We start from the raw sequence: 55,704 nt of genomic DNA on the forward strand, positions 1-55,704 counted from the left end.
CCGCGGCAGGAGCCGCGATCGGCGCCGCCGCCGTTGGCGTCCCGGTCGCCGTGGTGGCCGGCACCGCAGGCGCGCTGGTCGGCGGCGTCACCGGGGCCGCGTTCGGTGCCGGGGACACCCTCGCCGAGCCGATCGAGATGGAAATCCCGGACGCCCCGACCACCGATCCGGCCGCGGTCACGCAGGCGACCCGGGACACGGTCACCCGGGTGGAGTCGCTGCCGGGCGGCGACGCCGCGGTTGCCGCGGTGCGGGACGCCGTCGAGGTCGTGCCGCCGCAGGTCGCCGCCGCGGGCGCGGGCACCCGCGCCGCCGCGCTCGGCCTCCCCGGTGGCCCTGATCTGGTCCGGCGCGTCGAGGCTGCCGGGACGGCGGCGGCGGCCGCCGCCGCCCCGGTCTCCGGTCCGGTGGGGGAGGTGCTCGGCGCCGTCGCGGCCGGGCTGAGGTAGCACCACGGAGACGGGTGCGGCCGGGGTCGTCCGGCCCGCGTCCGCCGGGTGCGGCAGGAGGAGAGTGGGAACGCCGATGGATCCGTCGGAGGTGAGCGCGGGGGAGGGCGACCGTTCGTCGACGCAGGCGCCGGGGGTCGCCGCACCGGCGTGGTTGTCGCCGCCCCCGCCGTCGGCGTCCCCCCGCGCCGTCGACGCGGTCGAGGCGGAGGAACCGGCACCGGCCCGGCGGCGGTGGCGGCGCGGGGTCCTACCCGTCACCGCCGCCGCCGTGCTCGTCGTTGGTGGGGTCGCCGCTGCCGGCCTGGCGCTGAACGCGGCGGACCGCTCGCCGCCCGGCACCGCGCCGGGCACCGCCGCCGCGGCACCGGACGAGCTCGCCTGGTGCGCGGGCCTCGGGGCGGGCCACCCGGCCGACCTCGACGCAGCCGATCCGGGGGAGGCGGCGATCGCCGGCTTCGAACGCGCCTACTACGTGCTGCGCGACGGCGCCCGCGCCCGCGAGCACGTCGCCCCCGACGCCCGGGTCGGGTCGGCGGAACAGATCGGCCGCGGCATCGCGGAGATCCCCGTCGGCACCACCCATTGCGTGCTGGTGAAGCGGGCCACCGACGGCGCATACGCCGTCGACGTGTTCGAACGCCGCCCCGATGGGAGCATCCAGCACTACCCGCAGACCGTGCTGACCGGGAGCACCCCGGACGGCACCCGGATCACCGCGATCACCCCGCGGGAGGGGTGACGGCGGACGCCCTGTGACGGCGGCCACGGACGCGGTAGGTTGTCTGTAACCGCCGAAACTACCAATCAGTAGGGGTACGAAATGCCTGCTCCGTCCGCCGCGACCTTCGAACGGCTCGCCACCCTCGTCGCCATCCCGGACGCCGCGGGCCGGCCAACCCGCCCGGTCGTCGAGGCGTTCACCGGGCGCGAGCTGGCCACCATCCCGATCGGCACCGCGCAGGACGCCGTCGACGCGATCGCGCGGGCCCGCGACGCCCAGCGGGACTGGGTCCGTCGCACCCCGGCCGAGCGGGCCGAGGTCTTCCACCGCTACCGCGACCTGGTGCTCGCCAACCGGGACGCGCTGCTGGACATGGCGCAGGCGGAGACCGGCAAGGCCCGCTCCTCGGCACTGGAGGAGGTCCTCGACATCGCGATGACCTCCCGCTTCTACGCGAAGCTCGCGCCGAAGGCGTTGAGGTCGACGCGCGTGCAGGGCATGCTGCCCGCCCTGACGAAGGCCGTGGTGCACCACCACGCGAAGGGTGTCGTCGGCGTCATCTCGCCGTGGAACTACCCGATGACCCTCGCCGTGTCCGACGCGATCGCCGCGCTGCTCGCCGGCAACGCCGTCGTCATCAAGCCGGACAGTCAGACCCCGTACTGCGCGCTGGCCTGCGTCGACCTGCTCTACCGCGCCGGCCTGCCGAGGGACCTGTTCGCGGTCGTCCCCGGGCCGGGATCCGTTGTTGGCACCGCCATCGTGGAGAACGCCGACTACCTGATGTTCACCGGCTCCACCGCCACCGGGCAGCTGCTCGCCGAGCAGGCCGGTCGCAGGCTGATCGGCTTCTCCGCGGAGCTGGGCGGCAAGAACCCGATGATCGTCGCCAAGGGCGCGAACCTGCGCGAGGTCACCGACGCCGCGGTGCGGGCCTGCTTCTCCAACTCCGGGCAGCTGTGCATCTCGATCGAGCGGATCTACGTCGAGCAGTCGATCGCCGCCGAGTTCACCCGACTGTTCGGTGAGCGGGTCCGGAAGATGACGCTGGCGCCGGGCTACGAGTTCGGGATCGAGATGGGCTCGTTGGTCTCCGAATCCCAGGTCAAAACCGTCTCCGGGCACGTCGACGACGCCGTCGCCAAGGGCGCGACCGTCGTCGCGGGCGGCAAGGCAAGGCCCGACCTCGGACCGCTGTTCTACGAGCCGACGGTGCTGACCGGCGTCACCGACGAGATGGAATGCGCCCGCACCGAGACGTTCGGTCCGCTGGTGTCGATCTACCCGGTCGCGGACGTCGAGGAGGCCATCGTGAAGGCCAACGACACCGAGTACGGGCTCAACGCCAGCGTGTGGGCGGGCACCAAGGCGGAGGGCGAGGCGATCGCCGCCCGGGTCCGCGCGGGCACCGTCAACGTCGACGAGGGGTATGCCCCGGCCTGGGGCAGCACCGCAGCCCCGATGGGTGGCATGGGGGTGTCCGGCGTCGGCAGGCGGCACGGCCTCGACGGGCTGCTCAAGTACACCGAGGCGCAGACCGTCGCAACCACCCGGGTGCTCAATCTCGGTGGGCCGCGCGGACTTCCGCCGAAGATCTGGGCGAAGGTGCTCGCCCCGTTCATCGCCGTGATGAGGTATCTCCCCGGGCGGTAACCCCTGAGCGCTGCGGGACCGGCGGATCGCTGGTGAGATCGAGGGGGAGGGCGCGGTCGCGGCCTTCGGACCGCGATCTGGGGAGGCGTGATGGCGTCGGAGGTCGGCACCGAACCGGGAGCGGATCGGCGGGCGTGGATCGGGTTGGGGGTGCTGGCCGCCGGGCTGTCGATGATCGTCGTCGACGGCACGATCGTCGGCGTCGCGTTGCCGGTGATCATCGACGACCTCGACATGGACCTGACCGACGCGCAGTGGGTGAACAGCGTCTATTCGGTGGTGTTCGCGGCGCTGCTGCTGACGGCGGGCCGTCTCGGCGACCGCCTGGGGCGGCGCGCGATGTTCATCGCTGGCGTGGTGGTGTTCATGGCCGGCAGCCTGCTTGCCGCGCTCGCCGGGAGTGCGGCGGCGCTGATCGCCGCCCGGGTCGTGCAGGGTGTCGGCGGGGCGTTCGTGCTGCCAACGACGCTGTCGAGCGTGAACGCCACCTTCCGCGGCCGGGACCGGGTGATCGCGTTCGCGGTCTGGGGCGCGGTGATCTCCGGAATGGCGGCGATCGGCCCACTGCTCGGCGGCTGGCTGACCACCGCCTTCACGTGGCCGTGGATCTTCGTGGTGAATCTTCCGATCGGCGCGGCGGTTCTGGTGGGTGCGCTGCTGACGGTCCGGGAGACCCGCGCGACGATCACGGCGCCGGGCCTCGATGTCGACGGCCTGCTGCTGAGCGTGATCGGTTTCGGTGGCGTGATCTTCGCGCTCATCGAGGGGCAGAGCCTCGGCTGGTGGACACCGATCGCCGAGTTTGAGGTACTCGGATTCAGCTGGCCCGTCGACGCCCCGGTGTCGGTGGTCCCCGTCGCTGCCGCGGTCGGGGTGACCGCGCTGGTGCTGTTCGTGTGCTGGGAACGGCACCGGGCCGTGGGCAGCCACCGGTCGGCGATCCTCGACCTGAGCCTGTTCCGGGTGCCGACGTTCAGTTGGGGCAACCTGACGGCGCTGGCGGTCGCGATCGGCGAGTTCGGCCTGCTGCTGGTGCTGCCCCTGTTCCTCGTCAACGCGCTCGGCCTGACCACGATGGGCGCGGGCGTGGTGTTGGCCGCAATGGCGTTGGGGGCGTTCGCCTCCGGTGCGGCAGCCCGGCATCTGGCTGCCGCGATGGGCCCGACGCGGGTGGTGATCCTCGGGTTGGCGCTCGAGGCGGTGGGGGTCGCGGTGGTGGCGCTGTTCGTCTCGTCGACCGTCTCACCGTGGGTGCTGGCGGTGCTGCTCGCGGTGTACGGGTCGGGCCTGGGGTTGGCGTCGGCGCAGCTGACCGGCACGGTGCTCGCCGACATCCCGCCGGAGAAGTCCGGTGAGGGCTCGGCAACGCAAAGCATGTTCCGGCAGTTGGGGTCCGCGCTCGGGTCGGCGATCGTCGGCGCGGTGCTGTCGGTGTCGTTGGCGCACACGCTGACCGACCGGCTTGAGCCGGTCACGGCGGTGCCTGCGCCGGTGCAGGAGCAGTTGGTGACCGCGACCCGCGACTCGGCGGGCGGCACCATCGAGGGCCTGCGGGAACAGGGCGAGACCGGTCGGCTCGGCCCCGCCGGTCCGGAGGCGACGTCCGCGCTCGCCGAGGGATTCGGTGACGCGACCCGCATCTCGCTGTTTGCGGCGTCGGGGTTCCTCGCGCTCGGGTTGGTGAGCGCGACCGCACTACATGTCCGGACCCGCCGACCCTAGCGCCGATGAATACCGTTGCATTGGAAGGTGACACGCTGCCTGTCCGCCCGCAACTCGCCGAGTGGCCGGCGGTTACCAGACAGCGGGTTCAATTCTCTGCGGTGACGAGCGGTGTGACGATGCCCGGTAGCTGGGTCTTCGCGACCTCGGAGAGCTTGTGGCCCCAGTAGCTCGGCCGGGTGTATGTGCGGGCGATCCAGCTGAGGTCGTCGACGGTCAGTCCGCCGTACCCGTACTCGATTTGCAGGCCGGATGGGCTGCCGATGTAGACAGAGGTCATCAGGTCGTTGGTGTGGCGGCCGAGGGATTGCATGACGTCGACGTCGTGGTCGTCGAGCAGGTCGATCATCCGGCCGAGGTCGTCCATGTGCTCGACCTCGAGCATGAGGTGGTTGAAGCCGACGTGGCCCGGGAACTCGGACAAGGCGAGCGAGTGGTGACGCCCGTTGACGTGGTAGAAGCGGACGTTGAAGTGCTTGTTGGTGATGCGGTCGGATAGGCGGAATCCGAGGATGTCGACGTAGAATTCGTTGGCCTTCTCGATGTCGGGGACTTGGAAGACGATGTGGCCGAGGCCCTGGTCTCCGGTGACGAACCCGCCTCGCATGGTCCGTCCGGTTGAGAACGATAGTGGTGTCGCCGCCTTTCCCCAGCTCAGTTCGTGGCGGATTCCCCACGGATCCTCGAACCAGGCCAATCCTGCTACTTGGCGTTCGCGCAGCAACTGCGGGTCTCCCCAGTGCACCGCCACGCCGTGGGATTCGAGGTGCGCGACGAAGGCATGCAGATCGGTCTCGTTGGCCACACCCCAACCGGCATAGCGGAAGTCGTTCTTCTCGGCGGGGTGGACGGCGATACGGTAGTTGATGTCGTCGACGGCGAGTCGTACCGCGCCGTCCGGGCCATCGGGGGCGAGCATCGCCCCGAGGAGACCGGTGCCGTACCTCCGCCATTCGTCGGCGCGTGGCGAGCCGATTCCGATGTACGACAGTTCCTGAATCATCGCTCTCTCACTCTCGATTGGGCCGCTCGTGTGGGGCGGCCGCGCGGCGGATCTCCGGAGTCCGGGTCGACATGAGAGGACAGTACACAGGTGCGCCAATCATTGGCAATGCCAGCGATTGCCTACTTGCCGTATCGGGTAGGTCCAGGATCTTCGGCGTAGTCGTGGTGCCGCAGCGGTGCGGATGCTTGGCTCGGGCAGCATTAAGCACCCGCCGACGATCGGCGGCCTTGTCCGCTGCCTAACGAAGTGGATGTCGGCGGGCGGGCGTCGCTCGATGCCGGTGTGGCGGCGCTCGTGGTTGTATCACTCGGTAAACAGAATTATGAATTCCCTTGTCTAGAACGGTGATTCAAATAGATCAGGGAGCTCCGGTTTGTATTGCCGGTCTGAACACTGCCTCCGAATGCGGGTTGTCATCTGAGATCCGCGAGTTCATGGACGAGTTCGTGCACACCTGCAACCACCACCGACATCCCGGGATCGGCATGCACACCCCGCCGACGCCAATTTCGAACGAGTAGCGCGATTCGCAGGGGTGTCTCGCGGTAGTCAGTGTCCGCACGTTAACGCGCGGTTCGGAGGTGCCATCGAATCTGTGTGATGACGGTGCCGACGAGGGTCTCGAACTGTTCGTCGGGGGTGGGCGTGGGGAACGTGGAGGCTTCCCGGAGCACTGGGATGTCCAGATCAGAGTGCTCGGTCAGCCACATTTCGGGGACGAGCGGGGCCCGTTCCGCTTCGTCAACGCCATCGGACGGATCGGTGCGGTGGTCGACCATGAGCGCGAAGGCGAGGATGAGCAGTGCCTGGTGACGATGCACGTCGAGTGCGGCAGGAAGGCTGAGGCCGACGGCGCGTAGGAAGGCTAGGAATCGGTCGAGCTGGATCAGTCGGTTGGGATGGATCGAGGCTGGCGGCGCATCCTCATCCAGGGCGACCAGGAGAGCTCGTGGCCAGCGGCGGTACAGCTCGCGCAGTGAGGTGGCGTAGTCCGTGACCGAGGCTTCCCACGCGTCGGGGTTCAGCTCCGGCGGGTTCCAGGCGGTGATCATCAGCCCGACGGCCAGGTCGATGACCTCCTGACGATCTTCGACGTAGTTGTAGAGCGCCCGCACGGTCACGCCCAACTCAGCGGCCAGCGCGCGCATCGTGATCGACCGGAATCCTTCTGCGCCAGCCATCTCCAGTGCCTTGGCTCCGATGATCTCGCGGGTCAGCACGGGACGACCCTTGCGGGTGGCTGGACGGCGACGCTGCGAGCTGGCCATGGCCCCATCGTAGGGCTTCCTCACTAAACTTCACATGCGTTGACTTTTATCTTCCGACGACCCACGATGAGTAAGGCAACCCTTCACCGCACACCGAGAAGCCGAGGACCGCATGACAGCCGAGAAGTCCCGCCGCCTGCCACCGTTCAGCGGTGTCCTTGCACTGGTCATGGCCTCCACCGGGCTGGTGGTCATCGACATCACGATCGTCGCGCTCGGGCTACCGTTGATCAGCTCCGATGTTGCCGCTGGGGCCTCTGCCGAGTCGGTGGTGGTGACCTACATGGTCGCGATGGGGGCGCTCACCCAGGTTGTCGGAAGCCTGTCGGACCGGTGGGGCCGCAGGTCGTTGTTTCTCTCCGGGATCGTGGTCTTCACCCTCGCATCCCTGGCCGCGACACTCGCACCGACGCTGTGGTTCCTGAACGTGGCCCGCGTGATTCAGGGCGCCGGGGCGGCGGTCATCATGGTCAACGGCATTCCGCTGCTGGCCGGCCGCTATGCCGGCGAGGAACGCAACCTCGCCATCGGCGCCTGGGGGTCCTTCGTGACCGCGGCCGGGCTGCTCGCCCCCACGCTGGGCGGAGTCTTGATCGACGCCTTCGGGTGGCGGGCGATCTTCGCGATCAACCTGCCGCTGGGCGTCGCGACCTTCGCGCTGGCTGCTCGGGTGCTCCCCCGTACACCACAGGCGGCCACCCCCGATGCCGGGCCGGATTGGCTCGGCAGCCTGCTGCTGATGGCCGGCCTGGGCTCGGCCACCATGCTCATGCTCCGCCCCGAGGGGCCGTGGAGTAGCCAGGACGCTGCGCTGTTGGTCGTCGCTGTTGTGCTCCTGGCGGCGTTCATCGTGGTGCAATTTCGTGTGTCATCCCCGACGCTGGAACTGCGGTTGTTCGCCCAGCCCGCCTTCAGCGGGGCGATGCTGGCGGTGTTCCTCTCTCGGGTGCTGACCATCGGCGGCACGGTCTACCTCGTCCTCTACTTCGCCGATGCCCTGCGCCTGAGCCCGATTGCCGCCGGTCTGCTGATGACCCCGATCTTCATCGCGCAGATGATCACCGGAATGGTCGGCTCCAAACTGCTCAGCTATTGGGCGCCCGGCCTGGTGATCGGCCTCGGTTACGCGCTCAAAGGCGCCGGACTCATCGCACTCGCGCTGCTCATCACTCCCGACACTGCGTGGTGGGTGCTCCTCGTTCCTCTCCTGGCGTGGGGCGCTGGCGGCGGCATCGCCGGGGCTCCCGTGATGGCAGTCGCGGTCAACGTCACCGCTCCCGAACGGGTCGGCATGGTCGCTGGCAGCGTGTCCGCCCTGGCCTCCATTGGCGCCGGTGTCGGCACCGCAGCGCTCGGTGCCGTCTACACCCTGTACGGCGGCGCCGACCCGCAAGCGGTCACCGACGGCACCCGAGCCGTTCTCGCCGCGTCCGCCCTGCTCTCCGCCCTCGCGGTGGTCACCACCCTGCTCCTGATCAACCCCCGCCGCGTCCCGCCGCCCCGCCGCCACGAGGAACCGGCCGACAGGATTCCCGCGGGACTGGACCGCCTCAGAGAGCAGGAATCAGACACCAGAACGGTGTAGACCACTGCTTCCCCGCAGGCAACAATGGCGACCGGTCGGCCAATGCTGGAGCAATGCCAAGGACAGCGCTTCGCGGCGGGAAGTCGTCGCCTGGCGTTCTCGACACCGCTCCTGTGAATGCTCACCCGCACATATCGTTGGGCCTGGTAAAGATTAGGTAGACCTATAATTGGGGCATGAGCACGCCCCAGTACACCCATCGGCTGGCGCGACGTCCGGGATTCGTCTTCGTCCGTGCCGCGCTGCGAGTCAGGCAGTTGTACGCAGACGCGCTCGCTCGGGTCGGACTCCTACCCAACCAACATGCGATCCTGAGCACGCTCGAAGAGTTGGGCCCGGCTCACCAGAAGATGCTTGCCAGTCGTGTCGTCCTCGATCCGGGAGACATCGTCGCGTACCTGGATGGACTTCAGAACGGCGGATACGTCGTCCGTCAACGAGACCCCAAGGACCGGCGACGGCAGATCGTGGCGATTACAGATGCCGGTCGAAAGCTGCTTGCCGAGAGTGACCGGGTCCTCGATCGGGTCGAGCAGGAAGTCTTCACACAGCTCAGCGAGAACGACCGAGGCGAACTCGTCCGGCTGTCCGCGGTTCTGTATGCCGCGGCACACAAAGACGCTCCGCCAGCGCAACCGTGATTCCACTGGCGCTTCGGCCCAGCCGGAATTGTCCTGGGAATAAACGACGTCGCGGCGCCGGACCTCAACCGGTGGTGGCGAGGCCTGCGGCGAGGCCGAACACCACTGCGAGGGCGACCACCTCGATTGCCGAGCGTCGCAACGACTCCCGCTCGGTGGCACGGTGGGTCGCGGCGGCGGGCACCCAGGTGCGCCGCCACCACCAGCCGAGCGCGGCCAGGCCGGCCAGCGCGACGGCCTTGGCGAGCAGGATCCGGCCGTAGCCGGTGTCGACGAGCGCGCCCGGGCCGCCGAGCGCGACGGCGCCGTCGACGATCCCGGTCACCGCGAGGACCGCGACACACTTCCATGCCAGCGTCGAATAGCGCGGGAGCAGTGTCGCCCACGGGCTGCGGCCACGCAGCAGCCACGCCATCGCGACGAGCGGGCCGAACCACAGCGCCGCCGCGAGGACGTGGGCTGCCACCAGCACCGACCCGAGGACCTGCGCGGACATGTGCCCGGTCACCGGCCGGGCGAGCAGCGCGACGGCGGCGACCGCGGCCACCGGCGTCACCGACCGGGTGGAGTCGCTGCGGTGGCCGAGCGCCGCCGCGACCGCGACCGCGGCGGCGCACAGCACCGTCGCCGCCCCGACCTGCCCGACGCTGATGCCGCCAACGAACCGTCCGAATGCGGCCGGGGTCAGCGCCCCGACCGCGACCTCGGATGCCGCGGCGACCAGCAGGATGAGTTCGGTCGCCGCCCACGCCGCCGCGGTGACCGACAGCGGACGCCACAGCCGGGCATGCGGCACCGCGGGGCGCCGGTCGTCGCGTTGCAGCCAGGAGAGGACGCACAGGCCGAGCACGGTCGATCCGAGCAGGTCCGACAGTGCGCGGACCGCGGCCGCCGGGTCCGGGGCCTCCGGGGTCGCGAGCAGCCACGCCAGCGCGACACCGGCGGGGGCGGCGACGAGGCACGCCGTGCCCGCGCGCCCGCCCGGCAGCCGAGGCCGCCGGACGGACGCGCGGGCGCCGGACGTGCCTGTCACTTGCCGGGTTTGCGCAATGCGAACGCCAACCCGCCACCGAACACCACGACCGCTGCCCCGACGAGAACCCAGATCAGCCAGGACTGATCGGACGTGTCGTCGGTACCGGTCGCTGCCTGCCCGCCGGGCTTCGGACCGGGCGTGCCGGTGCCCTCGACGGTCAGGGTGAACCTGCTGGTGCCGCTCACCGGGTGCCCGTCCGCGGACGTGACACGGTACGCGATCGTGTACTCGCCGGTCGGGCCGAGTTCCCCGACGGGAACGCTGATCGTCGACCCGGACACCACCGGATCACCCTTCGACCACAGGTTGCCGTCCGGACCGACCACGGTCAGGGTCGCGAAACTGCTCTGCACCGGCTCGTTGAAGGTCAGCGTGACCCGGTCGGGACCCGCCGTGACCTGCGCCCCGGCCTCGGGATCGGAGCCGGTCACCGCGGAGTGCGCTCCGGCGACCCCGACACCGAGGACGGCGGCCAGCGCGGTCAACGCGCCGAGCACCAGGATCCGGATCCGGGCGCTCATGAGCGCCTGCTCCGGATCGTGGCGCCGAGCCCGAGGGCGGCGCCAAGCGCGCCGAGGAGCAGGCCGATGCCGCCGAGCCAGCGGGCGGTGCTGTCGGTGGCGTCGACGGCGGTGTCGGCGGCCGCGGCTGCGCCGTGCGCGTCGCCGGGGGCGGCGGCCGCGCTCAGCGTCAGGCTCGGGGCGGGCTTGTCCGGTTCGGCGCCGTCCGCGCCGGGCTGCTGGTTCCAGGCGACGACCTCGCCGTCGCTGTAGGTCTGCACCGTGTCGAACGACACCGTCTCGGTCTCGGGGAGCGGCCCCGCCGACAGCGCGAACTGCTGGAACTGGCCGGGGCCGACGGACACACCGGGGTCGGCGGTCCAGGTCACCGAGGTGGCCTCCCCGGTGGACGGGTCCTTGACGACCTGCGAGGTCCAGCCCGGGATGGGTTCGGTGCGCGCGGACTTCAGGTTCGGCAGGGTGACCTCGAGGCGGGTGGTTCCGGCGGTCTCGGACTCGGTGGGCACCTTGAAGGTCAGCACCGTGTAGCCGCCCTGCGCGGCGTCGGGGGCCGCGACGGACACGTGCGCGGTGGCGACACCGGACCCGCACAGCAGCAGGCCAGCGGTCGCGCACGCGGTGAGCACGGCGCGGGAGGTACGGATGTTCATTTGTCTCTTTCGTTTCGGGGAGATCGGGTCGTCGGCTGGTCAGGCCGTGACCGGGGGTCCCCGTCTCGAGAGGGCATGGTGGAGTAGTCGATGCGGGAGCGTCTCCGGCTCCGGCGGGGTGCGGCGCCCCGGCTCGGGCCGGGGGTCGGGTGTCGGGCCGCGCAGCACGATCCGCAGCACCCGGGTGATCGGCCCGTACAGCTTCTCCGCGGCCAGGATCAGCGCCGCGCACACCAACGTCGCCGCCGCGTGCGCGGCCAGCATCGGGACCGCGCGGGGTCCCTGGCCCGCGTGCTCGTGGATCAGGGTCGTCGACAGGGCCAGGTGCCCGGCGAGCTGTCCCCCCGCCAGCGCCGCGACCAGGGAGAGGCGGCCACCGCGGTGGCTGCCCGCGACGCCCCCGGCCACCGCACCGACGCCTCCGCAGCACAGGACGAGCAGGGTCAGCGCCGCCGAGGTCGGGTGGCCGCCCCCACCGACGCCGTGTCCGGCGACCGCGAGCGCCGCCGTCAGCGCGCCGACCGCGCCGCCACGCAGGGTGGCGGCGTCGCGGGCACTGGTCGACGGCACGGGGGAACCGATCGGGTCAGCGGACGCCGAGTCGGGCGAGGAGGTCGGCCTCGACGCCGTCGAGTTCGGCGGCGACCGCGTGGTGCGCGGCCTTGCGACGCTGCGCGGGCATCTGCTCGGCGGCGTGGACCGCGGTCTCGAGTTCGCCGAGACGGCCGCGGACGCCGGCGAGGAACGAGGTGGTCTCGGCGTCCGGGAAGCGGGCCGAGATCTCGTTCGTGGTCCGCTCGGCCCCGGCGATCCGGGCGCTGAGCCGCGCGCCGTGCCCGGTGTAGGCGCCGAGGTCCTCGGCGGCGATGCCCATCCGGTTCGCCTTCTGCTGGTCGAGCTTGCCGCGGACCAGGACGGCCCCGCGGTAGGCGAGCGGCGCGAGGACCGGGGTGAGCAGCCGTGCGATGCCGAGGTAGCGGCGCACCTGGGCGACGCTGACACCGGACCGGGACGCCGCCTTCTCCTGCGCTTTCAGGGTCGCGACCTGCGCCTTTTCGATCTTCTTCGCGGACTTCGCCTCGGTCCGCAGCTTCTTGCGTTCGTTGCGGGCGCCGTGTTTGGCCTCGAGCTTCGCCTTGTGCTTGAGTGCCTTGGCCTCGGCGCGCCGGGTCGCGCGCGACTTGCGTTTCTTGAACAGACCCATCCGGGTGGCCCCTCCATCTGGTGCTCGTGCGCCGAAACCCTGCCGAGTACAGCGTATCCGTGACTGCTCCGCGCGTGTCCGCGGCGTCGGCAAGGAGTCCCGCGTGCACCGGGTGTCGGACCGGCGGACCATACTCTCTGTCATCGTGAATTCTTTGCAAGGCCCGGGGGAGCCGATCCGGCCCGACACCGAAACCGTACGCCGCGGCGGTGCTGCTCGATATCCGCGAGGACACCGAATGGGCCGACGGCCACGCGCCCGACGCCCTGCACATCCCGATGTCCGACGTGCCCGCTCGGCGGGACGAGATCGACATCGACGCCGAGGTGTACGTGGTGTGCCGGTCCGGCGGCCGCTCGATCACCGTCGTCACCTACCTCAATGAGTGCGGCTTCGACGCGGTCGGCGTCACCGGCGGCATGGTGGCCTGGCAGCAGGCCGGTCGACCGCTCGTCGCGGACGACGACAGGTCGGCGAAGATCTACTAGATGAGCGCCGTCCAGGTCTGTGTCCGCTGCGCCGCACGCTGGCCCGTCGTCGGCGCGCCTGCCCAATGGTGTCCGGGGTGCCGCGGGGTGCTGCTTTCCCCGACGCTGACCGGGCACCCGGAGCCCGCGTCCCGCCGGAACTTCCGTTGGATCGCCCGCTCACCGGCGACGGCGCCCCGCACCCCGCCGAACCACACCGCAGGTCCGGACCGGACACCGTCCTACCCGCAGCCGCCCCGGTGGGGTCTGACGGATCAGCCACCGGCCACGGCCGAGGAGCAGGCGACCCGCACCGAACGGCTCGCGGAGCTGGCGCCGACCCTGCTCACCGCGACCGCCCTGCTGTTCGTGTTCGGCGCGGCCGCCGAACTGTTCCGCTACGTCCTGCTGTTGCGCAACCGGACCACGCTGATCTCCCCGACGATGCTCGTCGTCTCCGACGGCCTGGTCTTCACGGCCGGGGTGATGGCGCCGTTGGTGGCCTTCGCGGCCGCGGCCGCTTCGGTCGCCTGGCTGCTCGGCGCCCGCCGGGACGCGTGGCGGGCGGCGGGCCGCACCGATCCGCGGTCGCCGACCTCGATCGCGGCGGGCTGCCTGATTCCGGTGGCGAACCTGGTCTGGCCCGGGGTGTTCCTCACCGAACTGGCCGGACCCGACTCCCGACTGCGGGCGCTGGTCCGGATCTGGTGGGCGACCTGGGCGCTCGGTGGGGCGTTGCTGATCGTCGCGTTCGCCTGGCGCTCACACGATTCCCTGCAGGGCCGGGCCAACGGGGTGCTGCTGGCGGTGCTGGTGAACCTGGTGGCTGCCGCGGTCGCGACGCTCACCCTGATTGTGACGCGGCACGTCGACCGACTCGACCTCGCGGGCCGACCCCGCTCCGCCGTCCGGTGGCTGGTGACGACATGAGCCCGGATCGCCGGGGCCCCCTCGTCGTCGCGCACCGCGGTGCCTCCGCGGCGCTGCCCGAGCACACCCTCGCCGCATACGAACTCGCGCTCGACCAGGGCGCCGACGGGCTCGAATGCGACGTCCGGTTGACCCGGGACGGTCACCTGGTGTGCGTGCACGATCGCACCGTCGACCGAACCTCCTCCGGGTCCGGCAGGGTCAGCGAGATGACCCTGCGCCACCTGTCCGCCCTGGACTTCGGCGGCAACGGGGAACCGGTGTTGACCCTCGCCGAACTGATCACCCTGGTCCTCGACCACCCGGCCCCGACCAAGCTTTTCATCGAGACCAAGCATCCGGTGCGTTACGGCGGGCTGGTCGAGAGCAAGGTGCTCGCCGAGCTGTCCCGGTTCGGCCTGTCAGCCCCGGTGTCCGCCGATCATTCGCGGGCGGTGATCATGTCGTTCTCGGCGGCCGCGGTGTGGCGGATCCGCCGGGCCGCGCCGCTGCTGCCGACGGTGCTGCTCGGGGAGGCGTCCCGGTATCTCGGGGGTGGTGCGGCGACCACCGTCGGCGCGACCGCGGTCGGCCCGTCGATCCGGACGCTGCGCGAGCATCCCGACCTCGTCGACCGGGCCGCCGCCGCGGGCCGGGCCACCTACTGCTGGACGGTGGACGAGCGGGACGACGTCGAACTGTGCCGCGATCTCGGCGTCGGGTGGATCGCGACGAACCATCCCGGCCGCACCAAGGGGTGGCTCGACGGCTGAGCAGCCGGAGCGATGCGGCGGGTGCGTGTAGGTTTCCCGACGTGGGTAAGAGCAAACGAAACAGTGGTCCGAAGCCGGGCAGCAACCGCGCCGCCAAGCTCGCCGAGCGGCGAGCCGAGCAGGAGGCGGCCGCGTCGACGGCGGTGCCGCGGCCGTTCGAGGGGCTCGCCGCCGAGTGCGACCTGATCGCGCTGCGCGAGTTCGTCCCGTCGGCGACGGCGCCGCTGCCGGTGCGGTCGGAGGAGCGTTCGGTCGTCGTCGCGACGGTGCTGCCGGGTGCGGTCGCCGCGTTGGTGCGCGACGAGGAGCAGGCCACTTCAGCGGCCGGCACCGCCGGCGTCGGCTTCGTCGGGTTGCAGGTGCAGTCGCAGTCCCCGGACCTGGCGGCGGACCTCGGTGCCGCGGCCCACTGGGCGCAGACGGCGACGCCGGGGGAGTCGCTGACCGCGGCGAACCCGCAGGCCGACGGGCCGCGGTTGGCCGATGTGATCGACCCCGCTGCCGCGTTGGACGTCACCGTGCACCAGGACTTCAACTGGTGGATCCCGGCGGGTGTCACCCCGGCGCCGGAGGTCGCGGCCACCGTCGAGCAGGCCAATTCGGTGATCATGCCGTCGGCGCGGTTGGAGGCGGACGGCGTCGTCGCCGCCTGGTGGGTGGACGCGGGGGAGAAGGCGCACCTGCGGTGGGTTCGCCCCGAGGACGAGGATCAGCTGATGCTGGCCCTGGCCCGGGTGCACGCCGCGGGCGGCCTGCACCTCGGTGAGGGTTCCCGGTACGCCGGGTCGTTCCGCACCCACGGCCTGCTGGTGCCGGTCTTCGACCTCGACCCGGAGAAGCACGCCCAGGAATGGGCGGCCGCCACCGCGGACCTCGGCGACCGCCTCGCGCAGGCCCTCGCCGTCGACGCCCCGCTGAACTCCGACGAGCGCCGCGCCCGCGACGGACTCCGCGGCCGCCAGGTCACCCTGCGGTAGGCGGCTCCGCCGCCCGTGAGTCTTTCTGGCCCCCTTGTGGGCCAGAAAGACTCACGGGCGCGGAGCGCCTATCCAGCGATGACGACGTGCAGGGTGCGCGGGCCGTGGACGCCCTCGACCCGCTCGAGCTCGATGTCGGAGGTGGCCGACGGCCCGCTGATCAGGGTGGTCGGCCGTTCCGGAACCAGGCGCGCGAGAGCCTCCGGGACCCCGACCTCGACGCTGTCGACGGTCACGACGCACAGGTGCACGTCCGGGACCAGGGTCAGGGCGCGGCGGCCCTGGTCGGGGCTGCCGTCGAGGAAAATGGTGCCGGTCTCCGCGGCGGTGACGGTGGACGCGGTCACGACCGCGTCCAGTTCCGACAGCCGTGGCGCGGGGGTCTCGGACGAGTCCACCTGCACCTCGCCGCCGAAGGTCGACAGCCACGAATCATCAAGCCCGGCAGGAACTCCGACGCGGTGCGCGCCGATCTCGCCGAGCACCCGGGTGATCGTGTCGGCGACCTCGGCTGCGGCGCACCGATGGACGTGCGCCTTGTAGTCGACGAGACGGTCAACGAGCAGGTCGATGCGGTCGCCGTCGGGCATGGTTCGCCCGGTCCGGTACGCCCGCGGAATATCTTGCGGTGCAGGAGGAGCCAGCTTCTGTGCGTCCCGGATCCGGGCGAGGACCGTCTCGCGCGCGCTCATTCCCGTCCCTCCGCTCGCGCGGCGTCCATCGCCGACCGGCCCTCCGCGGACTCCCACCACTGCCGGAACGTCTGCTTCGGGGGCGCGGGGAGGTCGCGGGCCGCGGTCCAGCCGTTCAGCGGTGGGGGCAGCGTGGAGATTTTCCCCTTCTTCCCGGCGACCAGCCGCCCGAGGCCCGCGGCCTTCTGCGCCACCGTGAATCGCCGCGCCGAACTCATCGCGATCGACGCCGCCCGCATCGCTGCCTTCTCCGCACCGAACCCGGCCTGCTCGACCTTCTGGTGACGCAGTTCGACGAGCAGTGACGGGATGTCGATTTTCACCGGGCAGGCGTCGAAGCAGGCGCCGCAGAGGCTGGACGCGAACGGCAGGCTGGCGTTCGGGTCGTCGTCCGCGTCCATCCCGGCGAGCTGCGGGGTCAGTACCGCGCCGATCGGCCCGGGATAGGTGGAGCCGTAGGCGTGTCCTCCGGTGCGCTCGTACACCGGGCACACGTTCAGGCACGCCGAGCAGCGGATGCAGTGCAGGGCCTGCCTGCCGATCGAGTCGGCGAGCGCGGCGGTGCGTCCGTTGTCGAGCAGGACCAGGTGGAAGGCCTGCGGGCCGTCGCCTGGCGTCACGCCGGTCCACATCGAGGTGTACGGGTTCATCCGCTCACCGGTCGAGGACCGCGGCAGCAGTTGCAGGAATACCTCCAGGTCCGCGTACCGGGGGAGCACCTTCTCGATGCCCATCACCGTGATGAGGGTCTGCGGCATGGTCAGGCACATCCGGCCGTTGCCCTCGGACTCGACGACGCCGAGGGTGCCGGTCTCGGCGATCCCGAAGTTCGCTCCCGACACCGCGACGGGCACGGTCATAAACTTGTGCCGCAGGAACTTTCGTGCCGCAGCCGCCAGGTGGGCTGGTTCCGCGTCGAGGTCCGGGTCCACGCCGGCCATCTCGCGAAGGAAGATCTCCCGGATCTCCGAACGGTTCCGGTGGATTGCCGGCACCAGGATGTGCGACGGCTTGTCATGTCCGAGTTGGACGATCAGCTCGGCGAGGTCGGTCTCGTATGCGGTGATGCCGTTGGCCTCGAGATGTTCGTTGAGCTCGATCTCCTGGGTGGCCATCGACTTCACCTTGATCACCTCGGTGGCGCCGGTTGCCCGGATCAGGTCGGTGACGATCGCATTGGCCTCGTTCGCGTCGGCGGCCCAGTGCACGACTCCGCCGCGCGCGACCACCGCGGCCTCGAGCTGCTCGAGCAGCTCCGGTAGTCGGTTCATCACGTCGGACTTGATCGCGGAACCGCTGTCGCGTAACTCCTCCCAGTCCGGCAGTTCGCCGGTGACCGCCAGCCTTTTGGCACGGATGGTGTGGGTGGCCTTGCCGATGTTGCGGCGCAGCTGCGCGTCCGCCAGCTCGTGGTGCGCGGCCTTCGGGAAGGTCTCGGTGCCGCGGAGGAACCCGACTCCCTGCGGCGCACGGGGCGGGACGGGGGGGAGTCCGAGGCCGACGGTGGTCATGCGGGCTCCTTCGGCGGGGTGGACGCGAGAATCTCGGCGAGGTGGATGGTGCGGGTGCCCATCTGCAACCGGGACATCCCACCGCCGATGTGCATCAGGCAGGACGAGTCACTGGCGCAAAGGGATTCGGCTCCGGTGGCCGCGACGTTGCGGATCTTGTCGGCGAGCATCGCGGTGGACGTCTCCGCGTTCTTGAGCGCGAAGGTGCCGCCGAAGCCGCAACAGGAGTCGGCCTCCGGGAGTTCGACGAGGTCGATGTCGCGGACCGCCCGCAGCAGCCGCAGCGGCTTGTCGCCGACCCGCAGCATGCGCAGCGAGTGACAGGTGGGGTGGTAGGTGACGCGGTGCGGGAACCAGGCGCCGACGTCGGTCACCCCGAGCACGTCGACGAGCAGTTCGGACAGCTCGTAGGTCTTGGCCTTGACCGTCTCGACCCGCTCGCGCAGCGCAACCCCGCCGTACCGGGCGGCGACGATCTCGTGTTGGTGTCGCACCGACCCGACGCAGGACCCGGACGGGGCGACGACCGCGTCGATCGCGGCGTCACCGAACTCGTCGGCATAGTTCGCCACCAGGGGCAGCGCGTCGGGTTGATACCCGGTATTGACGTGCATCTGGCCGCAGCACGTCTGGCCGGGTGGGAACACCACCTCGTGGCCGAGCCGGGTCAGCAGCAGTGCGGTGGCTCGGGCGGCGTCGGGGAACATCGTGTCCCCGATGCAGGTGGCGAACAGCGCGATTCGCATGGAGATCTCCGCAGTCGTCGTTGTGGTCAGACCACAGTAACCCACGGTCAACGCGTTTTCGCAAGATCGGCAACGATTCCGACTCGGAGCTCGATTGTGACCCCGGTCATGGTGTACCTTGCTGTGGTCTGACCACACAGTCACGACGAAACCCGCCGCCACCAGCGGCGCCGTCCCAGGAGTTTCATGTGGCAATCGACCACCTGGCGGTGACCTTCACCCCGGCCACCGACGCCGTCGCGCACAGCCTGACCGCCTCGGCGCTGGTCGGCCTGACGCCGTTGCTGACGTTCTTCGTGCTGCTCGCCGGTTTCAAGCTCAAGGCCTGGTACGCCGGCCTCGGGGCCCTCGCGGTCGCGGTGGTGGTCGCGATCGTCGGCTTCTCGATGCCGGTCTCGCTGACCGGGCTGTCGGCGCTGCAGGGCATCGCGTTCGGGCTCTTCCCGGTGATGTGGATCGTGGTCACCGCGATCTGGTTCTACGAACTGACCGTCGTCAGTGGGCGGTTCGAGGACCTGCGGCGGGTGTTCAACTCGATCGGCCGCGGCGACATGCGGGTCCAGGCGATGCTGATCGCCTTCTGCTTCGGCGGGATGCTCGAGGCGCTCGCCGGATTCGGTGCCCCGGTGGCCATCACCGGCGCGATGCTGATCGCCCTCGGCATGCCACCGATCCGGGCCGCCGTCACCGTCCTTGTCGCGAACACCGCCCCGGTCGCGTTCGGCGCCATGGCAATTCCGATCACCACCGCCGGAAACCTGACCGGCATCCCGGCGACCGAGATCGCCGCGGTCGTCGGCAGGCAGACGCCGGTGCTGGCGCTGTTCGTGCCGCTGCTGCTGCTCTTCCTGGTCGACGGGCGTCGCGGCATGCGGCAGGTGTGGCCGATCGCCCTTGTCACCGGCGTGGTCTTCGCGTTCGCCCAGTTCTGGTGTTCGAGCCACTTCTCCTACGAACTCACCGACGTCGTCGCCTCCCTCGCCGGTCTGGCGGCCGCCGTGCTGATGCTGCGCTTCTGGGCGCCGACCACCCCCGACGACCAGCGCTCCCACGTGGAACCGGAACCGCTCGGTGCGTCCCGGGTGTTCCTTGCCCTGTTCCCCTACCTGCTGGTGGTGGTGGTCTTCGGTGTCGCCAAGCTGTGGACCCTCGGCGTCGACCTGCCCGCCTGGCTGTCCGGCACCGACCGCCGGGTCGAGTGGCCCGGCCTGTACGGGAACCTGCTCACCGGCAGCGGCGAGCCCGCATCCAGCGCCGTCTACACCTTCTCGTGGTTGTCGAACCCCGGCACCCTGCTGCTGATCTGCGGTGTCATCGTCGCCGTCGTCTACCGCTTCTGGACGAGCAACGGGCAGTTCCCGATGTCGGTCCGCGCCGCGGCGACCACGTTCGGCGTCACCCTCGTCAAGATGCGCCTTGCCATCGCTACCGTCGCCACCGTGCTCGGCCTGAGCTACGTGATGAACCAGTCCGGGCAGACCGTCGCGATCGGTACCTGGCTGGCAGGCACCGGTGCGGTCTTCGCGTTCTTCTCGCCGATCCTCGGCTGGCTGGGCACGGCGGTGACGGGTTCCGACACCTCCGCCAACGCGTTGTTCGCGAAGCTGCAGCAGACCGCGGGACAGCATGCGGGGATCGACCCGACCCTGCTGGTCGCCGCCAACACCTCCGGCGGCGTCGTCGGCAAGCTCGTCAGCCCGCAGAACCTGACCATCGCGGCGACCGCGGTCGGTCAGGCGGGAAGCGAACCGGTGTTGCTGCGCAAGGTGATCGGCTACAGCCTCGGCATGCTGCTGATCCTGTGCACGCTGGTGTACCTGCAGTCGACGCCGGTGCTGGGATGGATGCTGCCATGAGCGGGCGCCTAGGCTGACCACCCATGTCGTCGCTGTCGTCCCCGCCGTCCGCCCCCCGCGCCTGGGAGCAGGTGCTGGCCAGTCTCGAGCGGATGCTCGTCTCCGGTGAGGCCCGTCCCGGCCAGCGGCTGCCCAGCGAACGGGCGCTGGCCGCGGACCTCGGGGTCGGCCGCTCCTCGGTGCGTGAGGCGCTCCGGGTGATGGAGGCGATGGGGCTGCTGCGCGCCCAGACTGGGTCCGGGCCGAACGCTGGCGCGATGATCGTCGCCCGACCCACCGGGGGAATGTCGATGCTGATGCGGATGCAGGTTGCAGCGCAAGGGTTTCCGGTCGACGACGTGGTCCGGACCCGGCTGATTCTTGAGTCGGAGGTGATGCGGACGCTGGCCGCGCAGCGACCGGTGCCCGACCTCGGCCCGGCCGTCGAATTGCTCGACGCGATGGACGGCGCTTCGCTCACCGCGACGGAGTTCCTGATCCTCGACTCCCAGTTCCACGTCGCCCTCGCGGACGCGGCCGGGAATCAGGTGGTGGCGGCGATGATGGCGGGTCTGCGTGCGTCCATCGAGTCGTACGTCGTCGGCGGCGTCGACCCGGCGGGCTGGCCGACCATCTGCAGCCGGCTGCGGCACGAGCACCGGGGCCTCGTCGAGGCCGTCGAGGCCGGGGATCCGCAGTTGGCCCAGCACCGGATCCGGGACCACATCCGCGGCTACTACGAGGGCGTCCGGTCCTGACTAGATCGCGCCGCCCGCGATCGGGGGTGCGCCGACCGAGCCGTCGGGGCCATTCATCTCGCGCGCGACGAACGCCTCGAGGTCGAACAGGTTGGTTCCGGCCCGGTCCGCGACGGTGAGCAGGGTGTTCATCGTCGCGACCTCCTCGACCTGCTCCTTGAGGAACCACTGCATGAACTGCTCGCCGAGGTAGTCGCCCTCGTCGCGGGCCGTGCGGGCGAGGGCGACGATCTGCTCGGTGACCGCCTTCTCCTGTGCCAGTGCGAGCGCGATCGGCTCCCGCGGGGCGCCGAAGTGCGATTGCGCCGGGTCGACACCGGTGAGCGCGACCTCGATGTCCCGGTCGAGGAAATACTGCACGATCATCATCGCGTGATTCCGCTCCTCGACGGACTGGGCGTAGAAGTGCTGCGCCAGTTGCGGAAGATCCGCATTGTCGAAGTACACGGCGATCGCGATGTACTGATGCGACGCATTGAACTCGTTGCGGATCTGCTCGTGGAGGAGGGCGTGAAACTTGGTCTGGTTCGCGTCATCCGGTGTGGGCATGGCAGCGACAATAACGCTGGTCAGGGCGCTCCGCATCCAAGCGCAACCTTATTGAGGGCAGTGTTTCCTAACTGAGTTCACCCTATTTTCCGGGTGCCCGCCGGGGCCGCGCGCGTGGCCCAGCCGGTCAGATCGGTCCGCCGGCGGGCCGCGGTGCCGACGGATCCGGAGCGGCGGTCGAGTTCAACTCGCGGGCCACGAATTCCTCGATGTTGAACAGGTTTCCGCCCGCCCGATCGACGATCGTCAGCAGCGTACTCATCGACGCCACCTCCTCGACCTGCTCCTTGAGGAACCACTGCATGAATTGCTCGCCGAGGTAGTCGCCGGTGTCACGGGCGGTGCGGGCGAGGGCGGTCACCTGCTCGGTCACCGTATGCTCCTGCCGCAGAGCCAGTTCCACGGGTTCGCGAACCGAGGTGAACGTGGTCACCACCTCGCCGACGCCGGGCACGTGGACGTCGAGGCCGTTGTCGACGAGGTACTGGATCATCATCATCGCGTGGTTGCGTTCCTCGTTCGCCTGCGCGTAGAAGCGCTGCGCGAGTTGCGGCAGGTCGTGACTGTCGAAGTACACCGCGACCGCGATGTACTGCTGGGACGCGGTGAACTCGTTGCGGATCTGCGCGTCGAGAAGGGCGTGGAACTCGCTGCGCTCACTGGTCTCGGACATGCGGCCGAGCCTACCGTCGCCCCGGATCAGTTGGTGGTGACCAGGTCCGCGGGCACCGGCTCGTCGTTGGCCAGCGCATCGAAGAACCGGGAGGCCGCGTCCCGGTCCCAGCGCAGCACGTTGCCGGATCCGGCGACGTCCTCGAACCCGCCGATCGGGACCGTGGTCGTCACCAGGTCGCCGCGCATCGCCAGGGCGAGCGCGCCCAGGTGCCACAGGTGATCGTCCTCGTCCACCTGCAGCGACCCCGCCGCCTCGGTGATCATCGGCCACAACCGCAGCGGATTGATCATCGTGCCCAGACTCGTCGCCTTGTCCAGCATCGCCGACATGAACAGGCGCTGGTTGTTCATCCGATCCAGGTCGGCGAGCGGGGTTGCGCGGCTGCGGACGAAGCCGAGCGCCTCGGGCCCGGTCAGATCCTGGCACCCGGCCTGCAGGTTGATCCCCGCGAGCGGGTCGTCGATCGGGTACGGCACGCACAGGTGGACGCCGCCGATCGCGTCGACGATGCCGGCAAAGCCGCCGAATCCGATCTCCGCGTAGTGGTCCATCCGCAGGCCCGTCGCCTCCTCGACGGTCTGCACCAGCAGTTGCGGTCCGCCGCCGTCGATCGAGAAGGCCGCGTTGATCTTGTCGCTGCCCCACCCGGGAATGTTGACGTACGAGTCGCGGGGGATGGACACCATCGTCGCGCCGCCGCTCTTCGGGATGTGCACCACGATGATGGTGTCGGTGCGCTTGCCCTGGATGTCGCCGCCCGCGGCCAGTTCCCGGTCCTGCTCGGCGGTCAGGCCCGCGCGGCTGTCGGAGCCGACCAGCAGCCAGTTGGTGCCAGGGGTATCGGCGATCCGTCCTGGATAGTCGGCGAGCGCGTCGATCCGATTCAGTGAGCGGTCGAGGTAGACCACCGAGCCGACCATGACCAGCAGCAGCACCAGCACCGTCAGCCCGAGGCGGCGGCCCCAGCGGGCGCGACGCCTCGGTGCCGGCTCCGCTGGCGGTGGGCCGGCGGGGCGTCGTGGGCGCGGCGGCGGTGGCGGCGGCGGGACCGGGGTCCCGGCGCGGCGCTCCGGGTACGGACGGGGGGTCTGGGTCGGGGCGTGACCGGAGGCCGCCCTGGGGCGGGGTTGCGGCGCGGGGCGGGGCGGTCGCGGGTCCGGTTCCTGGGACCACGCCCGCGCCGGGGCGGGGCGGCCGTCGCGGCGGATGACCTGTGTGCCCTCCGGCGGTGGCGCGGGCCGATTCCGCGGCGGGGGCCCGCCGCGGACCTGGCCCGGACGGGGGTCCGGGTGCCGAACGGGGTACTGCTGCGGCGGCACGCTGCCCCGGTGCGGCTGCGGTCGCCCCGCGCCCTGCGGTGCGGGCCCCGAACCGTGCCCGCGCCGCGGATCGGCCCCGCGCCCCACCGCGGGGTCACGGGGGTCGCGATATCGGGGGTGGTCGCCGCTCACCCAAGAAACTGTACTGGCGACCACCGGATTCCTGGTCGACGTCGGTCAGGGCAGCCACGGCAGGTGGTCGTGCAGCACGGTGTAGCCGACGAACGCGACGGTGTCGATCAGCCAGTGCGCGACGACCAGCGGCCACAGCTTTCCGGTCCGCTGCCAGTACCGGCCGAACACCAGGCCCATCACGACGTTCCCGAGGCCGCCGCCGATGCCCTGGTAGAGGTGGTAGCTGCCGCGGAGTAGGGCCGACGCCCCGAGCGCGGCGTTCTCGCTCCAGCCGAGTCGCCGCAGCCGGGAGAGCAGGTAGGCGACCACCAGCACCTCCTCGGCGGCCGAGTTGGCGAGCGCCCACAGCACCAGCGCCGGCAGCCGCCACCAGTGGTCGTCGACGGTGCTGGGGACCACGGTGAGGTTGGCCCCGACCGCGGTCGCGGCCAGGTAGAGGACCAGCCCGGGCAGCCCGATCAGCGCGGCGAGTCCGACACCCGGCAGCAGGTCGCGTCGCCAGCGCGGGCGCGGGCCGAGACCGATCCGTTCCGGCCCGAGCCCGCTGCGCCACAGCAGGTACAGGCCAAGTGCCGCCCACGCGCAGAGTCGGGCGATGCCGAGCAGTTGCCTGCCGAGGTCGATCCAGCCGATGGTGGAGCGGGAGGCGTTCAGGGCGACGGACTGGTCGGACAGTTGGCCCGGTGCCATCGCGGTCTCGATCAGCGACAGGGCACCGGACAGCCCGCTGAGACCGAAGGTGACCAGCAGGACGACCGTGACCTCGACCCACAGCGCACGGCGCTGCGCCGGGTCCAGTGGTGGGTCCGTCGGTGTTGGCGGGGTCGGCCGGAGCCAGTCGTCGAGCCGGGTCACGTGACGACGATAGGCGCGAGCGCGGCGCGCCTCAGTGTCGGGCGCGCAGGCCGTTGAGGAACGGGCAGCCAACGAGGATGCGCAGCGCCCGGTTCAGTCCGGCGGCGTCGTCGACGGGTTCGCCAAACGGCAGTCGGACGTCGTTGTCGCCGGTCGGTCCCTCGACCCGCAGTCGGATGCCGTAGCGGTCCAGCCCGAGTGGGCGGACCCGTCCGTGGCGCAGATGCGACGGAAGGCGCTGCGCCAGTTGATGAACGAGGTCGCCGTGGCCCGCCTCCAGATGCTCGAGCCAGCAGTCCTCCACCGACCAGAACGGGTCGAGCGGCGCGGTGAGGAGGTCCCCGAGCGGCACCGGTTCGGCGCCGTGGCTGTCGGCGACGACGACGGAGTCGAGCACCAGTCGCAGCAGGGTGGTGGTGTGGCCGACGTCGAGCAGGGCCGGGTCCGGGTGGTCGGCGGCGACGGCGGAGGCGAGGGCGCGGACCGCCTCGGCGGGGACGGCGTGCAGGCTGCCGCGCAGCCACACCAGGGAGCGGACCGGTTCGCGCAGGACGAGCGGTGCGTGGTCGGTGAGTTCGAGGACGGCGGGCAGGCCGCCGCGGCCGGCCTGCCAGGTCAGCGCGGTGACCGCGGTGCCGTCCGGGACGGCGAGGACGACGTCGCCGCCGGAGCGCAGGTGGTGGACCGCGACGGTGACCGGATCGCTGCCGTCGGCGGCGAGGACCGCCTGCCCGGCGCGAGCGCAGGCGGTGCGGACGCGTTCGGCGGTGGACGGGCCGAGGACTGCGGCGGCGGTCATGATGCTCCTTTTCGGTCCGCGCGGGGTGGATTCCCGAGATGCGGCGGCGGTCACAATAGGTTAGCCATGCCTAAGTTAGATGAGAGGGGCGGGCCGCGCAAGGGTTCGCGCCGGGGATACCGTTGACCGGTGGCCACCCTGCTCAACCTGCAACCACCCGCCCCCAGCGAACCCCAGCCCCCGTTCGCGGGGCTGATCTCCCGGGCCCGCCCCGACGCCGACAGCGCCCGTGGTCGCGCACGGGACGCGCTGGTCGGTCCGCCGGTGCGTGCCGCGTCCGCGCTCGGCGACACGAACGGCCTCGACGGCCCGCTGTGGCTGCGTCTGGACCTCGCTCCCGAATCGCTTGTCGTTCCGGTGGAGCCTGCGCGGATCGAGGTCGACTGCCCCCTCGAGCACCTCGCCGACGCGCTCGCCCTTGCCGCGGGCGACCCGGTCCGGCTGCCCGGCCTGCTCGCGATCCGCGTCCACCCCGGTGCGGCCGGACGCGGGTGGGCGGCCGAGTCCGCCGAGCGCATCGTCGCCGCAGGCGCGCAGCCGGTACTGTCCGCCGGGCTCGACGCCGACGACGTCGCCGACTTCCTTGCCGTGCTCGCGCACTCCGACACCGGGTTCGTCGCGCACGCGGCCGACGGGGCTGAGGTGGTGGCGATCCTCGCCGCCACCGTCGCGGCGCTGCGCGGTGACGACATCCCGGCCGCGTATCGGGCGGCCGACCCGGGCCCGGTCGCCGCGCTCAGCGCGGCCGCCGCAGCCGCGGTGCGGGAGGTGCTCGTCGGGATCGCCGTTCCCGACGCCGACGCGGTCGCCGAGCAGCTGCGGGCACGCGGCATCCACGCCGACATCGGCCTCGCCTGATCCCCGCCCGCCCCCGCTGGCTGAACGGACGCGTCACTCGATCAGCGGGGTGCCGTGGCGGCATGTCGGATTCGGCGTGTCGGGCTCGGGGAGGGGGTTGGCGGGGGTGCGTAACCTGGACGGGTGCCGCGCATCGCTTACTTTGGACCCTCCGGAACCTTCACCGAGATGGCGCTCGACCAACTCGAGTCGTCGGGTGCCTTCGACGGTCCGGTTGAGCGGGTCGTCGCCGCCAGCCCGCCTGCCGCGCTGGCGGCCGTTCGGGACGGATCGGTCGAGGGGGCGGTGGTGCCGATCGAAAGTTCCGTCGAGGGTCCGGTTCGGCCGACGATGGACGCGCTCGCCGCTGGCGACCGGTTGCAGATCGTCGCGGAAACCGAACTGGACGTGGCCTTCACGATCGTGGGCCGGCCGGGCACAGACCTCGCCGACGTCCGCACCATCCGGGCGTACCCGGTCGCCGAGGCGCAGGTGCGGAACTGGATCGAGGCGAACCTGCCGGACGCCGTCGTCGAATCGGCGTCGTCGAACGCGGGTGCCGCCGAGGACGTCGCCGCAGGCCGCGCGGATGCCGGGGTGTCCACCGCCCTCGCCAGCGACCGCCTCGGGCTCGCTGTGCTCGCCGAGGGGGTCGCCGACTTCTCTGGTGCCCGAACACGTTTCGTTCTCGTCACGCGACCCCGCCCGGTGCCCCCGGCGACCGGCTCCGATCGCACGTCGGTGGTGCTGCAGCTCCATCACGAGCCCGGATCCCTGGTCGGGGCGATGGCCGAATTCTCCACCCGCGGAATCGATCTCACCCGAATCGAGTCCAGGCCGACCCGGGTCGAGTTCGGAACCTACCGCTTCTACCTGGACTGCAGCGGGCACGTCGAGGATTCGGCGGTGGCGGAGGCCCTGAAAGCCCTGCACCGCAAGCACACGGTCCGGTTTCTTGGGTCCTGGGCGACGGCAACACCCGGCCAGGGCCGACCGCCGTCCGACCAGGAGGCGAGCGGCTGGCTCGAGCGGATCCGGGGCGGCGAACCGGAAGGAACGAACTGACGTGGCGGGCAAACTGATCCTGGTCCGGCACGGACAGACCGAGGCGAACGTCGCCCGCCGGTTGGACACCCGGCTGCCGGGCGCGCGCCTCACCGCGATGGGGGAGGGGCAGGCGCAGGCGTTCGGGACGGCGTTGGCCGGTCCGCCCCCGAAGGCGGTGGTCGCGTCGGAGGCGTTGCGCGCCAGGCAGACCGCCGGATTCATCGAGCGGGCCTCCGGGATCGTGGTGCAGGTGCACGAGGGTATCCACGAGGCACAGGCCGGCGACCTGGAGGATCGTGCCGACCGGGCCTCGCACCAGATGTACGCGTCCGTCTTCCACGCCTGGCATCAGGGCGAGCTCGGCGCAAGGATGCCGGGTGGCGAGTCCGGTGCGGACGTTCTCGAGCGGTACCTGCCCGTCGTGGAGTCGCTGCGCGGCCGCTACCTCGACGGCACCGACGAGGACGGCGACGTGCTCGTCGTCAGTCACGGCGCCGCGATCCGACTCGTCGCCCGGCACCTCGCCGACGTCGACGGCACCTTCTCCGCGGACACTCACCTGGACAACACCCAGACCATCGAGCTGGTCCCGACGGCCGCCGGGTGGGAGTGCGTGCGCTGGGGCGCGCTGCTGGCCCCCTTCCGCCCGCCCGCCGTCGACATCGTCGACGACCCGATGGGATGACCGCCGCGGGACCGGCCCGCACCCGGGCGAACCGTGCTGGTCACCGCAGCCGTGCCTGGTAAGTTCGGAACGCACACGGCGCGTCCGTCGTGCGTGAGCGAGGCAGGGGCAGTGACCGAATCCGATGACCCCGGCAACCCGGGTGCGGTTGCCAACGTCACCACGACGATCGTGCGCCGGATCATGTCCGGTCGCGACGACGCCTTCGCCGATTGGATTCAGAGCGGTCTCGGGCTCGCCCGGATGTTCCCCGGCTTCCTCGGCGGCGGCTGGCTGAAGGAGAGCAGCACGTCGGACGTGTGCGTGATCGTGCTCCGGTTCGAAACCCGTGATGCACTGGACAAGTGGATGACCTCGACGCTGCGGGGCGGCTGGCTGCGGATGGGCGAACACATTGCCGTTGACATCCCGGTCGAGCATGCGTCGACGGTGGTCGACCTCTTCGACCGCCCGCGCAGCTGACCGGGCCGCTACCTAAACCCGGCAGCGATGTCGCGGCCGATGATCTCCTTCATGATCTCGGTGGTGCCGCCGTAGATGGTCTGGATCCGGGCGTCGACGTAGGCGCGGCCGATCGGGTACTCCATCATGTAGCCGTAGCCGCCATGCAATTGCACACCGCGGTCCACGACCCGCTTCTGCAGTTCCGAGGCCCACCACTTAGCCTTCGACGCGTCGACCGCGGTCAACTCGCCCGCGTTCAACGCGATCACGCAGCGGTCGACATGCGACTCGGTGACCTCGATCTCGGTGAGCATCTCGGCGAGGGCGAAGCGGGTGTTCTGCAGATCTCCGATCGGATTGCCGAATGCCTTGCGCTCGAACGCGTACGCCGTCGTCCACTCGTACGCGGCGCGCGCGGCGGTGATCGCGCTGACCGCGATCCCGATTCGCTCCAGCGGCAGGTTCTCCATCAGGTGGACGAACCCGCGGCCCTCGGTGCCGAGCAGGTTCTGCGCAGGCACCCGGACGTCCTCGAAGACGAGTTCGGCGGTGTCCTGCGCGGCGAGACCGACCTTGTGCAGCTTCCGCCCCCGGCTGAACCCGGGTGCGTCACGCTCGACGACGATCAGCGAGAAGCCCTTGCTGCCTGCGTTCGGGTCGGTGCGGCACACCACGATCACGAGATCGGAGTGAATGCCGTTGGTGATGAACGTTTTCTGCCCGTTGATCACCCATTCGTCGCCGACCCGCACGGCGGTGGTCCGAATGCCCTGCAGGTCGGACCCTGCGCCGGGCTCGGTCATCGCGATCGCGCCGATCAGCTCTCCCGACGCCAATCGGGGCAGCCAGCGTTCCTTCTGTGCGTCGGTGCCCAGGTGCAGCAGGTACGGGATCACGATGTCGTCCTGCAGGCTGAGGCTCGCACCGAACGAGGTGCTTCCGGTGCGGGCGATCTCCTCCGCGACCACGTGCCGGAACCGGTAGTCGGTGACACCGGACCCGCCGAACTGCTCGGGGACGCCGAGGCCGAGGATGCCGGACTTGCCCGCGGCGAGGTACGCCGACCGGTCGATCAGCCGGTCCTCCTCCCACTGCAGGTAGTGCGGCTCGACCTCGCGGGCCAGGAACTCGCGGACGGTGTTGCGGTAGTCCTCGTGGTCGGCTTCGAAGTGGGTGCGCTTCATGGTCGCTCTCCTCTGGTGGATCAGGTGTGGACGGGATTCAGCAGTCCGGCAAGACGTTCGGATATCAAGGCCTCGGCGTCGGCGACGATCCGTTCGACGAGGTCTCCGGCGGTGGGGATGTCGTGGATGATGCCCTGAACGGTGCCCACCGACCAGATGCCTGCCTCGGGGTCCCCGTTCTCGTAGACCAGACGTCCGCGAGCGCCGGCAACCAGCTCGCGCACATCCTCGAACAGTCCGCCCCGGCTGAGGATGTCGACGACCTCGCGGCTGACGGTGTTGCTCGCGACGCGCGCGGTGTTGCGCAGGGGCCGTAGGATCAGTTCGGTGTCGGTCTCGTTCGCCGCGACGATCGCCTCCTTGATCGTGCGGTGGATCGGTGACTCCTCGGTGCACATGAAGCGGGTGCCCATGTTGATGCCGTCGGCACCGAGCGCGACCGCCGCGACCAGACCGCGGCCGTCACCGAAGCCGCCGGACGCGATCATCGGGATCGTGATCTGTTCCGCGGCAGCGGCGATCAGTACCAGTCCGGGGACGTCGTCCTCACCGGGGTGCCCCGCGCATTCGAAGCCGTCGATGCTGATGCCGTCGACGCCGAGGTCCTGCGCCGCAACCGCGTGCCGGACGCTGGTGCACTTGTGCAGCACCTTGATCCCGGCGGCGTGGAAATCGGGTAGGTGCGGTGCGGGGCTGGAGCCCGCGGTCTCGACGACCGTGACCCCGGAGTCGATGATGACCTGCCGGTACTCCTGATAGGGCGGCGGGGTGATCGCCGGAAGGATGGTCAGGTTCACGCCGAACGGTTGGTCGGTCAGCTCGCGGGTGCGGGCGATCTCCCTGGCCAGCTCCTCCGGAGTGGGCTGCGTCAGGGCGGTGAGCATGCCGAGCGCACCCGCATTGGCCACGGCAGCAACGAGTTCGGCGCGTCCGACCCACTGCATGCCGCCCTGCACGATCGGGTGACGGACGCCGAAGGTTGTGGTGAATGCGGTGGACAGCACGATGGTCTCCTCGCGGTAGGGGCTCAGGGCGATGCCGGATGGCCGACGATGCGCAGGGCGATGTCGGTGTAGCGGGCGGCGACGGCATCCGGGGTCAGCGGCCCGTCGATCTGGTACCAGCGGGCGATCGACTGACCCATGCCGAGTAGGGCACGAACCGTCTCGGGGATGTCGTCGACGGCGAACACTCCCTGCCGGGTGCCGTCGGTGACCAGGCCGAGTGCGATCAGTTCGAGTTCCTTGCGGGTGGTCGCGTAGGTGCGTCGGTTTGCCGGCGACAGGTGCCGCACCTCGGAGTCGAGCGCGGACTGCCTGGCGCGGTGCGTCATGTTCAACACGACCGCGTCGAAGAAGTAGGTGAACCGCAGCACCGGGTCCTCGCCGCCGTCGGCGACCGCGGACCGGCAGCGGCCGATCAGGTCACGGACGGTCGCGTCGACGATCGCGACGAGGACCGCTTCCTTGTTCTCGTGGTGGTAGTACAGCGCGGGCACCGTGACCCCGACCCGGCGGGCAAGCTCGCGCACGGTTGTTCCGTGGAAACCGTTCTCGTGGAACGCGTCAAGCGCATGGTCGAGGATGGGGCCGAGCCGCAGTGGCTCGAAGTGCCGCCAGGCGGTGGTGGTCGTCGGCAATGACGGCATCGGCCCCTCCTCGCGACCGGCGGGTCAGCGCGGGGCCATGCGGATGGCGCCGTCGAGGCGGATCGTCTCCCCGTTGAGCATCGGGTTCGACACGATGTGCGCGGCGAGGGCGCCGTACTCCGCTGGATCGCCGAGGCGCGACGGGTGCGGCACCTGGCCGCCGAGCGAACGCTGCGCCTCCTCGGGTAGCGAGCCGAGCAGTGGGGTCTTGAACAGGCCGGGCGCGATGGTGACGACGCGGATCAGCAGGGAGGCCAGGTCGCGGGCGATCGGCAGCGTCATGCCGACCACGCCGCCCTTGGACGCGGAGTATGCGGCCTGGCCGATCTGGCCGTCGAAGGCGGCGACGGAGGCGGTGTTGATGATGACGCCGCGCTCGCCGTCGACCGGTTCGGTCCTGGCGATCCGCTCGGCGGCCAGGCGGAGCACGTTGAAGGTGCCGAACAGGTTGACGTCGACGACCTTCTTGAACGCGTCGAGCGGGAAGACGCCCTGCTTGCCGACGGTCTTGACGGCGTTGCCGATGCCCGCGCAGTTCACCGCGACCCGCAGCGGGCCGAGCGATTCCGCGACGTCGAGTGCCTCGGCGACGGCCGCCTCGTCGGTGACGTCGGCGGCGGCGAACCGCACCCGGTCACCCAATTCCTTGGCAACCACCTCGCCGTTGGAGGCAGGCAGGTCGATGATGACGACCTGGGCACCGTCGGCGAGCAGGGCCTTGACGGTGGCGAGCCCGAGGCCGGACGCGCCGCCGGTGACGACGGCGACGCTGTCGTTGACGATCATGAAGGTCCTTTCGAAAGAGGGTGTGAGTCAGAGTCGTTCGATGATGGTGGCGTTGGCCATGCCCGCGCCCTCGCACATGGTCTGCAGGCCGTAGCGGCCGCCGGTTGCCTCGAGGTGGTGCACGAGGGTGGTCAACAGCCGGGTGCCCGAGGAGCCGAGCGCGTGGCCGAGGGCGATCGCACCGCCGAGCGGGTTCAGTCGGGCCGGGTCGGCGTTGAATTCGTGGGCCCACGCCAGCGGCACCGGGGCGAAGGCCTCGTTGACCTCGTATGCGTCGATGTCGTCGATGCGCAGTCCGGCCCGCGCGAGCACCTTGTGGGTCGCCGGGATCGGTGCGGTCAGCATGAACAGCGGGTCGTCGCCTGCGACGGCGAACGAGTGGAAGCGGGCGCGCGGGGTCAGCCCCAGCCTGTTCGCCATCTCCTCGCTCATGATCAGTACCGCCGACGCGCCGTCGGTGAGCGGCGACGAGTTGCCGGGCGTGATCTGCCAGGGTGCCTCGGGGAAGCGAGCGGCGACGGCGTCGGTGCGGAACGACGGTCGCAGTCCCGCGAGGCCCTCGGCGGTGGTAGCGGCGCGGACGGTCTCGTCGACGGTGTGCGCGACGACGTCACCGGAGGCGGTGGTGACGTCGATCGGGACGATCTCCCTGTCGAAGGTGCCCGCGGTGCTCGCGGCGGCGGCGCGCTGGTGTGACCGGGCCGCGTAGGTGTCGAGGGTGTCCCGGTCGAGCTTCCACCTCGCGGAGATCAACTCCGCCGAGATGCCCTGGTGAACCAGGCCTTCCGGATACCGCGCGGCGATTCCGGGGCCGTTCGCATCCTGCCCGATCGGGGAGGTGCCCATCGGGATGCGGCTCATCGATTCGACGCCGCAGGCGATGGCGATGTCGTAGGCGCCCGCGATGACCCCCTGTGCGGCGAAGTGCGCCGCCTGCTGGCTCGATCCGCATTGCCGGTCGATTGTGGTGGCGGGCACCGAATCCGGGAACCCGGCGGAGAGCAACGCGGTGCGGGAGATGTTCAGCGCCTGCTCGCCGACCTGTTGCACGCATCCGCCGATGACGTCGTCGACCTGCGCCGGGTCGATGCCATTGCGGTCGACGATGGCGCGCAGGACGTGGGCGAGAAGCTCGACCGGGTGGGTGCCGGATAGGGCGCCGCCGGTCTTGCCCTTCCCGGAGGCGAGCCGGACCGCGTCGACGATGACTGCGTTGGTCATGGGAGTTCCCTTCGGGACGTGGGGATCACGGTTTCGGTCATGCTTCAGCGCCCCTGCCAGATCGGTGCGCGCTTCTCGGCGAAGGCGGCCGGGCCCTCCTGGGCGTCGGCGCTGGAGAACACGACGCCGATCGCCTTCGCGTTGGCGTCCCACACCTCCTGCTCCCAGTCCGGCCCGAGTGCGGTCGCGTGGATCATTGCCTTCGACTCGCGCACCGCGAGCGGCGCGTTGGCGGCGATCGTCTCGGCGAGCTCGAGTGCGACCTCGAGGGCGGTGCCCGCGGGGGCGACGCGGTTGACGAGACCGAGGCGCCTGCCCTCGACGGCGCTGATCGGCTCACCGGTGAGGGCCATCTCCATCGCGATCTTCTTCGGGATCTGCTGCTGAAGTCGGATGACGCCGCCTGCCGCGGCGAACAGGCCGCGCTTGACCTCGGGCAGGCCGAGCGTGGCGTTCTCGTCGATGACCGCGAGGTCGCTGGCGAGGACGAGTTCGGTGCCGCCGCCGAGCGCGAAGCCGTTGACGGCGGCGATGGTCGGCTTGCCGACCCAGTGCTGGACGTAGCCAGCGAAGCCCCAGCCCGGGTGGCCGTCCGCGTCGAGGGACTGGCCGGATCCGAGCGCCTTGAGGTCGGCGCCAGCGCAGAACGCTCGTCCCGCGCCGGTCAGCACGATGACCCGGACGTCGTCGTCGGCATCGGCCCGCTCGAGCAGGGTGCCGAGGGCGGTGGACAGCGCCGCATTGACCGCGTTCATCGCGCGCGGTCGGTTCAGGGTGATGAGGGCGACGTTGCCGCGGCGCTCGTACAGCGCCGCCTGCTCGGGCGGGGTGGACGGATCGTCGGCCATGGTGCTCCTCCGGTGACGGGAACTCGCAATTACTGAACGCTCGCTAAGACACCTATCACGCCGGTGGCGAGCGGTCAACGGTCGGCTTTCGCCCAGCGACCGCTCCGGTGCGTCTGGTACTGATGGGGAGGGTCGCGCCTGCGGCCGACAGTCGAACAAGGAGAGACGGCATGCGGGCAGTGCAGGTTGTCGAGGCGATCGGGCCGGACGGAGTGCGGGTCGTCGACGTTCCGGAGCCCGACCCGGCAGGCCTGGTGGTCGTCGACCTCGACGCGGCGGGCGTCTCGTTCCCCGACCTGCTCCAGACGTCCGGCAGTTACCAGGTGGTGCGCCCGGTGCCGTTCACGCCGGGCGTCGAGGGTGCCGGGATCGTCCGGGATGCGCCATCCGACAGCGGATTTCGCTCCGGCGACCGGGTTGCGGTGCTGGCGTTCGGCGGCGCATGGCAACGGACCGTCGCGGTCCCCGCGGCGGCGGTGTTCCGGCTCCCCGACGCGGTGTCGCTGACCGCGGGGGCCGGGTTCCTGATGAACTACTTCACCGCCCACTTCGCGCTCACCGAACGGGCCGGGTGCCGTCCGGGGGACACGGTCCTCGTGCACGGCGCCGCAGGCGGGCTCGGGACGGCGTCCCTGCAGGTCGCAGCCGCACTCGGGCTCGACACCATCGCCGTCGTGAGCACCGAGGAGAAGGGCCGGGTCGCCGCGGCCCATCGGGCAACGCACACGGTCCTCGCCGACGGGTTCAAGGGCGCCGTCGCCGAGATCACCGGTGGCCGTGGCGTCGACATCGTCCTCGACCCGGTCGGGGGCGACCGATTCCTGGACAGCCTGCGCAGCCTCGCCGTCGGCGGCAGGCATGTGGTGCTCGGCTTCACCGGGGGCGAAATCCCCACCGTCAAGGTGAATCGTCTACTGCTGAAGAATATTTCGGTGCTCGGTGCCGGTTGGGGCGAGTATCTGCGGGAGGATCTCGGCTACCCGGCCCGCCAGTGGGCCGAGCTCGAGCCGCTCCTCGCGTCGGGCGTCCTGCGGGTTGCCGAACCGGTCCTCCACCCGATCGGCCGCGCGGCCGACGCGCTGCGCAGCCTTGAATCGCGGGGCGCCACCGGCAAAGTGGCGCTCGACCTCCGGCCGTGAGGGTGGGCTCACTCGATCCGGGTCCTACTTCACCCCAACGGTTTTCATTGCGATGGCGGCATACTTCCCCGCGACCTTCTCGGGGGACAGGGTGCCCTCCGCGTGGTACCAGCGGGGGATGGACTGGCACATGCCGAGCAGCGCCCGGGTCGTCTCCGCGGGGTCATCGACATCGAAAACCCCACTGGCCGAGCCATCTTCGACGATTCGCAGCACGACCTGCTCGATCCCCTTGCGCACCGCCCGGTACCGCTGCCGGTTCTCCGCGCTCAGGTACCGCACCTCTCCCTCAAGCGATGCCAACCGCGCGCGTTGCGTCATCCGCAGAACGATCGCCTCGATCACGTTCGCGAGTCGCCGCACCGGATCGTCGCCGCCGTCGGCATCGGCGTTGTGCGCCCGCGCAAGCACGTCGGCCGTCGACAACTCGAGCAGGGCAATCAGCAGCCCTTCCTTGTTGTCATGGTGGTAGTACAGCGCAGGCACCGTGACGCCGACCCGCCTGGCCACCTCGCGGACCGTGGTCCCGTGATAGCCCAGCTCGTAGAAGGCGTCGAGTGATGCCGACAGGATCGGGGTCAGTTCGACGTCGTCGAGTTGCCGCCAGCCGCCGGACGTCTCGACGAGAGCCGGCTCGTCGACGGGTTCACCCATTGCCCTACCAAACGTCTCGATCGCCACACGGTCACTGCACAGGATACCGGCCGCCGCGCCGCGTCCCGTCAGGACGAGACGGCCCCGGCCTCTGCCAGGACCTCGCGGACGGCCTGCCGAACCCGAGCATCCCCGCCCGGGCCGAGGGTGGACCAGGAGGACAGGTCGGCCGAGACGGTCGTGGTGCCGACGATGCGGCCGCAGGCGGTGTCGAACACCGTGACCGGGCCACCGACCCGGGTGGTGCCGTTGCGGCGCGTGACGGTGACGATCTCGGCGTGTGCCCGGCAGGAGGCCAATGCGTGCGCAAGCCGGTCGGCGTCCCGGTCCGCGGCGCCGAGGCCAGTCAACCTGCCCGCGACGGTCGATGGGTCGGTCACGTCCCGCAGCGCCGCGGACAGCAGCTCCGTCGGGGCACTGACGGAGCCGACCGCGAGCCCGCTGCCGCGCCCAATCAGCTCGAACACCAGGTCGGGGTCGGCGGCCGGAACCCCCGCGAGCACGTACTCGTCCGCGGCGCGCAGCGCGAGCACCGCACCGGCGGGCCCCTGCGCGAGGCAGCCCCGGAATACCTCGCCGCCGGTGTACCAGCGCACCGCGAGCTCGACGGCAGGCCGCGCCAACACCGCCACCCGGTCGACGAGGCACGGGTGCGGATTGTTGCCGCGCAGCAGGCCACGGGCGCGAAGCGAGTCCCTGGCTGCGCCGTCCGCTGCGGCGCGGGCGGTCGTCGTGTCGAACCGGGATCCGGCGGACAGCACGACAGGCAACTCGTCGACATCGAGCAGCCGCAGCACCAGGTCCAGTTCGTCGCCGCCGAGCACCGTCGACCCCACCCGCCCGGTCACCGGTCGCCGCCGATCACCGACGGGATCACCAGCCGGCCGTCGTCGAAGTGCTCGAAGCTCTTCAGGTAGTCCGGTGTCCGGTGCTCCTCGTCGTCCGTGGCGCGTCCGGTGCCCGCGCCTACCGGCGCGCCGACGGGTCCGGTCCGGGCCGCCGCATCGCCGGCGGCTGGCGCGGCCACCGGTTCGACGCCCGGCGCTGCGAGCGCCGCCGTGCCACGGCCCGCGACGGCCTGCGCCTCGCTGCCGCGGGCACCCCACCCGTCGGGGAGCGTGATCCGCGCTGCGCCGCCACCCGTGACGCCCGCTGCCGCGACCGATCCGACGGGACGGGGCCCGCCCCCGGTCCGCGGCGACATGGCACCGGCGGCCCCGCCCGCCCCCATCCCGCCGAACGCTGCCCCGCCGAACGCTGCCCCGCCGAAGACGGGGGCGGCGGCGGATGCCATTGAGGCCGTGGGCCCGGCGACGGCGCCGACCGCGGTCCCGGCGATCGTGCCGAGGTGCGACGCGGTCGCCGCCACTGCCGGGTTCTGGGCCTGCGTCAGTACCGCACCGAGCACCGCCTGCGCGGGAGTGACCGCGACGTCCGTGAGCGCAGGACCCTGGGGGACGGCGGCACGGGCTGGCTCCGCGGGCGCCGCGACCGTCCCGCCCGCGAGCGGGGGCGGCGGAGCGAAACCCTGCGGAACCGCCACGCTGTTGGACGCCGACTCGTACGCCTCCATCACCAGTGCGGCCCGCAGGTCCAGCGCCCGGTCCGCGGCCTCGGTGGCGGCGCCCGCGCCCGCCAGCGACCCACCGACCGTGTGCGCGGCCACCTGCGCCGCCTTGACCGCCGCGATCTCCGCGAGACTCGGCATCGTGGCCCGGGCCACGGTGTGCGCGGTGGCCTGGGCGCCCGCCTTCGCCGCGGTCTCCGCGGCCAGCACGGCGGCCTGCTGCGTCCACGCCTGGAACGGCGCCAACTTCGACAGCGCGGCGTCGGAGGCGACGCCCTCCCAGCCGACCCGCAACTCGGCCATCACCTTCGTGACGGTCGCGGTGGCGTCGGTGAGGCCGGTCGCGATCGCGGACCAGGCCGCACCCGCCGCCGCCAGCGGGGCAGGCCCAGGGCCCGCGTTCAGTGCGGTCGAGTTCCAGGTGGCCCCCCGCGGGAACCACACGACGCCGGTGAAGCCCATGGTCATGTCAACGCTCCTGTCGGTCGAGAGGTCGGGTCACATGCCCGCGGCGAGCGTGGCGCCGAACGACTGGTCCAGGCTCGCGTACTCGGCGGCCTGCGCGCGCAGCGTCGCTGCGGCAGACCACAGCTGGCCGATGCTCGCGGCCGCGGACGGCAGGAAACTGTCGGCGACCGAGGTGAAATATGACGCCGCCAGCACCGACACCTCTTCGGTGCCTGCGGGAGGCAGGTGCAGCGCGGGCGCGTTCGCGTCGACGGTGGCCTGCAGCCGCTGGGCGAGGGCCTCGAGCTGGGTGGCCGCGGAGAGCAGGGCGTCGGGTGAGACGAACACGTGTCCGGGCATGAGGGCCTCCTGGCAGGTTCGATCGAAATGATCCGTCAGGGGTTTTGGACGCGACCGGATCCCGGATGGTTCCCCGCGGCCGACATCCGTTCGCGTCGCCCGCGGATCCCGGGTCAGCCCCAGCCGAGTTCGTGCAGCCGGTCCTCTTCGATCCCGAAGTAGTGCGCGATCTCGTGGATCACGGTGATCGCGACCTCCTCAACGACCTGCTCCTCACTCCCGCACATTTCGAGGATCGCGTCGCGGTAGATCGTGATGGTGTCCGGCAGGGAGCCGCCGTAATGACTGTCCCGTTCGGTGAGGGCGATGCCGTGGTAGAGACCGAGCAGGCCCGGATCGTCCGCGTCGCGGCCGTCGACCAGGACGACGACGTTGTCGATTGCGGACGCCAACTCCGCCGGGATCAGGTCGAGCGCCTCGGAGACCAGTTCGTCGAACCTGGCCTCGCTCATGTGCACCGCCATCAGTTCTCCAGCGGCGCGGCACCGGGCAGCGGCGTCGGCAGCGAACGACCCTCGGGCAGCGGCGGCGGCGCGACCGGGGGCGCGCCGTTGATCAGGATGTCGCCGGTCGCGGCCCCCACGATCGGTGCGAAGCCGCCCCCCTCGAGTTCCTTGCCGACGGAGCAGTTCACCTTGCGGCTGCCCGCCAGCCAGCTGCTCAGGTCCAGGTTGTCCCAGAACAGGGTGAGGGTCTTGTTCCGCAGGGCATCCGGTGACCCGAGGTACTCGGTCGCGGCCTGCGTGCAGGTCTCCTCCAAGTACTTGTCCTGGTCGGCGACGGCGGGGAAGCCGCCCGGGAACTTCGCGCCGAGATCGACCACCGAGATCACTTCGAAGGCGTGGGCCTGCGAGCAGTCCACCGGATCGGACGGCGCGCTCTGGTTGATGCCGATGCAGGTACCGGCATCCCATACCTTCGACTGATCCTGCCCCTGGACGGGGCCGGTGACCGCGAGGACGGTGCCGGTGGTGCTCGAGCGTTGCAGCCCGCACCGGATGGTCCGCTCGCCCGCCGCCCAGCCTGCCTCCCCCGGGTTGATCAATCCGACGCTGAACTTGCCGTGCGGGTCGAAGTGCGCGCCGAGGTACTCGGTGACGGCGGGGGTGCAGTGCTCGTCGCGCAACTGGGAGAAGCGCAGGACGCTCGGGAAGCGGGAACCCGGGCCGAACTCGGCACCGGGGAACACGCTCAGGTCTACCTCGGACGCCACCTCGAACAGGTGCTCGTCGTTGCAGTCGACCTTGGTGAGGTCGCTGGCGTCCGCCTCGCTCCACGACAAGCAGTCGCCTGCTGCTGCGGTGCCGAATGCCTTGCCCGCGACCGCGCCCGTCGCGAGCGGGCCACCGGCATTGGCGTCGGGCCGCAGTTCGTCGCCGCCCTTGAATCCACCGGAGATGACGACCGTCGCGATCGCCGCGATCACCGCACCCAGCGCGACCGCGATCAGGGCGCGGCGGGTGGCCGTCGCGGACAGTTGCCTGCCGCCCGTCCACCGCTCGGCGGCGGCCCACCCGTCGCCGGACGCGGCATCGCCCCGGTCACCCTGCGGGGCGGCCGGGTCGGGTGTGGGGTCGCCGTCTGCTGCGCTGCGTTCGTCGGACATCGCCCTCCATCATGCCTGGCGGGGGCCGCGCGGTCGCCGACACACCGGAACCGAAATGAGGTGGACCCGACACTGGACCGCTCCGCGGCCGCCGGGCCGCACGCCGACCAAGTAGGGTTTCCGTCGTGATTGACCTCAAGTTCCTGCGGGAGAACCCCGACGTCGTCCGCCAGTCACAGCGCACCAGGGGCGAGGACCCCGCGCTGGTCGACGCGCTGCTCGCGGCCGACGAGTCCCGCCGCGCGGCGGTGCTCGCGGGCGATAACCTGCGGGCCGAGCAGAAGGCGCTCGGCAAGAAGGTCGGCAAGGCCTCCCCCGAGGAGCGGCCCGCGCTGCTGGACGGGGCGAAGGAGCTCGCGCAGCAGGTCAAGGACGCGGAGGCGGCACAGCACGAGGCCGACGCCGCGCTCGAAGCCGCGCAGCGGGCGATCTCGAACATCGTCCAGGACGGCGCGCCCGCGGGCGGCGAGGACGACTTCATCACCCTCGACACGGTCGGCGAACCGCCCGCCTTCGACTTCGACCCGAAGGATCACCTCGAGCTCGGCGAGTCGCTGGGCCTGCTCGACATGGAGCGCGGCGCGAAGGTGTCCGGCGCCCGCTTCTACTTCCTGACCGGCTACGGCGCTCTGCTGCAGCTCGGGCTGCTGCAGCTGGCGGCGCAGAAGGCGACCGCGAACGGGTTCACGATGATGATCCCGCCGGTGTTGGTCCGGCCCGAGATCATGCAGGGAACCGGGTTCCTCGGACAGCACTCGGAGGAGGTGTACCACCTCGAGCAGGACGACCTGTACCTCGTCGGCACCTCCGAGGTTCCGCTCGCCGGCTACCACTCAGGTGAGATCCTCGACCTGAGCGGCGGCGCGAAGCGGTACGCGGGCTGGTCGTCGTGCTTCCGGCGGGAGGCGGGCAGCTACGGCAAGGACACCCGCGGCATCATCCGCGTCCACCAGTTCGACAAGGTGGAAATGTTCACCTACTGCAGGCCGGAGGACGCGGACGCCGAACACCAGCGACTGCTCGGCTGGGAGCGGGAGATGCTCGCCGCGATCGAGGTGCCGTACCGCGTCATCGACGTCGCGGGCGGGGACCTCGGGTCGTCCGCGGCACGCAAGTTCGACTGCGAGGCGTGGGTGCCGACGCAGCAGCGGTACCGCGAGCTGTCGTCGACGTCGAACTGCACCACCTTCCAGGCTCGCCGCCTCGGGGTCCGCTACCGCGACGACAACGGCAAGCCGCAGACCGCCGCGACCCTCAACGGCACCCTCGCGACCACCCGCTGGATCGTGGCGATCCTGGAGAACCACCAGCAGGCCGACGGCTCCGTCCGCGTGCCCGCGGCGCTGCAGCCGTTCGTCGGGACGGACGTCCTGCGCGCCCCGTAGCCCCCGAGCTGTGACCGAATGTGGCACTCGGTCAGTCAGACTGACCGAGTGCCACATTCGCTCAGGCGGGGCGGGGCGGGGCGGTAGCGTCGGGTGGTATGACCGACCACCCGATCGACCCGCGGCTGCAGGAGATCGCAGAGCGGGTGTTCGACGCCGCCCGCGCAGGCGACGCCGACGCCCTGACCGCCTACCTGGACGCCGGGGTCCCGGCAAACCTGACGAACGGCACCGGCGACACCCTCGTGATGCTCGCCGCCTATCACGGGCACGCGGCCGCGGTCCGGCTGCTCGTGGACCGGGGCGCAGACGTGAACCGGCTCAACGACCGCGGCCAGTCCCCGGTCGCGGGTGCCATCTTCAAGGGTGAAGAGGCGGTGGTGCGGGTACTCGCGGCCGCCGGTGCCGACCCGCGCGCCGGGCACCCGACCGCCGTCGACGCGGCGACCATGTTCGGGCGCGAGGACTACCTGGCGTTGTGGGCGTAGTCGTCGAACGCGTCGCCCCGGTGGTTCCCTAATGTCACAGCGGATAACGCCAAGTGACCCGATGTGACATTAGGGAACCTTCGTTGGGGTACTACAGCTTGGCCGTACGGAGCTCGTGACCCTTGCTGGTCTTGCAGCGGCCGGACTCGAGGTCCCACTGCCAGCCGTGCAGGTTGCAGGTCAGGGTGTTGCCGTCGACGACACCGAACTTCGACAGGTCCGCCTTGAGGTGCGGGCAGCGGCGCTGGATCTCGTAGCCGCCGACCTCGATGGACGCGGTGTCGTCGTGCGCCTCGGCGAACCAGCCGTCCGCGTACGCGATCCGCTCGTCGGTCAGGCACTTGAAGAAGGTGTAGAGGAACTCGTTGTAGCCGCCGACCCGCCACGCCTCGAACCGGGTGGACAGGAAGATGGTGTTCACCCAGTCCGGCTCGTCGTCCCGCAGCACGGTCCGCACAAGCTCGGGTGCGATGCGGAAACCGTAGCGGTACTTGCCGTCTCCCTCGGCAGGCGCACGGACGGCGCGGTTCGGGAAGTCCAGCACGACGGTCTCGTCGCCCATCACCAGGCCGACCGGGTAGCCGATGCCGTCGCAGATCAGGTCGGACTGCGCCATGATCGGCTCGAACTTCGCACTGAGCGGGCCGATCAGCGGTTCGCCGGACGCGGGCGCCCAGGATGCCTTCTCCGCCGCGATGACCGGCGCCATCCGCTGCGCCATGTCCTCGATGTAGGCGGCCTTGTCGGAGAAGATCGCGTCGACGTCGGCGTCCGGGATCGGGTGGCTCAGGGTGGCCTGCGCGCCGTGAATGTCGACCGTCGAGCCGGGGATCATCAGCAGGCCACCGTCGTTGCCGTGGATCCGCATCTGCTCAAGGAAGACGATCTGGTCGGGGAAGATGTTGCCCTCGTCGCCGTGGTCGTCGTTGAGGTCGCGCAGCGCGGCGTCGAGGAAGACCGGCGGGCCCGCGGACGGCACCACCCAGGTGGCGTTGACCTGCTCGATGTAGCTGCGGCAGCGGTCCATGCCGCGCTGCCGCTTCTGCTTGCCGAAGTTGCGCTTGGTGCCGGCCGGGATGTCGTAGACCATCGGGTACCAGATCGCGCCCGAGTACTGCAGCAGGTGGATGTCGATCGTGCCGAACGCCTCGTGCAACACGTCCATGTCGACGGGCCGGGCGTCGTTCATGTTGAAGCAGGTGGTCTCGCCGTCGGAAACGACCAGCCCGGAGTCGCCGATCGGGCCGTCCGCCGGGGCCCGCAGCGCGATGATCATGACGTCCAGGTCGCCGTTCGGTCCCGGCACGGTGTGCTTGACGGAGTCCTGGGTCTCGAAGAACTTCGTGAAGCCGAGCTTCTCCAGCTCGCGGCGCAGGTCCGGCACCGGGTAGTCCGGCAGCAGCACCGTCGCGTCCTTGTTGACGTGCTTGGACAGTGTCTGCGGGTCGAAGTGGTCCTTGTGGAGGTGCGACACGTAGAGGTAATCGACGTCGCCGAGGGCGTCCCAGTCGAGCCCGGTGTTGTCGGGGAACGGGAACCACGACGCGAAGTAGGCCGGATTGACCCACGGGTCGCAGAGGATGGACCCCGCCTCGGTCTGGATGTGGAACCCGGCGTGTCCGACGCTCGTGACCTGCACTTCGAATGCCTCCTACGGTGATGCGACGCCTACCAGGGTAGGCGGCGGCGCAAACCGGGCCGGGTGCGCGCGGCCCGGTCGCCCGGATTGGGGTGTACATCACCCGCGAGCGCCGACGGACGCTGTGTGCGCCCACACACTAGGCTGGCCGCGTGGAACCCTTCTACAGAACGATCATCGGTGTCGCCCGCACGCTGTTCTTCGCGGAGGGGCTGCGGTTCACGATCAGCGGCGCCGAGCACATCCCGGCGTCGGGTGGTGCGGTGATCGCGATCAATCACACCGGCTACATGGACTTCACCTACGCGGGCATCCCGGCACGAGAAGTGAAGCGGTACGTCCGCTTCATGGCCAAGAAGGAGGTCTTCGACAACCCCATCGCCGGGCCGATGATGCGGATGATGAAGCACATCCCGGTAGACCGGTCCGCTGGCGCGGACTCCTACCGGGCCGCGGTCCAGGCGTTGCGTGACGGTGAGCTGGTCGGGGTGTTCCCGGAGGCGACGATCAGCCGCAGCTTCGAGATCAAGGACTTCAAGTCCGGCGCGGCCCGGATGGCGATCGAGGCGGGCGTGCCGATCATCCCGGTGGTGATCTGGGGTTCGCAGCGGGTGTGGACGAAGGGGCATCCGAAGCGGCTGGGCCGGACCAATACCCCGATCTCGATGGCGGTCGGCGAACCGATCGCCGCGGTCGGTCCGGCCGACGCGCTGACGGCGACGGTGCACGCGTCGATGGAGTCGACGCTGCACGCGCTGCAGGAGAACTACCAGCACCCGGCGGGGGAGTACTGGGTTCCCGCCCGCCTCGGCGGCGGTGCGCCCACCCTCGCGGAGGCCGATCGGATGGACGCGGAGGAGGCGGCGGCGAAGGCCGCGCGCCGGTCCGCGTCGGGCGGTGACGGGGCCTGACGGCGTGCCGGTGGATCGACGCAGGCGTCGCAGGCGGCTCGCACTCGGCGGCGGGGCCGTCCTCGCTGCCGGGGTGACCGCCGCGGTCGGGTCGATGGCGGTGATCGCGGCCGCCGCCGCCGGGCGGGTTCACGAGCCGGCCGACGCGCCGGAGGCGCCGGTGGTGATCGTGCTCGGCGCGAAGGTGCAGGACGGCAAGCCGATGTCGTTCCTCGCCGGCCGGCTCGACGTCGCGGCGGCCTTGGTGCGCGACGGCAAGGCCCGTGCGGTGCTGGTCTCGGGCGACGCCAACGGGACCTCCGGGAACGAGATCGCCGCAATGACCGGATATCTGGTCGATTCGGGGATCGACCGGGACCTGATCGTTGGGGACGATCACGGCCTGGACACCTACGACACCTGCGCGCGGGCCGTGCAGACGTTCGGGGTGACCCGCGCGCTGATCGTCAGCCAGGAGCCGCATGTCACCCGTGCGGTTGCGTTGTGCAGGCATGCCGGCATGGATGTGGACGGGGTCCGCGGCGACTGTGACTGCCGGACCATCACCGTCGCGCGGAACACCGCGCGGGAGTGGTTGGCGCGCCCGAAGGCGGTGCTGGACATGGTGTCCGGGCGACCGCCGCAGGTGGCGACACCGCCGACCGATGCGCTCGACCGCGCGCTGGCGTCGAGCGCCGGAGGATAGCCGAAAGGGCCGGTCCCGCAGGGGGACCGGCCCAGCCCGCCGGGCGTCAAGGATCGGGGAGGGGCTCCGGTTAGGAGCCGAGCAGCCCGGTCACCGAACCCATGTCGACGGAACCGAAGTCGAAGTCGAGGTCGGAGGAACCGCCGCCGATCGATCCGTCACCCTCTCCGGTGCCCGGGCCCGGGTTCGGGCCGGGATCGACCGGCCCGCCCTCGCCGACGGTGATCGTGGCGAGGGCCTGGCCGCCCGCGTTGACCGGAACGTCGTTGCCGGGGCGCTTGCCGTCCTTCGGGGTGCAGAACGACGGCGCGTTCTGGACGGAGCCGAGCGCGTTGGCGCGGGCAAGGAACGTGTCGTAGTTGGTGTCGCTGTTGTAGTTTGCGGCATCACCCGCGACCCGCACGGTGGGGGTGACGACCCCCTCGGCGAGCGCCTTGACGGTGACCGTGACGGCCGGGAGCTGGAACTGCGTTGAGCCGTCCGCGGTGGGGTTGCCCGCCATGTCGGTCTTGGTCTTCTCGACCGCGATGCCGCCGGGGGTGGTGGCGCTGGACTTCGGGCCGTTGGCGACCGTCTCGTTGTCGCCGGAGAGCCGGATGACCGTGCCCGCTGCGTCGGGGACGCCTGCCTCGTTGACGAGGATCGCGGTCGGCGCGACCCCGGTCAGTCCCTTCGACGTGCCGGGGACGACTGCGGCGGAGACAAATTCGGTGTTCGCGGGTAGATCCCAGTCGATCTTGAGGCGCTGGATGTCGACCGTGGTTGCGATGGATTCCTTGTCGGGCAGCGAGCTGACCGTCGGCTGGACGGTGTAGCTGAACTCGTCGCCCGCATTGACGGTGTCCGGCGCGGTGATGCTCATGCCGAGCGTCTGGGAAATGTGCTGGGTGAGAATCGCGCGCGCCTGGCAGGCTCCTGCGAACTCGATGGTGTTGGTTGCCGCGGCGGCGGGGGACGCCGACAGCAGGGCACCCGCCGCGACAGCGGCGGCCGCGGCGACGGGGACGGCACCACGACGGACGTGGGTCAGGGCCATGACTCTCCTCTTAGATAGTTGCTTCCGGAACAGAAGGAAAAAGTGTGATTCGGACCATAAACGAGAACTTGTTCATTAGTGTCCGAATCGACCGAAATCGTCGAAATCGCGTCTAGCGCCGAATGATGCGGCCAGCCAGAACCCCCGAATCGACACGTGTTGCACACCTGCCCCGTGTGCATGCTGCGCGTTGTCGGCCGCCACCCCACCCTCGAGGAGAGACCCCGTGATCAGACCATCCCGAATTCGCTGGGCCGTTGCCCCGGCCGCATCGGTCGTCGTGGCCGCAGGCCTGCTGCTCGCCGCGACGCCGGCATCCGCACAACCGGCCGTCTCGCCGCTCGGGGTGACCGCGGCCGACGAGGCGGGGACTCCGGTCACCGCCACCATCACCCAGCCCTCCTCGACGCCCGTCGCGGGCAAGACGACCACGATCAAGCTGGCCTTCGGCTCGAAAGTCAGCGGCAGCCTGGAGTGGCAGGTCGACGGCAAGCACGTGATGTGGAACGCCTACACCGGGGTCGACGTCGGGACCGTGACCGATTCCGCGTCAAGCAGCCTCTGGAATCATGTGTTCCTCACGCCGGGCAGTACACCCTCACCGCACGCTTCACCGGCGCAGCAGGATTCGGCAACGCCACCGCCTCGACCACCATCACGGTCACCGCGGCGACCACCGCGGCGACGACCAGGACCACCGTGACCGCACCCGAGACCGCTGTCGCCGGAACGCCGTTCGCGCTTGCGGTCACGATCTCGCCGTCCGCGACGTCCGGCACCGTCCAATTCCGTGACGGCGATACCGACCTCGGCGCACCGGTCCCGGTTGCCTACGGCAAGGCGACCCTGACGGACGCGGTGCTGGCCACGCCGGGTGCTCACGCGATCACCGCGGTCTACAGCGGCGGCCCGTCGTTCGCTGGCTCCACCTCGGCCGCGGTCACCGTCACCGTCCCCGACATTGCCACCAGCACCGTCGTCACCGCCCCGGCGACCGCGACCGTGGGTACCGCGGTCGCGCTTCAGGCAACGGTGACCCCGGCGACGGCCGGCGGAACCGTGCAGTTCATGAACGGTGCCGTCCCGATCGGTGCGCCCGTCGCGGTCGTCGACGGTGTCGTGACGTTGTCGCACACGTTCGACACCGCGGGTGCGCACAGCATCACCGCCGTCCACACTCCGGGCGAAGGCCACGCCGGTTCCACCTCCGCCGCCGCAACCGTCACCGTGACGGCCGCCGAATCCGGCGGCTCCGCCGACTTCGGGTCGCTCGACCTGGGTTCGATCGGCTCACTCTTCGGTTCCTGAGGTCCGTTCGGGTGACCGGGTCGGCGAACCGCCGCCCGGTCACCCGCGGCCGGATCCGTGCTGCGTGCCGCCGGACCGGATGCTCCGAGGCGCCCGGCGCCGGTGCCGCCGCTGCGGCAAGATGGGTGCAGTGCACGATCACCGCGATTCCAAACCCGAACTGATCGCCAGCGACGTCGACGGGACCCTCATCGACGACGACGAGCAGGTCAGCGCCCGTACCCGTGCCGCCGTGCACGCCGCCCTCGCCGACGGTGTGCCGTTCGTCCTGGCCACCGGGCGTCCGCCGCGGTGGATCGGCCCCGTCGTCGACGGCCTCGATTACGCCCCACTTGCGGTGTGCGCCAACGGCGCCGTCCTCTATGACAGCAACACCGACCGAGTGCTGCGTGCCGAAACCCTGTCTGCCGGCACCCTGTCCTGGCTCGCCGACCTGACTGAGGATGCGCTCCCCGGGTCCGGTCTCGCCGCGGAACGGGTCGGGGCCAGCGCCCACGATGCCGCAACACCGCAGTTCGTCAGTTCCCCCGGCTACGAGCATGCCTGGCTCAATCCGGACAACACGGAGATGTCCGCGGAGGACGTGCTCGCCCACCCGGCGGTGAAGTTGCTGATCCGGCTCCCCGGCATTGCCAGTTCGCACATGATCGCCCGCCTCGCCCCGCTGGTCGGGGACCGGGTCGACCTGACCTATTCGACGAACAACGGGCTGATCGAGGTCTCCGCCCCCGGCGTGACGAAGGCGTCCGGGCTGGCCGCGCTCGCGGAACACCTCGGGGTCACCGACTCCGCGATCATCGCGTTCGGGGACATGCCGAACGACGTTCCGATGCTGACGATGGCGCGGCATGGTGTCGCGGTGGCCAACGCCCACGACGACGCGATCGCGGCGGCCAACGAGGTCACTGCGTCAAACGCCAACCACGGCGTGGCCCGGGTGCTCGAACGGTGGTGGAACTGAACCCGGCCCGAACACCCCAGCTCAGAGCCGCCGGACCGCCGGATCGTCCGGGACCTCGGCGCCGCCGGGCGCGGCATCGGTCGGGTGGTAGTGTGCCGCGAGCGACGAACAGGGGGCTTGATGACCACGCCGGACTGGTTGCTGAGTATCGACTTCGGCACCTCCAACACCGCGGCAGCACATTCCGGCGCGACGAGCGGGCGGGTGGAGACCCTCGCCCTATCCCATGCGAGCAATCTGATGCCGTCGGCCGTCCACGTCGAGACGCCGGACCGGATCGCCGTCGGTGAGGTCGCGGCCAATGAGGCCACCCGCAATCCCGCCGGTTATCTCCCCGCGCCGAAGCGCCTGATCGGCGCGCCGACGATCGCGGTGGGCGGATTCACGGTGCCCACCTTCCTTCCGGTCGCGGCCGTGCTCCGCAGCGTGCTCGACCGGGCGGTCGCCGCGCACGCGGGGGTGCCGCCGTCCGGGGTGGTGCTGACCCATCCCGAGGCGTGGTCACCGGAACAGATCCAGGTGCTGGCCGACGCGGCCCGGCACGCCGGAATCGACCCGGCGCGGATCACCTTCATCTCCGAACCCCGCGCCGCGGCACAGCATTACAGCCGATCGCACACCCTGCAGCCGGGTGCGAAGATCGCCGTGTTCGACTTCGGTGGCGGCACCCTCGACGTGGCGGTCCTCACCGTCGACGAGCGGGGCGGCTTCCGGGTCATCGCCGCCCGCGGCGACAACGGACTCGGCGGCAAGAACGTCGACGCCCTCGTCGCCCGCTGGGTGGACCGGCAACTCGACGACCGCGACCCCGACCTGCGGGAATACCTGCGGCGCGGGGCACCGATCGACGTGCGGCACGCGCTGGACGAGTCGGTGCGACGCGCGAAGGAACTGCTGTCGGAGGCACCGTCGGCGACGATCACGGTGACGGGCAACGGGACGCGGGAGACGCTGCAGATCACCCGCGGCGAGTTCGACGAGCTGATCGCGCCGACGGTCGACCGGGCGGTGCACCTGACCCGCGAAACCCTGCTCGACGCCGGGGTGACCGCACCCGATCAGCTTGCCGCGCTGTACCTGACCGGCGGGACAGCGCGAATCCCGTTGGTACACGACCGGCTGCGGGCCCTCGGTCCCGTCGCCACGCTCGACGACCCGAAGACGGTGGTGGCGCAGGGAGCGCTAACCGGTCTGTCCGCCGCCCCGCCCGCCGCCCCGCCGCGTCCGGTCCCCACCGCCGCCGACCTCGCACCGACCCCGCGGGAGGAGACCCCCGCCCCGACCCGGTCCCGGCGGCCCAGCCGCACCCTGCTGGTGGGTGCTGCCGCGGTAGTCGTCATCGGCGGAGCGGCCGCTATCGGCGGAATGCTGATGCGCGACACCGGGGAGTCGGCCGACGCTGCCCCAACGTCGGCGCAGACCACCGGGGGATCGGCACCGTCCGGCGCGGACGCGACCTCGTCGGCGCCGGTCACCAATGCGAACGGTGATGCCGTCGCGAAGGAGGTCGACCAGGTCCTCGCCGCGGTCCCCACCACCCTCCGGTCGGATCTGGCCGACTGCGAGAACGGTCACCTGGTCACCGATAACGGTGGCGTGCAGGTCATGTGCAGCCTGGACGAGTCGGGCGATCTCGCCGGACTCACCACCCCGCCGTGGAACAGCGTCACGATCTCCCTCGACCAGGCCGAGGCACGGAAGGACATCATCGGTGCGCGGCGGGGGTCGCTTGAGGGACCGAACAGCACCCTCGTCGAGAGCATCGACCGGATGTCGGCCGCGGACATTTCCGCTCCGGACCCGGCGGACGGGCTCGTCGATGTCACGACCGTGAACACCAACACGGGTGTGCGGGTGACCGTGCGGGATGTGAACGGCGTCGAGGATGCGAAGAAGTTCCTGTCCCGCTCCGGTCTGGTGAACTGACCTTCCCCAGCTGGACGGGGCGGAGGGTGGGGTTCCCGCCCGCCGGAGATTTGTTTCGGATCGTCGGGAACATTGTCGGCCCGGCCCGCATCTCATTGTCGACAGCGCACGACAGAGCTTGCCGACAGAAGGGCCGAACCGATGTCCGACACCACCGCAACCACCCCCTCCACCACCGCGGCGACCGAGTACCCGACCCCGGCGACCGGAGCCGCGGCGCAGGACGCGGCAGCCCCGAGCACGCCGACCGCCGAGGCGACCTCGCCGCAGCCGGCTCCGACGTCGGTCGCCCGCGACGTGGACGGTGACGGCACCGTCGACGTCGTCCACTCGACCGACGCCGCGGGACACACCGTCACCGCCCACCTCGACGACAACGGGGAGATCACCCTGGTCGAGGCGGACACCGACGGCAACGGCACGTTCGACACCGTCGCCACCGCCGCGCCGGACGGCACGATCGTGGTCGGGCAGGACGCCGACGACGACGGCCAGGTGGACGTGATCGCGCACTACGACGCCGACGGCAGCCTGCGCCGGGTGGACACCCTCGAGGACGGTCGGCTGGTCGAGTCGACCTTCGACACCGACGGGGACGGGGCCCCGGACACCGTCAAGTCGGACACCGACGGGGATGGCCGCGCGGACAGCGTCGGGGTCGACTCGGACGGCGACGGACTCATCGACACCGTCATGATCGACACGAACGGCGACGGCTACACGGACATCCTCGCCGTCGACAGCGACGGCGACGGGGTGGAGGACTTCCGCCTCAACGCCGAAGACATCCCCTCCGACCCGGGGTACAGCACCGACCTCGGCGCCCCGGATCAGGACGCGGCCGGCTACGACACCTCGGCCGACGCCGCCTTCTGACGCGGCTCCCGCGTCGTGGTCTCGCTACCATCGATGACAGCGTTCCGCCCACCCACACCCCGGGAGTGACAGCATGCAGGATGATGACGACGCGGTCGGCGCCCTCCTCGCTGCCCTGCAGGCCGATTCGGCCGACGGTCCCGCTCCCGGGGTGTGGGAGGAGGCGTTGGCCGCCGCGTTCGCGGCGGAGCCCGGTGCCGCCCCCGCCGATCTGGTTCCGGTGATGGACGACGACGCGGTGCTGGTCGACGAGGACGAGCTGGTCCTCACCGACGACGACCCGGCCACCGAGGTGACGGCCGGGAACGACGCGGCGGGCGCTGCCGACGACCCGGACGATCCCGACCTCGATGGTGGGCCCGCCGCGGAGGAGCCGTTCACGACGGCCGACGACGCAGCGGCGGACGCCGACATCGATCTCGGTGAACCGGACAATCTCGACGGAGATTCCGGCTGGTGAACGTCCGGGTCGACGTGCCTCGCTACGATCATCCGGATACGCGAGACGCGGGGGGACGCTGAATGGACGACGTGACGCTGCTCGTGCAGGCGCGTGGTGGCGATCAGGCGGCGTTCGCGCAGCTCGTCGAGCGCCACCGCACCCACGTCTGGGCGGTGTGCCTGTCGACCACCGGTAACCGTCACGACGCCGAGGACGCACTGCAGAACACCCTGATCGCGGCGTGGCAGCATCTCGACCGGTTCCGCGGCGAGGCACGGTTCGGGACCTGGCTGCACCGGATCGCGGTCAACAACGCGCTGATGGTGGTGCGGAGCCGGAAACCGGACACCGACCTCACGGACTTCACCGATGCGGACGTGTCCGTCACGTTGACCGACGACGGCCCCGGCTTCGACGAGTCGATCGCCACCCGTGACGAGCTCCGGAGTGCGCTGGCCCGGCTGCCGGAGGACTTTCGAACGGCGCTGATCCTCCGCGAGTTCGGCGATCTCACCTACGCCGACATTGCCGAGCATCAGGGCGTCGGCGTGCAGACCGTGAAGTCCCGATTGAACCGGGCGAGAAGGCAACTCGCGCAGATCCTCGGCGAGTCCACGCGCGGCAGCTGAGCGTCGGGCCGCGCGCGGACGCGCCGTCACCGCTCGCTGACGACCGCTCCCGGGGTGTGCCACACCGAGTCGGGGAGCTCGCCGGGCAGGTCGGGATTGTCCCGGTCGGTGAACACCGGGTCGAGCCCGGCGCTCACCTGCCGGTCGTAGTCCCGGAACGCGCCGAACGCCCACTTACCGAGCAGCACGATCGCGACCAGGTTGACGATCGCCATCAGTGCCATCGCCACGTCGGCGAGCGCCCACACCGCGGCGAGCGCCATCACCGACCCCAGACCGACACCGGCGAGGACGAGCACCCGGAACACCTGCAGGGTGCGCGGGCCCGCCCCGAGGTAGGTCATGTTCACCTCGGCGTACGAGTAGTTGCCGATCACCGAGGAGAACGCGAACACGAAGATCAGCACGGTCATCAGCCAGGTCGACCAGGAGCCCAGCTCGTGCTGCACCGCCTGCTGCGTCAGCGATGCGCCCATCCCGGATCCGGTGACGCCGGGTTGGTACACCTCGGGACCGGCCATCATGATGATCATCGCGGTCGCGGTGCACACGATCATCGTGTCGACAAACACGCCGAGGGCCTGGACGAAACCCTGCTTGACCGGGTGCGAGACGGTCGCGGTCGCGGCGGCGTTCGGGGCGCTGCCCATGCCCGCCTCGTTGGAGAACAGCCCGCGCTTGACGCCGTTGAGCATGGCCGCGGCGATGCCGCCGGTGATGCCTGCCGCCGCCTCGCCGATCCCGAAGGCCCCGCCGATGATCCAGCCGAACACCTCGGGGACCCGGCCGATGTTGATGACGATGATGACCAGTGCGAGCAGGGCATAGGCCCCGGCCATGACCGGCAGCACCAGTTCGGCGACCTTCGCGACCCTGCGGATCCCGCCGAACAGCACCGGTGCGGCGAGCAGCATCAGCACCAGCGCCGTCCACTTCTGGTCGACGGTGTGCGCCTGCGCGAGCACGTCCGCGATCGTGTTGGCCTGGACCATGTTGAACGCGAACCCGAAGGTGAGCACCAGCAGGACCGCGAACAGCAGCCCGCCTGCGCGTGAGCCGAGCCCGCGCTGAATGTAGTAGGCGGGTCCGCCGCGGAAGGCGCCGTCCGGGCCGCGGACCTTGAACAGCTGCGCCAGGGTCGCCTCGACGGCGGCGGTGGCCATGCCGAACAGGGCGACGCACCACATCCAGAAGATGGCGCCGGGGCCGCCGAGGGTCAGCGCGATCGCGACACCCGCGATGTTGCCGGTGCCGACCCGCGAGGCCACCCCGACACAGAACGCCTGGAACGAGGAGATCCCGCCGCCCGCCCCGGACCGGGACGCGCCGAGCTGGCGGACCATGGCCCCGAACTTGCGGAACTGGACACCGCGGGTGCGGACGGTGAAGTACAGCCCGGCCCCGATCAGCAGGTAGATCAGCACATAGGTGTAGAGAACGTCGCTGACCGGGTCGATGAAGCGCTGCTGGATGAAGTCCACTCGACGACAGTAGGGCAGGAGCCCCCGCCGACCGGGTATCCGGTGACCGGCCGGTCGCCGCCCTAGCAAATGTGCGATGGGTCACAATGGTCGCTCACGACCCGAGCAAGGAGTGACCCATGTTGAGCACGATGCAAGACGCCCCCCTGTCGATCGCGCAGCTGCTGCGCCACGGTGCCACGGTGCACGGCGGTGCGGAGGTCGTGACGTGGACCGACGCCGGGGCTCGGCGCCGCAGCTACGCCGAGGTGGGTCGGCGCTGTGCTGCCCTGGCGCACGCCCTGCGCGATCTCGGCGTCACCGGGGACCATCGGGTCGCGACGTTCATGTGGAACAACGCCGAGCATCTCGAGGCGTACCTGGCCGTGCCGTCGATGGGCGCGGTGCTGCACACCCTCAACATCCGGCTCTTCCCGGAGCAGCTGGTGCATGTCGCGAACCATGCCGAGGATCACGTGATCATCGTCGATCCGACGCTGATTCCGCTGCTTGCCCCGCAGTTGCCGCAGCTGCGCACGGTCCGGCACGTGATCGTCACCGGCGACTCCACCGCCGGACTGGAGGTGCCCGACGGGGTGCAGCTGCACGCATACGAGACGCTGATCGACGGCAGGCCGACGGACTTCGATTGGCCGGAGCTCGACGAACGGGCTGCGGCCGCAATGTGCTATACCTCCGGCACCACCGGTGACCCGAAAGGTGTTGTCTATTCCCACCGTTCGATCTACCTGCATTCGATGCAGGTGTGCATGACGGACGGCCCGGGGCTGCAGCAGGGGGACCGCGCGCTGGCGGTGGTGCCGCAGTTCCACGCGATGTCGTGGGGCCTGCCGTACGCGGCCTTCATGATCGGGGCGTCGCTGATCATGCCGGACCGATTCCTGCAGCCTGCCCCGCTCGCCGAACTGATCGCGGCGGAACGTCCCACTTTCGCGGCGGCGGTCCCGACCATCTGGTTGGGCCTGCACCAGCATCTGGAGGCGCACCCGCAGGACATCTCGTGCATGCGCGAGGTGCTGATCGGCGGCTCCGCGGTGCCGCCGTCGCTGATGCACGCGTTCGCGGACGACCACGACGTCCAGGTGCTGCACGCCTGGGGCATGACCGAGACCTCCCCGCTCGGATCGGTGGCCCGTCCGCCCGCCGATGCCGCGGGCGACGAGCGGTGGCGCTACCGCTACTCCCAGGGCCGCTTCCCGGCGTCGGTGCGGGCCCGCCTGGTCGACGATGCGGGCGCGCCGGTGCCGCACGACGGCGCGTCCATCGGTGAGGTGGAGGTCCGCGGCCCGTGGATCACCGGGTCCTATTACGGTGTCGACGCCGCGGACAAGTTCGACGACGGCTGGCTCCGCACCGGCGATGTCGGCACGATCACCCCGGACGGCTACCTCACCCTCACCGACCGCACCAAGGACATCATCAAGTCCGGTGGCGAGTGGATCTCCTCGGTGGACCTGGAGAACGCCGTGATGGGTCACCCGGATGTCCTCGAGGCCGCCGTCATCGGCATCCCCGACGAGAAGTGGGACGAGCGTCCCCTCGTCGCGGTGGTGCTCCGTGAGGGCAGCGCCACCACCATCGACGGTCTGCGCCAGTACCTTTCGGAGAAGGTTGCCAAGTGGCAGCTGCCGGAGAACTGGACCGTCCTCGGCGAGGTGCCCAAGACCAGCGTCGGCAAGTTCGACAAGAAGCGGCTGCGCTCGCAGTTCCGCGACGGTGGCCTGGAGGTCACCCGGGTCTGATCGACCGGAGCGGGCCGCGCCTGACCCGGCGTGGCCCGCTCCGCCGGTAGCATCCCGCGGATGAGTGGCAATCGCCTGCAGGTCCTCGTCTACAGCGACGACGCGAACACGCGGGCACAGGTCGTCAGCGCGCTCGGCACCCGACCGCATCCGGACCTGCCGGAGGTCGAGTGCATCGAGGTCGCGACCGCACCGGTCGTGGTGCGCCGACTCGACGCCGGGGACATCGCGATCGCGATCCTCGACGGTGAGGCAACCCCGG

60 protein-coding genes (2 of these 60 only partly in view) are annotated in these 55,704 nt (G+C 70.7%); 30 read left to right on the plus strand and 30 right to left on the minus strand.

Annotated features, from left to right (window positions below; all coding sequences use genetic code 11):
• The 4 genes from ACFWPA_RS02150 to ACFWPA_RS02165 all read left to right on the plus strand — a co-directional run.
• Positions 1–449: the final stretch of an insoluble domain protein gene (locus tag ACFWPA_RS02150; protein ID WP_378509277.1), read on the plus strand. Its footprint begins 745 nt before the window's first position; only the last 449 of its 1,194 coding nucleotides appear in the window; its start codon lies off the left edge, out of view; its stop codon occupies positions 447–449.
• Between the two features lie 64 nt (positions 450–513).
• The gene (locus tag ACFWPA_RS02155; RefSeq protein ID WP_378569572.1) at positions 514–1,191 is read left to right on the plus strand and encodes a hypothetical protein; all 678 of its coding nucleotides are present in this window, start codon (positions 514–516) and stop codon (positions 1,189–1,191) included.
• An 81-nt stretch (positions 1,192–1,272) separates the two neighbouring features.
• Positions 1,273–2,826: a succinic semialdehyde dehydrogenase gene (locus ACFWPA_RS02160; RefSeq protein ID WP_378569573.1), complete on the plus strand. Its 1,554-nt coding sequence runs from the start codon at positions 1,273–1,275 to the stop codon at positions 2,824–2,826.
• Positions 2,827–2,916: 90 nt separating this feature from the next.
• The gene (locus tag ACFWPA_RS02165) at positions 2,917–4,548 is read left to right on the plus strand and encodes an MFS transporter (RefSeq protein ID WP_378569574.1); all 1,632 of its coding nucleotides are present in this window, start codon (positions 2,917–2,919) and stop codon (positions 4,546–4,548) included.
• An 88-nt stretch (positions 4,549–4,636) separates the two neighbouring features.
• Here the strand turns inward: ACFWPA_RS02165 and ACFWPA_RS02170 are convergent, their stop codons facing one another.
• Positions 4,637–5,551, minus strand: a complete 915-nt coding sequence (locus tag ACFWPA_RS02170; RefSeq protein ID WP_378569575.1) for a VOC family protein — start codon at positions 5,549–5,551, stop codon at positions 4,637–4,639.
• Between the two features lie 566 nt (positions 5,552–6,117).
• Positions 6,118–6,822: a TetR/AcrR family transcriptional regulator gene (locus tag ACFWPA_RS02175; RefSeq protein ID WP_378569576.1), complete on the minus strand. Its 705-nt coding sequence runs from the start codon at positions 6,820–6,822 to the stop codon at positions 6,118–6,120.
• A gap of 112 nt (positions 6,823–6,934) precedes the next feature.
• On the opposite strand from ACFWPA_RS02175, the gene ACFWPA_RS02180 reads away from it, so the two are divergent.
• Together ACFWPA_RS02180 and ACFWPA_RS02185 are read left to right on the plus strand one after the other, a co-directional pair.
• The gene (locus ACFWPA_RS02180; protein WP_378569577.1) at positions 6,935–8,407 is read left to right on the plus strand and encodes an MFS transporter; all 1,473 of its coding nucleotides are present in this window, start codon (positions 6,935–6,937) and stop codon (positions 8,405–8,407) included.
• A 176-nt stretch (positions 8,408–8,583) separates the two neighbouring features.
• The gene (locus tag ACFWPA_RS02185; RefSeq protein WP_378508579.1) at positions 8,584–9,048 is read left to right on the plus strand and encodes a MarR family winged helix-turn-helix transcriptional regulator; all 465 of its coding nucleotides are present in this window, start codon (positions 8,584–8,586) and stop codon (positions 9,046–9,048) included.
• A 64-nt stretch (positions 9,049–9,112) separates the two neighbouring features.
• Here the strand turns inward: ACFWPA_RS02185 and ACFWPA_RS02190 are convergent, their stop codons facing one another.
• The 5 genes from ACFWPA_RS02190 to ACFWPA_RS02210 are packed head-to-tail and all read right to left on the minus strand — an operon-like array spanning position 9,113 to position 12,459.
• Entirely contained in the window at positions 9,113–10,036 is a 924-nt protein-coding gene (locus ACFWPA_RS02190) for a CopD family protein (protein ID WP_378569622.1), read from the minus strand.
• A gap of 41 nt (positions 10,037–10,077) precedes the next feature.
• Positions 10,078–10,605 (minus strand): copper resistance protein CopC, encoded by a 528-nt coding sequence (locus ACFWPA_RS02195; RefSeq protein ID WP_378508578.1) that lies wholly within the window; start codon positions 10,603–10,605, stop codon positions 10,078–10,080.
• Positions 10,602–11,255: a YcnI family protein gene (locus ACFWPA_RS02200; protein ID WP_378569578.1), complete on the minus strand. Its 654-nt coding sequence runs from the start codon at positions 11,253–11,255 to the stop codon at positions 10,602–10,604. Before ACFWPA_RS02200 ends, ACFWPA_RS02195 begins: the two co-directional genes overlap by 4 nt.
• A gap of 39 nt (positions 11,256–11,294) precedes the next feature.
• A complete protein-coding gene (locus tag ACFWPA_RS02205) occupies positions 11,295–11,825 on the minus strand; it encodes a hypothetical protein (protein ID WP_378569579.1) in 531 nt (176 codons plus the stop codon).
• Positions 11,826–11,841: 16 nt separating this feature from the next.
• The gene (locus ACFWPA_RS02210; protein WP_378508575.1) at positions 11,842–12,459 is read right to left on the minus strand and encodes a DUF6474 family protein; all 618 of its coding nucleotides are present in this window, start codon (positions 12,457–12,459) and stop codon (positions 11,842–11,844) included.
• 149 nt (positions 12,460–12,608) lie between these two features.
• Here ACFWPA_RS02210 and ACFWPA_RS02215 point away from each other — a divergent pair, with 149 nt between their 5' ends.
• From ACFWPA_RS02215 to ACFWPA_RS02230, 4 genes are all read left to right on the plus strand, one after another.
• The gene (locus tag ACFWPA_RS02215) at positions 12,609–12,947 is read left to right on the plus strand and encodes a rhodanese-like domain-containing protein (RefSeq protein ID WP_378569623.1); all 339 of its coding nucleotides are present in this window, start codon (positions 12,609–12,611) and stop codon (positions 12,945–12,947) included.
• Between the two features lie 87 nt (positions 12,948–13,034).
• Complete coding sequence (locus ACFWPA_RS02220; protein ID WP_378508556.1) at positions 13,035–13,856, plus strand: DUF4328 domain-containing protein; 822 nt, start codon at positions 13,035–13,037, stop codon at positions 13,854–13,856.
• A complete protein-coding gene (locus tag ACFWPA_RS02225; protein ID WP_378508555.1) occupies positions 13,853–14,608 on the plus strand; it encodes a glycerophosphodiester phosphodiesterase in 756 nt (251 codons plus the stop codon). Before ACFWPA_RS02220 ends, ACFWPA_RS02225 begins: the two co-directional genes overlap by 4 nt.
• Positions 14,609–14,649: 41 nt before the next feature.
• Positions 14,650–15,585 (plus strand): DUF5926 family protein, encoded by a 936-nt coding sequence (locus ACFWPA_RS02230; protein ID WP_378508554.1) that lies wholly within the window; start codon positions 14,650–14,652, stop codon positions 15,583–15,585.
• Positions 15,586–15,653: 68 nt separating this feature from the next.
• Here the strand turns inward: ACFWPA_RS02230 and ACFWPA_RS02235 are convergent, their stop codons facing one another.
• From ACFWPA_RS02235 to ACFWPA_RS02245, 3 genes are read right to left on the minus strand one after another with little or no spacing between them, the layout of a single operon-like run.
• Positions 15,654–16,277 (minus strand): lactate utilization protein C, encoded by a 624-nt coding sequence (locus ACFWPA_RS02235; protein WP_378508553.1) that lies wholly within the window; start codon positions 16,275–16,277, stop codon positions 15,654–15,656.
• Positions 16,274–17,788, minus strand: a complete 1,515-nt coding sequence (locus ACFWPA_RS02240) for a LutB/LldF family L-lactate oxidation iron-sulfur protein (RefSeq protein ID WP_378508552.1) — start codon at positions 17,786–17,788, stop codon at positions 16,274–16,276. The genes ACFWPA_RS02235 and ACFWPA_RS02240 overlap by 4 nt, the downstream gene beginning before the upstream one ends.
• Positions 17,785–18,534: a (Fe-S)-binding protein gene (locus ACFWPA_RS02245; RefSeq protein WP_378508551.1), complete on the minus strand. Its 750-nt coding sequence runs from the start codon at positions 18,532–18,534 to the stop codon at positions 17,785–17,787. The genes ACFWPA_RS02240 and ACFWPA_RS02245 overlap by 4 nt, the downstream gene beginning before the upstream one ends.
• Positions 18,535–18,722: 188 nt before the next feature.
• Here ACFWPA_RS02245 and ACFWPA_RS02250 point away from each other — a divergent pair, with 188 nt between their 5' ends.
• A complete protein-coding gene (locus tag ACFWPA_RS02250; protein ID WP_378508550.1) occupies positions 18,723–20,390 on the plus strand; it encodes an L-lactate permease in 1,668 nt (555 codons plus the stop codon).
• A gap of 23 nt (positions 20,391–20,413) precedes the next feature.
• Positions 20,414–21,127, plus strand: coding sequence for a FadR/GntR family transcriptional regulator (locus tag ACFWPA_RS02255; RefSeq protein ID WP_378508549.1), 714 nt, complete (start codon positions 20,414–20,416; stop codon positions 21,125–21,127).
• Here the strand turns inward: ACFWPA_RS02255 and ACFWPA_RS02260 are convergent, their stop codons facing one another.
• The 5 genes from ACFWPA_RS02260 to ACFWPA_RS02280 form a co-directional block, all read right to left on the minus strand.
• Positions 21,128–21,676 carry a ferritin gene (locus tag ACFWPA_RS02260; protein WP_378508548.1) on the minus strand — a complete coding sequence of 183 codons (549 nt, stop codon included), beginning with the start codon at positions 21,674–21,676 and terminating at the stop codon, positions 21,128–21,130.
• A 127-nt stretch (positions 21,677–21,803) separates the two neighbouring features.
• Entirely contained in the window at positions 21,804–22,349 is a 546-nt protein-coding gene (locus ACFWPA_RS02265) for a ferritin (protein WP_378508547.1), read from the minus strand.
• Between the two features lie 26 nt (positions 22,350–22,375).
• Positions 22,376–23,560 (minus strand): LCP family protein, encoded by a 1,185-nt coding sequence (locus tag ACFWPA_RS02270; RefSeq protein WP_378508594.1) that lies wholly within the window; start codon positions 23,558–23,560, stop codon positions 22,376–22,378.
• 288 nt (positions 23,561–23,848) lie between these two features.
• Positions 23,849–24,661 (minus strand): CPBP family intramembrane glutamic endopeptidase, encoded by an 813-nt coding sequence (locus tag ACFWPA_RS02275; protein ID WP_378508546.1) that lies wholly within the window; start codon positions 24,659–24,661, stop codon positions 23,849–23,851.
• 31 nt (positions 24,662–24,692) lie between these two features.
• Positions 24,693–25,460 carry a DUF2470 domain-containing protein gene (locus ACFWPA_RS02280; RefSeq protein WP_378508545.1) on the minus strand — a complete coding sequence of 256 codons (768 nt, stop codon included), beginning with the start codon at positions 25,458–25,460 and terminating at the stop codon, positions 24,693–24,695.
• A 129-nt stretch (positions 25,461–25,589) separates the two neighbouring features.
• On the opposite strand from ACFWPA_RS02280, the gene ACFWPA_RS02285 reads away from it, so the two are divergent.
• The 4 genes from ACFWPA_RS02285 to ACFWPA_RS02300 all read left to right on the plus strand — a co-directional run bounded on the left by ACFWPA_RS02285 (position 25,590) and on the right by ACFWPA_RS02300 (position 28,491).
• Positions 25,590–26,318 (plus strand): hypothetical protein, encoded by a 729-nt coding sequence (locus tag ACFWPA_RS02285; RefSeq protein ID WP_378508544.1) that lies wholly within the window; start codon positions 25,590–25,592, stop codon positions 26,316–26,318.
• Between the two features lie 123 nt (positions 26,319–26,441).
• The gene (gene pheA / locus ACFWPA_RS02290) at positions 26,442–27,362 is read left to right on the plus strand and encodes a prephenate dehydratase (protein WP_378508543.1); all 921 of its coding nucleotides are present in this window, start codon (positions 26,442–26,444) and stop codon (positions 27,360–27,362) included.
• Between the two features lies 1 nt (position 27,363).
• Positions 27,364–28,029: a histidine phosphatase family protein gene (locus ACFWPA_RS02295; protein WP_378508542.1), complete on the plus strand. Its 666-nt coding sequence runs from the start codon at positions 27,364–27,366 to the stop codon at positions 28,027–28,029.
• 111 nt (positions 28,030–28,140) lie between these two features.
• On the plus strand, positions 28,141–28,491 hold the full coding sequence (locus ACFWPA_RS02300) for an antibiotic biosynthesis monooxygenase (protein WP_378508541.1): 351 nt from the start codon (positions 28,141–28,143) through the stop codon (positions 28,489–28,491).
• Between the two features lie 8 nt (positions 28,492–28,499).
• On the opposite strand, the gene ACFWPA_RS02305 is transcribed toward ACFWPA_RS02300, so the two are convergent.
• Genes ACFWPA_RS02305 through ACFWPA_RS02330 form a run of 6 tightly spaced genes read right to left on the minus strand, consistent with a single transcriptional unit; the run spans position 28,500 to position 34,160 of the window.
• Positions 28,500–29,657, minus strand: a complete 1,158-nt coding sequence (locus tag ACFWPA_RS02305; RefSeq protein ID WP_378508540.1) for an acyl-CoA dehydrogenase family protein — start codon at positions 29,655–29,657, stop codon at positions 28,500–28,502.
• Between the two features lie 20 nt (positions 29,658–29,677).
• The gene (locus ACFWPA_RS02310) at positions 29,678–30,661 is read right to left on the minus strand and encodes an NAD(P)H-dependent flavin oxidoreductase (protein WP_378508539.1); all 984 of its coding nucleotides are present in this window, start codon (positions 30,659–30,661) and stop codon (positions 29,678–29,680) included.
• A 23-nt stretch (positions 30,662–30,684) separates the two neighbouring features.
• On the minus strand, positions 30,685–31,305 hold the full coding sequence (locus ACFWPA_RS02315) for a TetR/AcrR family transcriptional regulator (protein ID WP_378508538.1): 621 nt from the start codon (positions 31,303–31,305) through the stop codon (positions 30,685–30,687).
• Between the two features lie 24 nt (positions 31,306–31,329).
• A complete protein-coding gene (locus ACFWPA_RS02320; protein ID WP_378508537.1) occupies positions 31,330–32,091 on the minus strand; it encodes a 3-hydroxyacyl-CoA dehydrogenase in 762 nt (253 codons plus the stop codon).
• A gap of 27 nt (positions 32,092–32,118) precedes the next feature.
• The gene (locus tag ACFWPA_RS02325; RefSeq protein WP_378508536.1) at positions 32,119–33,312 is read right to left on the minus strand and encodes a thiolase family protein; all 1,194 of its coding nucleotides are present in this window, start codon (positions 33,310–33,312) and stop codon (positions 32,119–32,121) included.
• A 44-nt stretch (positions 33,313–33,356) separates the two neighbouring features.
• A complete protein-coding gene (locus ACFWPA_RS02330) occupies positions 33,357–34,160 on the minus strand; it encodes a crotonase/enoyl-CoA hydratase family protein (RefSeq protein ID WP_378508535.1) in 804 nt (267 codons plus the stop codon).
• 170 nt (positions 34,161–34,330) lie between these two features.
• Between ACFWPA_RS02330 and ACFWPA_RS02335 the strand changes: the two genes are divergently transcribed.
• On the plus strand, positions 34,331–35,299 hold the full coding sequence (locus ACFWPA_RS02335) for an NADPH:quinone oxidoreductase family protein (protein ID WP_378508534.1): 969 nt from the start codon (positions 34,331–34,333) through the stop codon (positions 35,297–35,299).
• Between the two features lie 24 nt (positions 35,300–35,323).
• On the opposite strand, the gene ACFWPA_RS02340 is transcribed toward ACFWPA_RS02335, so the two are convergent.
• The 6 genes from ACFWPA_RS02340 to ACFWPA_RS02365 form a co-directional block, all read right to left on the minus strand.
• Complete coding sequence (locus tag ACFWPA_RS02340; protein WP_378508533.1) at positions 35,324–35,953, minus strand: TetR/AcrR family transcriptional regulator; 630 nt, start codon at positions 35,951–35,953, stop codon at positions 35,324–35,326.
• 68 nt (positions 35,954–36,021) lie between these two features.
• The gene (locus ACFWPA_RS02345) at positions 36,022–36,801 is read right to left on the minus strand and encodes an ESX secretion-associated protein EspG (protein WP_378508532.1); all 780 of its coding nucleotides are present in this window, start codon (positions 36,799–36,801) and stop codon (positions 36,022–36,024) included.
• A complete protein-coding gene (locus ACFWPA_RS02350) occupies positions 36,798–37,988 on the minus strand; it encodes a PPE domain-containing protein (RefSeq protein WP_378508531.1) in 1,191 nt (396 codons plus the stop codon). Before ACFWPA_RS02350 ends, ACFWPA_RS02345 begins: the two co-directional genes overlap by 4 nt.
• 30 nt (positions 37,989–38,018) lie before the next feature.
• Positions 38,019–38,327, minus strand: coding sequence for a PE family protein (locus tag ACFWPA_RS02355; protein ID WP_378508530.1), 309 nt, complete (start codon positions 38,325–38,327; stop codon positions 38,019–38,021).
• 113 nt (positions 38,328–38,440) lie between these two features.
• The gene (locus ACFWPA_RS02360; RefSeq protein ID WP_378508529.1) at positions 38,441–38,791 is read right to left on the minus strand and encodes a metallopeptidase family protein; all 351 of its coding nucleotides are present in this window, start codon (positions 38,789–38,791) and stop codon (positions 38,441–38,443) included.
• Positions 38,791–39,933 carry a septum formation family protein gene (locus tag ACFWPA_RS02365; RefSeq protein WP_378508528.1) on the minus strand — a complete coding sequence of 381 codons (1,143 nt, stop codon included), beginning with the start codon at positions 39,931–39,933 and terminating at the stop codon, positions 38,791–38,793. Before ACFWPA_RS02365 ends, ACFWPA_RS02360 begins: the two co-directional genes overlap by 1 nt.
• Positions 39,934–40,058: 125 nt before the next feature.
• Between ACFWPA_RS02365 and serS the strand changes: the two genes are divergently transcribed.
• Both serS and ACFWPA_RS02375 read left to right on the plus strand, forming a co-directional pair.
• Positions 40,059–41,318, plus strand: a complete 1,260-nt coding sequence (gene serS / locus ACFWPA_RS02370) for a serine--tRNA ligase (protein ID WP_378508527.1) — start codon at positions 40,059–40,061, stop codon at positions 41,316–41,318.
• Positions 41,319–41,416: 98 nt separating this feature from the next.
• Positions 41,417–41,806 carry an ankyrin repeat domain-containing protein gene (locus ACFWPA_RS02375; RefSeq protein WP_378508526.1) on the plus strand — a complete coding sequence of 130 codons (390 nt, stop codon included), beginning with the start codon at positions 41,417–41,419 and terminating at the stop codon, positions 41,804–41,806.
• 91 nt (positions 41,807–41,897) lie between these two features.
• On the opposite strand, the gene ACFWPA_RS02380 is transcribed toward ACFWPA_RS02375, so the two are convergent.
• A complete protein-coding gene (locus ACFWPA_RS02380; protein WP_378508525.1) occupies positions 41,898–43,445 on the minus strand; it encodes a Rieske 2Fe-2S domain-containing protein in 1,548 nt (515 codons plus the stop codon).
• A 152-nt stretch (positions 43,446–43,597) separates the two neighbouring features.
• Between ACFWPA_RS02380 and ACFWPA_RS02385 the strand changes: the two genes are divergently transcribed.
• On the plus strand, positions 43,598–44,356 hold the full coding sequence (locus tag ACFWPA_RS02385) for a lysophospholipid acyltransferase family protein (RefSeq protein ID WP_378508524.1): 759 nt from the start codon (positions 43,598–43,600) through the stop codon (positions 44,354–44,356).
• Between the two features lie 4 nt (positions 44,357–44,360).
• Positions 44,361–45,041, plus strand: coding sequence for a vancomycin high temperature exclusion protein (locus ACFWPA_RS02390; protein WP_378508523.1), 681 nt, complete (start codon positions 44,361–44,363; stop codon positions 45,039–45,041).
• 70 nt (positions 45,042–45,111) lie between these two features.
• On the opposite strand, the gene ACFWPA_RS02395 is transcribed toward ACFWPA_RS02390, so the two are convergent.
• Positions 45,112–46,077, minus strand: a complete 966-nt coding sequence (locus tag ACFWPA_RS02395) for a hypothetical protein (protein ID WP_378508522.1) — start codon at positions 46,075–46,077, stop codon at positions 45,112–45,114.
• Between the two features lie 280 nt (positions 46,078–46,357).
• Here ACFWPA_RS02395 and ACFWPA_RS02400 point away from each other — a divergent pair, with 280 nt between their 5' ends.
• The 7 genes from ACFWPA_RS02400 to ACFWPA_RS02430 all read left to right on the plus strand — a co-directional run bounded on the left by ACFWPA_RS02400 (position 46,358) and on the right by ACFWPA_RS02430 (position 52,219).
• On the plus strand, positions 46,358–46,780 hold the full coding sequence (locus ACFWPA_RS02400) for a hypothetical protein (RefSeq protein WP_378508521.1): 423 nt from the start codon (positions 46,358–46,360) through the stop codon (positions 46,778–46,780).
• Positions 46,777–47,385, plus strand: coding sequence for an Ig-like domain-containing protein (locus ACFWPA_RS02405; RefSeq protein WP_378508520.1), 609 nt, complete (start codon positions 46,777–46,779; stop codon positions 47,383–47,385). The genes ACFWPA_RS02400 and ACFWPA_RS02405 overlap by 4 nt, the downstream gene beginning before the upstream one ends.
• Before the next feature lie 130 nt (positions 47,386–47,515).
• Positions 47,516–48,346, plus strand: coding sequence for an HAD family hydrolase (locus ACFWPA_RS02410; protein WP_378508519.1), 831 nt, complete (start codon positions 47,516–47,518; stop codon positions 48,344–48,346).
• 120 nt (positions 48,347–48,466) lie between these two features.
• A complete protein-coding gene (locus ACFWPA_RS02415) occupies positions 48,467–50,272 on the plus strand; it encodes an Hsp70 family protein (RefSeq protein WP_378508518.1) in 1,806 nt (601 codons plus the stop codon).
• Positions 50,273–50,413: 141 nt separating this feature from the next.
• Positions 50,414–51,148: a hypothetical protein gene (locus tag ACFWPA_RS02420; RefSeq protein WP_378508517.1), complete on the plus strand. Its 735-nt coding sequence runs from the start codon at positions 50,414–50,416 to the stop codon at positions 51,146–51,148.
• Positions 51,149–51,221: 73 nt separating this feature from the next.
• On the plus strand, positions 51,222–51,608 hold the full coding sequence (locus ACFWPA_RS02425) for a hypothetical protein (RefSeq protein WP_378508516.1): 387 nt from the start codon (positions 51,222–51,224) through the stop codon (positions 51,606–51,608).
• A 62-nt stretch (positions 51,609–51,670) separates the two neighbouring features.
• Positions 51,671–52,219, plus strand: a complete 549-nt coding sequence (locus tag ACFWPA_RS02430; RefSeq protein WP_378508515.1) for an RNA polymerase sigma factor — start codon at positions 51,671–51,673, stop codon at positions 52,217–52,219.
• A 26-nt stretch (positions 52,220–52,245) separates the two neighbouring features.
• Here the strand turns inward: ACFWPA_RS02430 and ACFWPA_RS02435 are convergent, their stop codons facing one another.
• Positions 52,246–53,700, minus strand: coding sequence for an alanine/glycine:cation symporter family protein (locus tag ACFWPA_RS02435; RefSeq protein ID WP_378508514.1), 1,455 nt, complete (start codon positions 53,698–53,700; stop codon positions 52,246–52,248).
• Between the two features lie 119 nt (positions 53,701–53,819).
• Here ACFWPA_RS02435 and ACFWPA_RS02440 point away from each other — a divergent pair, with 119 nt between their 5' ends.
• On the plus strand, positions 53,820–55,442 hold the full coding sequence (locus ACFWPA_RS02440) for a long-chain fatty acid--CoA ligase (protein ID WP_378508513.1): 1,623 nt from the start codon (positions 53,820–53,822) through the stop codon (positions 55,440–55,442).
• A gap of 60 nt (positions 55,443–55,502) precedes the next feature.
• Positions 55,503–55,704 carry the 5' portion of a hypothetical protein gene (locus ACFWPA_RS02445; RefSeq protein WP_378508512.1) on the plus strand. The gene runs 188 nt beyond the window's last position, so 202 of the gene's 390 nt are visible here — the first part of the coding sequence; its start codon is at positions 55,503–55,505; its stop codon lies beyond the right edge, outside the window.

The sequence above is a fragment of the Rhodococcus sp. NPDC058505 genome (assembly GCF_042720095.1).
GTDB lineage: Bacteria > Actinomycetota > Actinomycetes > Mycobacteriales > Mycobacteriaceae > Rhodococcus_G.

Bases quoted from the DNA above. Each gene is read 5' to 3' on its own strand.
- ACFWPA_RS02355 (WP_378508530.1), bottom strand. From the start codon at position 38,327: ATGCCCGGACACGTGTTCGTCTCACCCGACGCCCTGCTCTCCGCGGCC.
- ACFWPA_RS02440 (WP_378508513.1), top strand. From the start codon at position 53,820: ATGTTGAGCACGATGCAAGACGCCCCCCTGTCGATCGCGCAGCTGCTG.
- ACFWPA_RS02255 (WP_378508549.1), top strand. From the start codon at position 20,414: ATGTCGTCGCTGTCGTCCCCGCCGTCCGCCCCCCGCGCCTGGGAGCAG.
- ACFWPA_RS02170 (WP_378569575.1), bottom strand. From the start codon at position 5,551: ATGATTCAGGAACTGTCGTACATCGGAATCGGCTCGCCACGCGCCGAC.
- ACFWPA_RS02350 (WP_378508531.1), bottom strand. From the start codon at position 37,988: ATGACCATGGGCTTCACCGGCGTCGTGTGGTTCCCGCGGGGGGCCACC.
- ACFWPA_RS02360 (WP_378508529.1), bottom strand. From the start codon at position 38,791: ATGGCGGTGCACATGAGCGAGGCCAGGTTCGACGAACTGGTCTCCGAG.
- ACFWPA_RS02425 (WP_378508516.1), top strand. From the start codon at position 51,222: ATGCAGGATGATGACGACGCGGTCGGCGCCCTCCTCGCTGCCCTGCAG.
- ACFWPA_RS02420 (WP_378508517.1), top strand. From the start codon at position 50,414: ATGTCCGACACCACCGCAACCACCCCCTCCACCACCGCGGCGACCGAG.
- ACFWPA_RS02240 (WP_378508552.1), bottom strand. From the start codon at position 17,788: ATGACCACCGTCGGCCTCGGACTCCCCCCCGTCCCGCCCCGTGCGCCG.
- ACFWPA_RS02195 (WP_378508578.1), bottom strand. From the start codon at position 10,605: ATGAGCGCCCGGATCCGGATCCTGGTGCTCGGCGCGTTGACCGCGCTG.
- ACFWPA_RS02180 (WP_378569577.1), top strand. From the start codon at position 6,935: ATGACAGCCGAGAAGTCCCGCCGCCTGCCACCGTTCAGCGGTGTCCTT.
- ACFWPA_RS02200 (WP_378569578.1), bottom strand. From the start codon at position 11,255: ATGAACATCCGTACCTCCCGCGCCGTGCTCACCGCGTGCGCGACCGCT.
- ACFWPA_RS02235 (WP_378508553.1), bottom strand. From the start codon at position 16,277: ATGAGCGCGCGCGAGACGGTCCTCGCCCGGATCCGGGACGCACAGAAG.
- ACFWPA_RS02175 (WP_378569576.1), bottom strand. From the start codon at position 6,822: ATGGCCAGCTCGCAGCGTCGCCGTCCAGCCACCCGCAAGGGTCGTCCC.
- ACFWPA_RS02165 (WP_378569574.1), top strand. From the start codon at position 2,917: ATGGCGTCGGAGGTCGGCACCGAACCGGGAGCGGATCGGCGGGCGTGG.
- ACFWPA_RS02320 (WP_378508537.1), bottom strand. From the start codon at position 32,091: ATGATCGTCAACGACAGCGTCGCCGTCGTCACCGGCGGCGCGTCCGGC.
- ACFWPA_RS02160 (WP_378569573.1), top strand. From the start codon at position 1,273: ATGCCTGCTCCGTCCGCCGCGACCTTCGAACGGCTCGCCACCCTCGTC.
- ACFWPA_RS02335 (WP_378508534.1), top strand. From the start codon at position 34,331: ATGCGGGCAGTGCAGGTTGTCGAGGCGATCGGGCCGGACGGAGTGCGG.
- ACFWPA_RS02280 (WP_378508545.1), bottom strand. From the start codon at position 25,460: ATGACCGCCGCCGCAGTCCTCGGCCCGTCCACCGCCGAACGCGTCCGC.
- ACFWPA_RS02185 (WP_378508579.1), top strand. From the start codon at position 8,584: ATGAGCACGCCCCAGTACACCCATCGGCTGGCGCGACGTCCGGGATTC.
- ACFWPA_RS02305 (WP_378508540.1), bottom strand. From the start codon at position 29,657: ATGAAGCGCACCCACTTCGAAGCCGACCACGAGGACTACCGCAACACC.
- ACFWPA_RS02260 (WP_378508548.1), bottom strand. From the start codon at position 21,676: ATGCCCACACCGGATGACGCGAACCAGACCAAGTTTCACGCCCTCCTC.
- ACFWPA_RS02225 (WP_378508555.1), top strand. From the start codon at position 13,853: ATGAGCCCGGATCGCCGGGGCCCCCTCGTCGTCGCGCACCGCGGTGCC.
- ACFWPA_RS02330 (WP_378508535.1), bottom strand. From the start codon at position 34,160: ATGGCCGACGATCCGTCCACCCCGCCCGAGCAGGCGGCGCTGTACGAG.
- ACFWPA_RS02325 (WP_378508536.1), bottom strand. From the start codon at position 33,312: ATGACCAACGCAGTCATCGTCGACGCGGTCCGGCTCGCCTCCGGGAAG.
- ACFWPA_RS02315 (WP_378508538.1), bottom strand. From the start codon at position 31,305: ATGCCGTCATTGCCGACGACCACCACCGCCTGGCGGCACTTCGAGCCA.
- ACFWPA_RS02430 (WP_378508515.1), top strand. From the start codon at position 51,671: ATGGACGACGTGACGCTGCTCGTGCAGGCGCGTGGTGGCGATCAGGCG.
- ACFWPA_RS02265 (WP_378508547.1), bottom strand. From the start codon at position 22,349: ATGTCCGAGACCAGTGAGCGCAGCGAGTTCCACGCCCTTCTCGACGCG.
- ACFWPA_RS02365 (WP_378508528.1), bottom strand. From the start codon at position 39,933: ATGTCCGACGAACGCAGCGCAGCAGACGGCGACCCCACACCCGACCCG.
- ACFWPA_RS02210 (WP_378508575.1), bottom strand. From the start codon at position 12,459: ATGGGTCTGTTCAAGAAACGCAAGTCGCGCGCGACCCGGCGCGCCGAG.
- ACFWPA_RS02395 (WP_378508522.1), bottom strand. From the start codon at position 46,077: ATGGCCCTGACCCACGTCCGTCGTGGTGCCGTCCCCGTCGCCGCGGCC.
- ACFWPA_RS02245 (WP_378508551.1), bottom strand. From the start codon at position 18,534: ATGCGAATCGCGCTGTTCGCCACCTGCATCGGGGACACGATGTTCCCC.
- ACFWPA_RS02340 (WP_378508533.1), bottom strand. From the start codon at position 35,953: ATGGGTGAACCCGTCGACGAGCCGGCTCTCGTCGAGACGTCCGGCGGC.
- ACFWPA_RS02415 (WP_378508518.1), top strand. From the start codon at position 48,467: ATGACCACGCCGGACTGGTTGCTGAGTATCGACTTCGGCACCTCCAAC.
- ACFWPA_RS02375 (WP_378508526.1), top strand. From the start codon at position 41,417: ATGACCGACCACCCGATCGACCCGCGGCTGCAGGAGATCGCAGAGCGG.